The 40,547-nt window shown below is 62.0% G+C and carries 39 protein-coding genes; 21 read left to right on the forward strand and 18 right to left on the reverse strand.

Annotation, left to right across the window (positions count from 1 at the left end; translation table 11 throughout):
* Positions 1-146: 146 nt before the first annotated feature.
* The 3 genes from QZ329_RS06955 to QZ329_RS06965 all read right to left on the reverse strand — a co-directional run bounded on the left by QZ329_RS06955 (position 147) and on the right by QZ329_RS06965 (position 4,704).
* Complete coding sequence (locus QZ329_RS06955) at positions 147-1,643, reverse strand: aldehyde dehydrogenase family protein (protein ID WP_295750223.1); 1,497 nt, start codon at positions 1,641-1,643, stop codon at positions 147-149.
* Between the two features lie 160 nt (positions 1,644-1,803).
* The gene (locus QZ329_RS06960; protein WP_295750227.1) at positions 1,804-3,120 is read right to left on the reverse strand and encodes an aspartate aminotransferase family protein; all 1,317 of its coding nucleotides are present in this window, start codon (positions 3,118-3,120) and stop codon (positions 1,804-1,806) included.
* A 204-nt stretch (positions 3,121-3,324) separates the two neighbouring features.
* On the reverse strand, positions 3,325-4,704 hold the full coding sequence (locus QZ329_RS06965; RefSeq protein ID WP_295750230.1) for an MATE family efflux transporter: 1,380 nt from the start codon (positions 4,702-4,704) through the stop codon (positions 3,325-3,327).
* 184 nt (positions 4,705-4,888) lie between these two features.
* Between QZ329_RS06965 and QZ329_RS06970 the strand changes: the two genes are divergently transcribed.
* From QZ329_RS06970 to QZ329_RS07000, 7 genes are all read left to right on the forward strand, one after another.
* On the forward strand, positions 4,889-5,917 hold the full coding sequence (locus QZ329_RS06970) for an ROK family protein (RefSeq protein WP_295750234.1): 1,029 nt from the start codon (positions 4,889-4,891) through the stop codon (positions 5,915-5,917).
* A 48-nt stretch (positions 5,918-5,965) separates the two neighbouring features.
* Entirely contained in the window at positions 5,966-7,942 is a 1,977-nt protein-coding gene (locus tag QZ329_RS06975; RefSeq protein ID WP_295750238.1) for a hydantoinase/oxoprolinase family protein, read from the forward strand.
* Between the two features lie 115 nt (positions 7,943-8,057).
* Positions 8,058-9,815 carry a cobalamin-dependent protein gene (locus QZ329_RS06980; protein WP_295750241.1) on the forward strand — a complete coding sequence of 586 codons (1,758 nt, stop codon included), beginning with the start codon at positions 8,058-8,060 and terminating at the stop codon, positions 9,813-9,815.
* A 33-nt stretch (positions 9,816-9,848) separates the two neighbouring features.
* Complete coding sequence (locus QZ329_RS06985; RefSeq protein ID WP_295750244.1) at positions 9,849-12,128, forward strand: excinuclease ABC subunit UvrA; 2,280 nt, start codon at positions 9,849-9,851, stop codon at positions 12,126-12,128.
* A gap of 48 nt (positions 12,129-12,176) precedes the next feature.
* The gene (locus QZ329_RS06990; protein WP_295750248.1) at positions 12,177-12,536 is read left to right on the forward strand and encodes a cysteine-rich small domain-containing protein; all 360 of its coding nucleotides are present in this window, start codon (positions 12,177-12,179) and stop codon (positions 12,534-12,536) included.
* Complete coding sequence (locus QZ329_RS06995; protein ID WP_295750251.1) at positions 12,533-13,084, forward strand: flavodoxin family protein; 552 nt, start codon at positions 12,533-12,535, stop codon at positions 13,082-13,084. Before QZ329_RS06990 ends, QZ329_RS06995 begins: the two co-directional genes overlap by 4 nt.
* Before the next feature lie 40 nt (positions 13,085-13,124).
* Positions 13,125-13,772 carry a GDSL-type esterase/lipase family protein gene (locus QZ329_RS07000; protein ID WP_295750253.1) on the forward strand — a complete coding sequence of 216 codons (648 nt, stop codon included), beginning with the start codon at positions 13,125-13,127 and terminating at the stop codon, positions 13,770-13,772.
* A 111-nt stretch (positions 13,773-13,883) separates the two neighbouring features.
* On the opposite strand, the gene QZ329_RS07005 is transcribed toward QZ329_RS07000, so the two are convergent.
* The 9 genes from QZ329_RS07005 to QZ329_RS07045 form a co-directional block, all read right to left on the reverse strand.
* Positions 13,884-15,095 carry a hypothetical protein gene (locus QZ329_RS07005; RefSeq protein WP_295750255.1) on the reverse strand — a complete coding sequence of 404 codons (1,212 nt, stop codon included), beginning with the start codon at positions 15,093-15,095 and terminating at the stop codon, positions 13,884-13,886.
* An 82-nt stretch (positions 15,096-15,177) separates the two neighbouring features.
* Positions 15,178-16,341 carry a substrate-binding domain-containing protein gene (locus tag QZ329_RS07010; RefSeq protein ID WP_295750258.1) on the reverse strand — a complete coding sequence of 388 codons (1,164 nt, stop codon included), beginning with the start codon at positions 16,339-16,341 and terminating at the stop codon, positions 15,178-15,180.
* 46 nt (positions 16,342-16,387) lie between these two features.
* Positions 16,388-17,125: an ATP-binding cassette domain-containing protein gene (locus QZ329_RS07015; RefSeq protein ID WP_295750261.1), complete on the reverse strand. Its 738-nt coding sequence runs from the start codon at positions 17,123-17,125 to the stop codon at positions 16,388-16,390.
* A gap of 10 nt (positions 17,126-17,135) precedes the next feature.
* Positions 17,136-17,915: an ATP-binding cassette domain-containing protein gene (locus QZ329_RS07020; RefSeq protein ID WP_295750263.1), complete on the reverse strand. Its 780-nt coding sequence runs from the start codon at positions 17,913-17,915 to the stop codon at positions 17,136-17,138.
* A gap of 48 nt (positions 17,916-17,963) precedes the next feature.
* Positions 17,964-18,452: an RbsD/FucU domain-containing protein gene (locus QZ329_RS07025; protein WP_295750266.1), complete on the reverse strand. Its 489-nt coding sequence runs from the start codon at positions 18,450-18,452 to the stop codon at positions 17,964-17,966.
* 23 nt (positions 18,453-18,475) lie between these two features.
* On the reverse strand, positions 18,476-19,543 hold the full coding sequence (locus QZ329_RS07030) for a hypothetical protein (protein WP_295750269.1): 1,068 nt from the start codon (positions 19,541-19,543) through the stop codon (positions 18,476-18,478).
* Positions 19,544-19,775: 232 nt separating this feature from the next.
* Positions 19,776-21,635, reverse strand: a complete 1,860-nt coding sequence (locus QZ329_RS07035; RefSeq protein ID WP_295750272.1) for a histidine kinase dimerization/phosphoacceptor domain -containing protein — start codon at positions 21,633-21,635, stop codon at positions 19,776-19,778.
* 14 nt (positions 21,636-21,649) lie between these two features.
* Positions 21,650-22,222: a response regulator gene (locus tag QZ329_RS07040; protein ID WP_295750275.1), complete on the reverse strand. Its 573-nt coding sequence runs from the start codon at positions 22,220-22,222 to the stop codon at positions 21,650-21,652.
* A 16-nt stretch (positions 22,223-22,238) separates the two neighbouring features.
* Positions 22,239-23,081, reverse strand: coding sequence for an alpha/beta hydrolase (locus tag QZ329_RS07045; protein ID WP_295750277.1), 843 nt, complete (start codon positions 23,079-23,081; stop codon positions 22,239-22,241).
* A gap of 539 nt (positions 23,082-23,620) precedes the next feature.
* Between QZ329_RS07045 and QZ329_RS07050 the strand changes: the two genes are divergently transcribed.
* The 3 genes from QZ329_RS07050 (at position 23,621) to QZ329_RS07060 (ending at position 27,438) form a co-directional block, all read left to right on the forward strand.
* On the forward strand, positions 23,621-24,658 hold the full coding sequence (locus QZ329_RS07050; protein ID WP_295750279.1) for a sugar ABC transporter substrate-binding protein: 1,038 nt from the start codon (positions 23,621-23,623) through the stop codon (positions 24,656-24,658).
* A gap of 125 nt (positions 24,659-24,783) precedes the next feature.
* Positions 24,784-26,310: a sugar ABC transporter ATP-binding protein gene (locus QZ329_RS07055; protein ID WP_295750281.1), complete on the forward strand. Its 1,527-nt coding sequence runs from the start codon at positions 24,784-24,786 to the stop codon at positions 26,308-26,310.
* 27 nt (positions 26,311-26,337) lie between these two features.
* Positions 26,338-27,438 (forward strand): ABC transporter permease, encoded by a 1,101-nt coding sequence (locus tag QZ329_RS07060; RefSeq protein WP_295750284.1) that lies wholly within the window; start codon positions 26,338-26,340, stop codon positions 27,436-27,438.
* A gap of 95 nt (positions 27,439-27,533) precedes the next feature.
* On the opposite strand, the gene QZ329_RS07065 is transcribed toward QZ329_RS07060, so the two are convergent.
* The 4 genes from QZ329_RS07065 to QZ329_RS07080 form a co-directional block, all read right to left on the reverse strand.
* Positions 27,534-28,439: a hemerythrin family protein gene (locus QZ329_RS07065; RefSeq protein WP_295750287.1), complete on the reverse strand. Its 906-nt coding sequence runs from the start codon at positions 28,437-28,439 to the stop codon at positions 27,534-27,536.
* A gap of 378 nt (positions 28,440-28,817) precedes the next feature.
* The gene (locus QZ329_RS07070; protein WP_295750290.1) at positions 28,818-29,102 is read right to left on the reverse strand and encodes a metalloregulator ArsR/SmtB family transcription factor; all 285 of its coding nucleotides are present in this window, start codon (positions 29,100-29,102) and stop codon (positions 28,818-28,820) included.
* Positions 29,050-29,673, reverse strand: coding sequence for a 4Fe-4S binding protein (locus QZ329_RS07075; protein WP_325257516.1), 624 nt, complete (start codon positions 29,671-29,673; stop codon positions 29,050-29,052). The genes QZ329_RS07070 and QZ329_RS07075 overlap by 53 nt, the downstream gene beginning before the upstream one ends.
* On the reverse strand, positions 29,670-29,876 hold the full coding sequence (locus tag QZ329_RS07080; RefSeq protein ID WP_295750293.1) for a 4Fe-4S dicluster domain-containing protein: 207 nt from the start codon (positions 29,874-29,876) through the stop codon (positions 29,670-29,672). The genes QZ329_RS07075 and QZ329_RS07080 overlap by 4 nt, the downstream gene beginning before the upstream one ends.
* Positions 29,877-30,177: 301 nt before the next feature.
* Here QZ329_RS07080 and QZ329_RS07085 point away from each other — a divergent pair, with 301 nt between their 5' ends.
* Positions 30,178-31,848 (forward strand): nucleoside kinase, encoded by a 1,671-nt coding sequence (locus QZ329_RS07085; RefSeq protein ID WP_365351603.1) that lies wholly within the window; start codon positions 30,178-30,180, stop codon positions 31,846-31,848.
* Between the two features lie 151 nt (positions 31,849-31,999).
* Here the strand turns inward: QZ329_RS07085 and QZ329_RS07090 are convergent, their stop codons facing one another.
* Positions 32,000-32,413: a hypothetical protein gene (locus QZ329_RS07090; protein WP_295750296.1), complete on the reverse strand. Its 414-nt coding sequence runs from the start codon at positions 32,411-32,413 to the stop codon at positions 32,000-32,002.
* A 198-nt stretch (positions 32,414-32,611) separates the two neighbouring features.
* Here QZ329_RS07090 and murI point away from each other — a divergent pair, with 198 nt between their 5' ends.
* The 8 genes from murI to QZ329_RS07130 all read left to right on the forward strand — a co-directional run bounded on the left by murI (position 32,612) and on the right by QZ329_RS07130 (position 38,960).
* Positions 32,612-33,427: a glutamate racemase gene (murI, locus tag QZ329_RS07095; RefSeq protein ID WP_295750297.1), complete on the forward strand. Its 816-nt coding sequence runs from the start codon at positions 32,612-32,614 to the stop codon at positions 33,425-33,427.
* Positions 33,414-33,875, forward strand: a complete 462-nt coding sequence (locus QZ329_RS07100; RefSeq protein WP_295750299.1) for a DUF1934 domain-containing protein — start codon at positions 33,414-33,416, stop codon at positions 33,873-33,875. Before murI ends, QZ329_RS07100 begins: the two co-directional genes overlap by 14 nt.
* Before the next feature lie 39 nt (positions 33,876-33,914).
* The gene (argS, locus tag QZ329_RS07105; protein ID WP_295750302.1) at positions 33,915-35,660 is read left to right on the forward strand and encodes an arginine--tRNA ligase; all 1,746 of its coding nucleotides are present in this window, start codon (positions 33,915-33,917) and stop codon (positions 35,658-35,660) included.
* Positions 35,661-35,802: 142 nt separating this feature from the next.
* Complete coding sequence (locus QZ329_RS07110) at positions 35,803-36,336, forward strand: DUF6512 family protein (RefSeq protein ID WP_295750305.1); 534 nt, start codon at positions 35,803-35,805, stop codon at positions 36,334-36,336.
* Positions 36,337-36,469: 133 nt separating this feature from the next.
* Positions 36,470-37,201, forward strand: a complete 732-nt coding sequence (locus tag QZ329_RS07115) for a 5-bromo-4-chloroindolyl phosphate hydrolysis family protein (RefSeq protein WP_295750308.1) — start codon at positions 36,470-36,472, stop codon at positions 37,199-37,201.
* A 16-nt stretch (positions 37,202-37,217) separates the two neighbouring features.
* Positions 37,218-37,514, forward strand: coding sequence for a hypothetical protein (locus QZ329_RS07120; RefSeq protein WP_295750311.1), 297 nt, complete (start codon positions 37,218-37,220; stop codon positions 37,512-37,514).
* A 77-nt stretch (positions 37,515-37,591) separates the two neighbouring features.
* Positions 37,592-37,798, forward strand: a complete 207-nt coding sequence (locus tag QZ329_RS07125) for a hypothetical protein (RefSeq protein WP_295750313.1) — start codon at positions 37,592-37,594, stop codon at positions 37,796-37,798.
* Positions 37,791-38,960 (forward strand): toxic anion resistance protein, encoded by a 1,170-nt coding sequence (locus QZ329_RS07130; RefSeq protein WP_295750316.1) that lies wholly within the window; start codon positions 37,791-37,793, stop codon positions 38,958-38,960. Before QZ329_RS07125 ends, QZ329_RS07130 begins: the two co-directional genes overlap by 8 nt.
* Before the next feature lie 31 nt (positions 38,961-38,991).
* On the opposite strand, the gene QZ329_RS07135 is transcribed toward QZ329_RS07130, so the two are convergent.
* The gene (locus QZ329_RS07135; protein ID WP_295750318.1) at positions 38,992-39,243 is read right to left on the reverse strand and encodes a hypothetical protein; all 252 of its coding nucleotides are present in this window, start codon (positions 39,241-39,243) and stop codon (positions 38,992-38,994) included.
* Positions 39,244-39,315: 72 nt separating this feature from the next.
* Between QZ329_RS07135 and QZ329_RS07140 the strand changes: the two genes are divergently transcribed.
* Both QZ329_RS07140 and QZ329_RS07145 read left to right on the forward strand, forming a co-directional pair.
* A complete protein-coding gene (locus tag QZ329_RS07140) occupies positions 39,316-39,552 on the forward strand; it encodes a helix-turn-helix transcriptional regulator (RefSeq protein WP_295750321.1) in 237 nt (78 codons plus the stop codon).
* Positions 39,553-39,556: 4 nt separating this feature from the next.
* Positions 39,557-40,547: TPM domain-containing protein (locus QZ329_RS07145; protein WP_295750323.1), on the forward strand; the 991-nt coding region annotated here is incomplete at its 3' end.

The raw sequence follows: 40,547 nt of genomic DNA on the forward strand, positions 1-40,547 counted from the left end.
ATCACACTGGAAAGATAGGCGTTCATAAAAACATCCTCCTTATTTCATAGGGTTCCTCCCGCCGTGGGATTCCAAGAAGAAGCCGGGGCTGTCCCCGGCCTCTTCTTGATGGATGAAAGGGCAGAAGCCGTTTGAACTCTGAGAGATTACAGCTCCTTCATCTGCTCGGCGACCTGGGCGCGGAAGCTGGACAGGAAGTCGCCCATGCCGTCCTCGTGCTCATAGAGCCGCTTCTTCCGGGACACGTCGCAGAAGCCGTAGGTCTTCAGGCGGGTGAACTCCGCGCAGGAATAGCCCGCGCCCTCGCAGCCGATGCCGGTGGACTTGCAGCCGCCAAAGGGCTGGTCGTTGTGCCGCAGGGCGCTGGAACCGTTGACCCACACGGCGGAGGACTCGATGTGTTCCGTGTAATAGAAGGACTTTTTCAGGTCCTTGGTGATCACGCAGGCGCTGAGGCCGTACTTGCTCTGGTTGGCGATTTCCACGGCCTCCTCGTCGGTCTCGAAGGTGATGATGGGCACCACGGGACCGAAGACCTCCATGTCGCAGGCGATGTCCATGTCCTTGGTCACGCCGTCGAGAATGGTGACGTCCATCTCAGGGCCCTTGTTGGCGCCGCCGTAGATCAGCTTGGCGCCCTGATCGATGGTGTGCTGCACCTGGGCAACCACCCGCTCGGCGGCCTTGGTGGAGACCAGGCGGCTCAGCTGGGCGGTGGGGTCGGTGGCGTGGCCCCGCTTCAGGGTGGACACGAAGCTGACCAGACACTTGACAAAGGCGTCGTGGGCCCGCTTGTGGACGATGGTGCGCTTGGGAGAGGCGCAGACCTGGCCGTTGTTCTCGTTGATCCGGCCCCAGCACAGGCACTCGATGGCCTTGGCCATCAGTTCGGGATCGTCGGCGGCCTCCTCGGTGATAATCAGGGGATCGTTGCCGCCCAGCTCCAGAACGACCTTCTTGATGGTAGGCGCGGCGGCGTGCATCATCTCCCCGCCGCCCTCGGTGCTGCCGGTCATGGCAATGCAGGCGACCTTCTTGTTTTTCAGCAGGTACTCGGTGCAGTCCTCCCGGCTGCCGGTGACGAAGAACAGCACGTCCTCGGGCACGCCGGCCTCATGGGCCAGCTGAATCAGCTTCTGCACGCAGCAGGGGGCGGCGGTGGAGGCCTTGACAATGACGGTGTTGCCCATGAGCAGGGCAGGGACCACTTTCTGGAGGGTCAGCTCCACGGGGTAGTTGAAGGGGATGACCGCCGCGATGACGCCCAGGGCCTCGTGGCGGACCATGACGACGTGGTCCTCATATCCCTCGGAGCTGTCGCACAGGACCTCGCCGTAGAGATGCTTGCCCACCTCGATATTGGCCCGGCCGATCTCGGCGGCGTAGGTGGTTTCGGCGCGGGACTGGAGAATGGGCTTGCCCATCTCGCAGGACATGAAGGTCGCGATTTCCTCCCGGTTTGCGTCGATCAGGTCGCAGAACTTGTAGAGAATCTGGCCGCGCTCAAACAGGGGCACTTTCTCCCAGCCGGGCTGGCTGGCGAAGGCGGTGTCCACCATGGCGGCGATTTCCTCGCCGGTGTACTTGGGCACTGTGTTGACGACCTTGCCGGTGGATTCATCAATGACTTCGACCATTTTCATAGCTGTGTTCCTCCTTAAAAAATGTTCTATCGTTTCTATAGGAAAAGGCGGCGGCAGTCCCGGCGGGGACGGGTCCCGCCGCCTCTCTATATTTATTGAACTTCATATAATACTTAGAAAAATAGACGCAAGGCGCCGGCGGAACGCGGCGCACCGGAGCTCAGAAGGTTTTGAAGATGTCGTCCATCCGGTTCAGGGTCTCGTCGATGTCCTGTTCCGTGTGGGCGATGGTGATGCCGTAGTGCGCGGGGGAGACGGGGCCGGCGGTGTCGTGGAACCAGAGTCCCTTAGGAAGGCAGGCGGTAACGAATTTCGTGTACATGTCCCGGTCCTGGACCTGGGCCACCCGGCGGAAATCGAAGTCGTCTTCCGCGTTCTCCACGCCGAAGTAAATCGCGAAGCGGGCGCCCACACCGCGGCAGTGGCCCTTCTTTTTGTGCTGGAGGAACAGGCCGTCGATACCGCGATAGAGCTTCTCGCCAATCCGTTCAATCTGATCGTAGAAGCCGGGCTCCAGGGCCATCTTCATGCACTCGCAGGCCACGGCCACCGGCATCAGCGAGCCGGTATAGGTGCCGCTGACCATGGTCTTGCCAATGGGGTTGAGGACGCTCATGATATCCGCCCGTCCGCCAAAGGCCGCGATGGGCAGGCCGCCGCCAATGGCCTTGGCCATGGTGGTCATGTCGGGGATCACATCAAAGTATTTCTGGGCGCTGCCGGGGCGCATCCGCAGGCCGCAGACCACCTCGTCAAAGATCAGGACGATGCCCTCCCGGGTGCAGAGCTCCCGGACCTTCCGCAGATACTCCCGCCGGGCCTCGTAGCAGCCGCAGTTGTAGCTGATGGGCTCCAGAATTACGCAGGCGAGTTCGCCCTTGTACTTTTCAGCCGCGTGCTCCAGAGCGGCGATGTCGTTGAAGACCACGTTGACGACGCTGTCCTTGGCGTTTTTGGGAAAGCCCTGGGAGTCGGGAACCGTGGTCACCTCGCCGAAGGCGTCCACGTCGCTGACGCCGTTGTGGTTGAACCAGATGTTCTCGTGCATGCCGTGGAAGTGCCCCTCGAACTTGACGATCTTGTCCCGGCCCGTGAAGCTCCGCGCCACGCGGATCGCGGCCTGGGTGGCCTCGGAGCCCGTGTTGGCGAGGCGGATGCGCTCACAGCTGGGGAAGACCTGCTGAAGGAGCTTTGCCAGCTCCACATGGTGGGGCGTGTCGAAGTTCATGAAGAAGCCCTGCTCCATGGCCCGGCCAATGGCCTTTCGGATGCGGGGATGGTTGTGGCCGAACAGGCCCGCGCCGGCGCAGGTGTGATAGTCGATGTACTCCTTGCCGTCCACATCCCAGATGTGGCTTCCGTCGGCATGGTCCAGATACAGCGGCTGCTTCAAAACCGCGCTGTAGCGCTGGCCCGCCGAGGCGCCGCCAATGAAGCACGTCTGCGCCTGCTGGAAAATCTCTTGCATTTGGCTCATGTTACCCACTCCTTTAACCAGGTTTCGCTCCGGCGGATTCCATGGAACTCGCGGAGCGCACTGCTGCTTTATCGCTGCCTTACCCGTATAGTAACACAGAGTCTTTCCTTATGTCAACACTTATTTTAACATTTAAATAAATACGGAAAAATAATTTCCCTACACCGGAAAACGGAGGCCTCCAAGCCTCCGTTTTCCGTGTCCTTATTCCCGCGGCGTCCCGGCTGTCTCGGGGGCGTACTCCAGCAGAATCCGCTTCTTCATCCGCCTCTGACTGGCCAGATAGTAGGGGATCAGCAGCAGGTCCGCGCCGGCCCAGGCCGCCACCTCGGTATAAAAGATGCCGCTTTGCCCGATGGCGGCCGGCAGGACCAGGGCGACGCCCACCCGCATCACCATCTCTATCAGACCGGACAGCATGGGGATTATGGTGTTCCCCAGGCCCTGCAGGGAGGAGCGGTAGGCGTGAAGCAGATACAGGGACAGCAGCATGTAAGCCATGGTGCGCAGATAGCGGAAGGCGATTTCGATCACCTGTTCCGCGTCCGCTTCCCCAGAAGAGACGAATAGAGACAGAACCGGCCTCCCCCACAGCAGCGCCGCCGCAGACAAAACCAGGGAAAACCCCAGGCTCAGCAGCAGCACGCTCCGCATGCCCTCGTCAATCCGCCGGATATTGCCTGCGCCGCGGTTTTGCCCCATGTAGGTGTTCATGCCCTGCCCGAAGGCGACGGCGGTGCTTTCCAGCAGTCCCAGCAGCTTGTTGGTCGCCGTGAAGCCCGCCACAAAGAGCATGCCGAAGCCGTTGAGCACGAACTGCACCGTCATGCCGCCCAGGGCAATCAGGGCGTTTTGCAGCGCGGTGGGCAGGCTGCACCGGCACAGCCGCGCCGCGGCGCTTTTGTCCCAGCGCCAGTCCTCCCGCTCCGGCTTCAGGATGTCCATTTTCCGCAGCGCCCGCAGGCAGAACAAAAACGCGAGCACCTGAGCCAGCACCGTGGCCAGCGCCGCACCGAAAATGCCCCATTGAAATACCAGGACGAAAAGCAGGTCCAGGCCGATGTTGACGGCGGATGCGATTAAAATCGCCGCCAGGGGCGTTCCGCCGTCCCCCAGCGCCCGCAGCATGGAGGAGGCCATGTTGTAGGCCAGCACCGCCGCCGAGCCGGAAAACAGCACCCGCAGATAGGTCTGCGCGCCGGGGAGGATGGCGCTCTCCGTCCGCAGCAGCCGCAGGGCGGGAGTAATGCAGAGGAGGCTGACCGCCGTCACCGCGACGGCGGCAATCAGGCACAGCTCCACGACCGCCGCCGCCGTTTTCCGCAGACCCGGGAAATCCTCCGCCCCGAAATGGAGGGAGAGGGGGATGGAAAGTCCCTGGGTGAAGCCCTGGATGCCCCAGAGCAGAAACCAGTTGATCCAATCCGCGGCGCCCAGAGAGGCCAGCGCCTGGATTCCGACGCCCCGGCCCACAATGACGGAGTCGATGATCATGTACATCTGCTGGAGAATTCCCCCCAGCATCAAAGGAAGGGCAAACTTAAAAATTACAAAAACAGGCTTTCCTCTGGTCATATTTGTCATAAGAGCGCTCCTTGGGCCCCAGAATGGGCGGGTGTAAAATGTTTTTTATTTTATTGTACTCATTTTATTGCTAAAATCAATCTTTTTTTCTGTAAAACTTTTTATTTGCATTTTAAAAAAAATCATATATAATTAGAGCATCCGTTTTGCGCGCATTAAATCGAGTGAGGGGAGAAAGATTGGTATGGGGCCGATTACCATCGTGGAAGTACGACAGATTAATAAGGAGCGCATCCGACGCGCATCGCAGCGGTTTGACCGCTACACCAAAGCGGACATTTCAAAAGAGACCGCCCTCAGCATGGCCACGTGCAGCACCGCGCTGAATGAAATGCTGGAAAGCGGGGAGGTTTTGAAGATTGACCAGACCGGCTTCAGCATTGGCCGCCCGGCCGACGTATTCACCTATAATCCCGATTTTCTCCACGCGCTGGCCCTGTGCACAACGATCCGGGAGGGGCGCTATGTGCTGGAGTACGTCATCGCCAACGCCCTGGGCCAGGTGGTCTTCCGGGAGACGATGACCCCCAGGGACATCACCATGGAGACCCTGGACGACCTGATCGCCTCTCTGCGGGCCAAGGACCCCTGCATCAAGACGGTGGGCCTGGGCATTCCCGGTCAGGCCAGGGACGGCTACATCGCCCAGTGCGACATCCTGGGGCTGCAGCAGCTGGACTTCGCCGGCCCCATCGGCAGGAAGTACGGGATACAGGTCATAGTCGAAAACGATGTGAACATCATCGCCTATTTTCTCCACAAGAACATCGCCGGCGGCTCCGCTCCGGAGAACAACTTCTCGGCGCTCTTTTTCCCGGATAAGGAGAACGGCTATCTCGGAAGCGGCCACATTGTCAACGGGCACTTGCTGAAGGGCGACACCATGCTCTCCGGCAACCTTTTCCGGGCGGCGGCGGCATTTGGGATTTCGCTGGAGCGGCAGCTGGCCCTGCTGTCCAACCGGGAGGAGTTCCTCACCTTTGCGGCCCAGATGGTGGTGATGATCGCCTGCACCATCAATCCCTCTCATCTGGTGCTCATGGGTAATCACCTTGCGGTGGAGGAGCTGGACACGATCCGCCGGATTTGTCTCCAGTTCATCAGCGAGAAGGATTTGCCCGCCCTGGAGATCGACCACAACACCTTTGACGAGTACGCGGAGGGTCTGCTCCGCCTGACGCTGGACACCGCCCTGTTTCCCATGCTGATGTGACCGGGGCTCCGGGGGACCGGAGGCCATGGAGAGAATGGAGGTACTGCTATGCCCATCCGAACCACGCTTGGCATCGACACCGGCGGCACGTACACGGACGCTGTGATTTTGCGGACGGACACCGGGGAGCTCCTGCACAAGACCAAGACGCTGACGCTGCACCACGACCTCCATCAGTGCGTCAAAACCTGCATTTCCGCCTTTCCCGCCGAGGCGCTGGAGACGGTTTCCTCCGTCTGTTTGTCCACGACCCTGGCCACCAACGCCGTCGTGGAGAGGCGGGGCTGCCGGGAGGGGCTGATCCTGATCGGCGGCCGGCCGGAGGGCAATCTGCCCACCGAGCGCTGCCGCGTGGTCCGGGGGAGGGTCAACATTCAGGGGCTTGTAGCGGAGAGCCTGGACCTGGAGGAGGTGGACCGGGCGATTGAGGATTTTCGCGGCTGCGTCGAGTCCGTGGCGGTCTCCGGGTATGCCAGCGTCCGCAATCCGATTCATGAATTGCAGGTGAAAGAGCGGGTCCGGCAGAAGCTGGGGGTTCCCGTGGCCTGTGCCCATGAGCTGACCACGGCGCTGGGCTTCTATGACCGGACTGTGACCGTGGATTTGAACGCGAAGCTCATTCCCCTGATTTGCGGGCTGATGGATTCCGTCCAGCGGACCCTGGCCGAGTTTCGCATAGAAGCTCCGCTGATGGTGGTGAAGGGCGACGGCACCCTGATGACGGCGGAGCGGGCCCGGGAGACGCCCATCGAGACCATCCTCTCCGGCCCGGCCGCCAGCGTGATCGGCGGAAAGTTCCTGTCCGGGCAGGAGGACTGTCTGGTGCTGGACATGGGCGGGACCACGGTGGACATCGCCCACGTGGACCGGGGGGAGCTGCCTGTCAGCGATGAGGGCGCCCAGGTGGGCGGCTGGCTGACCCGCATCCGGGCCATCCGGATTTATACCACCGGCCTGGGGGGAGACAGCCGTATCTTCCTGGATGGACGGCGGTGTCTTCAGGTGGGCCCCCGGCGGGTGATTCCCTTCTGCCGGGCGGCGGCGTGGTTTCCGGCTCTGGCGGAGGAGCTGCGGGAGATTCTGGAGGACCCGGAACACCGGCGGTTCTGCCGGAACGAGCAGGAGGTGTTTCTGATAACGCCGGGCAGCTCCTGGGGGGACCGGAGCGAGGCGGAGCGGGGCGTATTGGAACTGCTCCGGTCCGGTCCCCATACGCTCTATCGCTTGCAGGCTCAAACGGAGGCCCGGAATCTGCTGGCAATCCTGGAGACGCTGGTTTCAGACCGCCTGGTGCTGCGGGCCGGCCTGACGCCGACGGACCTCCTCCACGCGGAGGGACGCTATGCGGAGTGGAGCCGCCCCGGGGCGGAGCTGGCGGTGCGGATTTTGGCGGACCAAATGGGAATCTCCTTCGCGCAGTGCCTGGAAACGGCGGCAGGGACCGTCCGCGGCGCCCTAAGCCGGGCGTGCGTCAAGAGCGGCTTCTACTATGACGGCGGGGACGCCGGCATGGATGCCGGTCAGGCGGCGGACTACCTCATCGACCATATTTTTCTGGGAAAAGGCGGCGCAGTCCTGGGCGGCCGCCTGGAGCTGAAAAAGCCCCTGGTCATGATTGGGGCTCCCGCCCGGGCCTGGAGCGGCGGGCTGCCGGATGCTCTGGGGACGGAGGTTTTCGTCCCGCCCTGGTCCGATGTGGCCAACGCCGTGGGCGCGGCGGTGGCCCAGTCGGTGGACCGCCGGGAAATCCTGATTCGGTTTGACTCCGCAGCCAGCCGCTTCCTGGTCTTCTCCCCGGAGGGACGGCGCGCTTTCCAGAGCCTGGAGGAGGCCACCGCCTATGCCAAAGAGTCCGGCCGCCGTCTGGCCGCCGCCCATCTGCCAGACTGCTCCGGCATCCGGGAACAGGTGGAGGACCTGGAGGTCCCGGACCGCCTCAGCGGGGAATCCCGCTTCGTGGAGCGCCGGGTGATCGTCATGGCCTACCGGGAGGGAGCGGGCTCTGAGGCGGGCGCTTCCGAGTAAGTCCAGGGAAGGCCGTTTTTGCGGATATTTTTTGTGATATTAAAAATAAGTTAAATAAAAAACGGCGGCAGTATCCGCCGGAACACAAGACCTTATGGAAAGGAGACGCTGCGATATGGATGAATCCCTGCGGGAATATATTCAAAGTCTGCTCCCCGCGAACCTCCCGGACGGCCGGAAGCTGGTGGAGGAGGGCCGGGCGATGGGAAGGACCATTCAGGTGCCCCGGACGCCCTTCCTGGAAAAGCACGGATGCAGGACCTATTTGGAGTACCGGAAAAAGCGTCTGGCGGAGGGAAAGCAGACCTGGCAGCTGCTGGTGGGCCTTGCGACGCTGGAGGACGAGATCGCCGCCATCAAGGAGATCGACGCCTTCAATCAGCGCCACGCCGGGGACGGCATGGAGATTTCCGGCGTGCAGTCCATTCCCTCTCAGATAGTGGGGCTGCCCCATGAGTACTGGGGCGGCTTTCCCAAGCAGACCAGCTATGAAATGTACAACCCGGAGGACTGGAAGGCCCACACCGCCGCGGCCCCGATTCAGGTGGCGTGGCAGGACTTCCACCTAGCCTGCCCGGCGGCCCTCCAGACGACGGTGAACGCCCTGGAGGCGGGCACGGACCGTCTGGGAACCTTTTCCACGCTGATTTGGGAGTACACGGGCTATCACGACGAAATCCAGCGCTTCTCCGACATGGTGCGCTCCATCGGCATGGTCTCCGCCAAGCGGGACCTGGACATCGACGTCGTCACCTATCCGGAGGACGGCATCCCCGGATACTTCCTGGATGTGGTTTCCTGGGTGGGCTATACGATGATCGAGGAATACGTGACGGCGAAGCTCTGCGGCGCGCTGTTCAGCGTCAGCTTCGGCGGACTGCTGACAGAGGTGCAGCCCCGCATGGCCTTTGCCCTGGCAATGCATAAGCTCTTTTCCACCCCGGACCATCCCGCCGTCGTTTACTTCAACGGCGGCACACTGGACCAGCTGGCGGAGGACATCAACTGCAACTTCGGAACCGGCGTGCAGGAGATGCTGATGCAGGTCCTCTTCAACCTCAAGTATCAGGTTCCCATCATCATCAGCCCCGTGGCCGTCACGGAACGGCTGCGCACCCCCTCCCTGGAGGAACTGATCGACATTGCCTCCGCCGGCATGCGGGCCGAGACAAAGGCGCGGGAGTGGCTGCCGATGATGGACTTCACGCCGGTGGAGGAGCTCAGCGATCTGATGATTGAAAAGGGCACGGCATTCTTCCGCAACGCCATGGCCGCCTTTGCGGACGCCGGCGTCGACCTCGAAGACCCGCTTCAGATCATCCTGGTCCTCAAGCACTTCAACCCCGTCCGGTTTGAACAGAGCTTCCACCCCAGCGTGCGGGAATTCGGCTCCTACCGGCCCTACTGCCCCAGCCAGCTGGGGCGGCAGACCATGGAGATGAAAGATGCGGGCGTGGCGGAGCTGAAGGGCCAGGGACTCTCTTTGGAGGGGCGGAAGATCGTCTGCATCTCCGCCGACGGGCACAGCTATGGGCTGATGCTGATTGACAACGTCTTCACGGAGATCGGCGCCCGGGTGATCAACGGCGGCGTCGCCGTGGAGCCGCCCGCCGCCCTGGACCTGGCAGACGAGGAGGGGACGGACGTCATCTGTATCAGCGTCCACTGCGGGCAGTGCCTGGCTTACGCCCAGACCATCACGGAACTTGCCCGGCAGCGGCACAGGCGGTATAAGATTCTGATGGGGGGCAAGCTCAACGCGCTGCTGCCGGGGAACCCCCTTCCTGTGGACGTGGAGGATTTGGTGCGGGAGACCGGCGTCTGCGCCACCAACGACTTTGGCGAACAGGTCCGGTTTATTCTGGGGCAGTGAGAGGGGCGGATGATTTTGGAAGGAGGAGAGGCTATGTCCCGGCAGGGCGGCGCCATTCAGATTGTGGGCGCCAGGGCGAACAACCTGAAAAACGTCTCTTTGGAGATTCCCAAGAACAAGCTGGTGGTGGTGACCGGCGTCTCCGGCTCCGGGAAATCCTCCCTTGTGTTCGATACGATCGCCGCGGAATCCATGCGGCAGCTGTACGACACGTTCCCCCTCTACACCCGCAGCCGTATGCCCCGCTATGAGCCGCCCCAGGCGGAGCGGCTGGACCACCTCTCGCCCGCCATTGCCGTCGGCCAGAGGCCCTTCACCGGGGACGCGCGTTCCACCGTTGCCACGATGACGGACGCCGCGCCGCTGCTCCGCCTGCTCTATTCCCGCTGCGCTACTCCCAGCGCCGGAAGTTCCTCCTGCTATTCCTTCAACGATCCACAGGGCATGTGTCCGGTTTGCAGCGGCCTGGGCAGCGTGGTGGAGTTTGACCTGGATAAGGTTCTGGACAAAAGCAAGTCTCTGGAGGAGGGGGCGATTCGCTTTCCGGGCCACCAGGTGGGCAGCTATCAATGGCAGCTCTACGCCCGCTCCGGCCTCTTCCCGGCGGACATGCCCCTGAACCGCTTTACGGAACGGGAGTGGGAGGACCTGCTCCACGGCAGCGGCAAAATCGTGCCGATTCACAACCAGACCGGAAAGGTGTGGGGGGACTACACCCTCACTTACGAGGGCCTGCTGGACCGGATTACGCGGCTGTACCTCAAGCGGGACCGAAACGCCCAAAGCAAGAGCGGCCGGCGGATTCTGGAGGAGTTCACCTCCTCCCGCGTCTGCCCGAAGTGCGGCGGAGCCCGGCTGAACGAGGCGGCGCTTGCCGGCAGGCTTCTGGGGCGCAATATCGCCCAGCTGGGGGACATGGAAATCTGCGAGCTGCTCCCGTTTTTGGACCAGGTGGAGGATCCGGTGGGGCGGGCCGCCGTGGAAAAAATCCAGCGGATTCTCCGGGGCGTCGTGGAGATCGGCTTGGGCTATCTCAGCCTCAACCGGCCCAGCGCCACCCTGTCCGGCGGGGAGAGCCAGCGCCTGCGGATGGTGCGGCATCTGGGCAGCAGTTTGACGGGGCTGACCTATCTCTTTGACGAGCCCACCGCCGGACTGCACCTCAAGGACGCGGACCGGCTGGGCCGCCTCCTGCTGCACCTCCGGGACCGGGGAAACACGGTGCTGGTGGTGGAGCACAACCCCGCCATCATCCGCATTGCCGACGAGGTCATTGACATGGGCCCTCTCTCCGGCCGCCAGGGCGGGGAGGTGGTGTACCAGGGACCCTACGAGGGTCTGCTGGCCCGGGACACCCGGACCTCCGCCAGTCTGCGGAAGCCGCTGTCCGTCAAAGCGGGGAGACCCTGCCGGGAATTCCTCTCCGTGGAGCACGCGGCCCTGCACAATTTGAAGGACGTCTCTGTTCATGTGCCCCTCCATGCCCTTACGGTGGTCAGCGGCATGGCGGGGGCCGGGAAGTCCACCCTGATCTGCGGCGAACTGCCCAGGCGGTACCCCCAGGCGGTCCACATCAGCCAGGCCCCCATTGGGATTACCTTCCGCTCCACGCCCGCCAGCTATATCGGAATCCTGGACGGTATCCGCAAGCTCTTTGCCCAGGCCAATCACGTGCCCGCCGCCCTGCTGAGCTTCAACTCCCAGGGCGCGTGCCCGGTCTGCGGGGGCAAGGGGACCGTCAAGACGGAGATGGCCTTCATGGACCCGGTGGAGGTCCCCTGCGAGGCCTGCGGCGGCACGCGGTTTTGCAGCGAGGCGCTGGCGTGCAGGCTGGAAGGGCGGAACATTCTGGAGGTCTTGGAGATGACCGCCCGGGAGGCGCTGGCCTTCTTCTCCCAGCCGAAAATCCGGGGCAAGCTCCAAACCCTCCGCGACGTGGGGCTGGACTACCTCACCCTGGGCCAGCCCACCGGCACCCTCTCCGGCGGCGAGTGCCAGAGGCTCAAGCTGACGGCCCACCTTCGGGAGACGAACCAGCTTTACCTGATTGACGAGCCCACCGCCGGACTGCATTCCTCGGACACGGAGCGGCTGCTGGAGCTGTTTGACAGGCTGGTGGAGCGGGGGAACACGCTGGTGGTGATTGAGCATGACCTCCAGGTCATCGCCCACGCGGACTGGGTGATCGACCTGGGGCCGGAGGGGGGAAAGAACGGCGGACGCCTGCTGTTCGAGGGAACGGTTTCCGACTTCCTCGGCTGTGACGGCTCCGCCACGGCGGAGTACCTGCGGAAGGAAATCCGCCGCGTTTGAAGATCAAGGGAAAACGGCCGCCAGGGCGTTTTGGAAAGGAGGAGCGCGATGTGTGAGAAACAGCCGGATCGGGACCGGCCTTACTGGTATGGAAAGGGCTACGCCTTTTTCAGCAATCAAGCCTGCGAGTATTATCCCTGCCACCCGGTGCCGGAGGGCACGGAGTTCAACTGCCTGTTCTGCTATTGCCCGCTGTACATGCTGGGCCCGGACTGCGGGGGGAAGTTCACCTATCTGGAGAACGGCTGCAAGGATTGCAGCGGCTGTGTCCGGCCCCATCTCCGGGAGAACTACGGGGAGATTGTCCAGTGCTATCAGAAGATTCAGGAGGCGATGGCCGCGCAGGCGAAGGGGCGGCGCGGCGAATCCGCCGGCGCGGACAGGAAACAAGAAGAGGTGGAAACATGAGCAAAACGGTTTTGGTGATTACCGGAAGTCCCCGCAGAGGGGGGAACAGCGATCAGCTGGCGGAGGCGCTGGGGAAGGGCGCCCGGGAGGCGGGGCACCGCGTTGAAAAATTTGAGACCGCGTTTCGCCGCATCGCCGGATGTACCGCCTGTGAACAGTGCTGGAGCAAGGGCCGGGCCTGCGTGATCGAGGATGATTGGCAGGAGCTTTCAGAGAAGATGGAGGCGGCGGATGTGCTGGTGTTCGCCTATCCCCTGTACTGGTCCACGATGCCCGCGCAGATGAAAGGAGCGGTGGACCGTCTCTTTTCCTACTGCGCGGCGGACTGCGCAAGGCCGCTGACGGGGAAGGAGTACGTCGCCCTGCTCTGCGGCGAGTGCGAGGGGGACGGGATTTTCCGGGAGGCTCGGGCGGTTCACAAGGGCCTGGAGGGGTATTTTGCCTGGAGGCAGGTCGGCGAGGTGGCCGTCCACAGCGTCTTTGAAAAGGGCGCGATTTTGAAGACTGGCGCCCTGGACCGCGCCTACCGGCTGGGCCTGTCGCTGTGACGGGCCCTTCCGGCGGAGGGGGACCTCTTGGAGGGAGAAGATGATGAAATACATACTGTGTTATGGCGACTCCAACACCTGGGGCGCGTCTCCGGACCAGCTGCCCCGCTCTGGCTTTGAGACGCGGTGGCCCGGCGTGGTACAGCGGCTTTTGGGCGGGGCGGTCCATGTGTACGAAAACGGCCTTTGCGGGCGGACCACCGGCTTCACGGACGATGTGGAGCTGGGCCGGAATGGCCGGAGCGGCTTCCGGCAGGTTCTGGAGATGAGCGCCCCGCTGGATTTGGCCGTCCTCATGCTGGGCTCCAACGACTGCAAGGCGCGGTTTCGCCATCACCCCGCCTGGGATTCCGCTCTGAATATCCGGCAGCTTCTGCTGGAGGCGGGGCGGCCGGAGTTCGGTCCCCGGGGGATGGAGAGCCCGGCGCTGCTGGTGGTTGCCCCCGCCGCGCTGAAAGAGGACTGGGGCCGGTCCTGGGTGGCGGAGGAGTTCGACGGGAACTCGGCGGAGAAGTCCCGGCGGCTCGCGCCGCTCTATGCCTGCGTGGCGGAGGAGCGGGGCGCGGCCTTTCTGGACGCCTCGAACCATGCCGGTCCCGGCGCGGACTGCGTACACCTGACCGCCGGGGGCCACAGCGCCCTGGGCGAGGCGGTGGCGGCAAGGGCACGGGAGATTCTGAAGCTGTGAGACGGCGGTGAGCGTATAAAAAACAGCCTGCGGCCCTGATCCTATGGATCAGGGCCGCAGGCTTTGCCAAAGGAGAATGAAAATGAAAGAGGGTAAGCAATGGCCGGAGAATCAGCGCCGGGTGTTGGAGGCGTTGACGATGAACACGTCCAGCACCACCGCCGCCACAAGAATCAATCCCTGGATGGCCAGGCGGGTGGAGGTTTCCGCGCCGATCAGGTACATGCCGTTGGTCAGACTGCCCATTACCAGAGAGCCCAGAAGCACGCCCCAGATGTTGCCCTTGCCGCCGGTGAGGCTGGCGCCGCCCAGCACGCAGGCCGCGATGGAGTTCATCATGATGCTGTCATCGATAGAGGCGATGGACACCGACTGCACCCGGGAGGCGGCGATCAGTCCCGCGAAGGCGAACACCGCGCCGGAGATAATGAAGGCGGCCCACTTGGTGTTTTTCACGCTGATGCCCGCCCGGCGGACGGCCTCGGGGTTGCTTCCCAGGGCGTAGAGGTGAACGCCAAAGCGCGTCTGCGTCAGCATATAGGAAAAGGCCGCCAGCAGCGCGATCAGCAGCAGCACAGAGAGGTTCAGCCCCTTATAGCGCCGCATGATCTCCAGAACGATGACGCCGCCCACCAGAACCGCCGCCACGGGGATAACGACCTTGTTCAGAAGTTTGACGGGCAGATGGTTCTTCACCGCCTGCTTGTAAGACTGGTAAGAGAGGATGAACAGCGCCGCCACGCCCGCTGCCAGCAGCAGATAGGATAGCCACGTGGGCAGGTAGGTGGTGGTGAAGACCGCCAGAGGGCTGTTGATGAGGGAAATCTGGTTGTGCTCCCGCAGAATGATCAGCAGCAGTCCCTCCAGCCCCATCTGGGAGCCCAGGGTGATGATGAACGCCGGAGCGCCGAACTGGGTGACGACCCAGCCCTGCACCGCCCCCACCGCCGCGCCGGTGAGGATGCAGGCCGCGAAGCCCACCAGGAAGGGCAGTTCCCAGATGATGCACAGCATGGCGCCGATGGAGGCGCTGACCGCGCTGGCCGCCGCGCAGGAGAGGTCCAGCTCTCCGTGGAGCAGCACCAGGAAAAGACCGATGGACATGACGCCCATGTTGACAATCTGCACCGAGAGCGTGGTGAGATTGCGGGGGGAGAGAAACGCGGGGTTGATGAGGGTGAAAATGATCCAGATGATGATCAGCGCGAAGGTGACCGGCAGCATGCGCAGCGGACCGTTCAGCAGCTCGATCACGCGGAGTTTTTTGTTGGGTTTGATTTCGGTAGCGCGGCTCAAGACAACGCTGTCCTTGTTATTCGCCATAAATTGACCTCCTGAGCGGCTGTGTGTTACCGTATGACTGCCGGTAGGCACGCCGTTTTTCTGTGGACCTTGGCACGCGGGCTTATCGCAGCGTTTTGGCGACGTCGTCAATCGCCTCCTGCGTGGTGACGCCCTTGCCCACGATTTCCTCGGCAATGTTGTCCTTGGTGATCATCAGCGCGTCCACCATGACGGAGGGAATGCCGCCCTCCACAAATTCGTTGTCCGTGGCGCCATTGGCCATGTCCAGCGGATATTCGCCGGTGGCCAGATAGGTGGCGGCGATTTTGGCAACGGCCTTGGACTGCTCCTCGTAGTTGGGCAGCACGTCGGCGACCTGCCAGCCCTCCTGGGTGCGGGCCAGGCCCTCCACCGTGGAGTCGCAGCCGCCCAGAAGCAGAACGTCCTCCACAATGTCCTGCTCTTTGAGGACGGAGACAATGCCGGTCATGATGTCGTCGTTCATGGTGAAGATCACATCCACGTCGTTGCCGGTCTGGGTCAGCATCTGCTCCGCCACGGGAACCGCAGGATTGGCGGACCAGTCGTTGGTGTCGGCTTCAAAGACGACCTCGACTTTGCCCTCGCGCTCCCATCTCTCAAAGGCCTCGGAATAGACGCCAAGAAGCTGGTCATAGAACAGGAAGCCCTGGGCGCCCCAGATCCCCGCAATCTTCAAAGGACCGCCGGCGTTGGGAAGGATTTCATTTTCCATATAGTCCACATACTGCTGCGCGATGGAGGGGAAGGGCATGGTGACAAACATGGGCACGTTTCCGCCGAAGGGCGTGTGGGCCAGGGAGCAGAAGGGAATCTCCTCGGAGTTCAGGAAATTGAGGGCGCCCGCCGCGCTGTACTCGTCGCAGGGCATGTAGACCAGGAAATCGCAGCCGGAGGCCACGGCGCCCTCGATCTGCTGGAGCTGCTTCTGGTTGTCGCCCAAGGGGTCGATGACCTTCAGCTCCACGTTGGGCGCATAAATATTCAGCCACTTTTCAACAAAGGGCACGTCGAAGGAGAGGCAGCGGGCGATGCGGCTGTCCGTAATCGCCATGTAGACCGTGCCGTCCCCGTCATAAATCACATCGCCGGAAGCGCCCTGGGTGCTGGCGGCGGGCGGCGCGCTGGAGGAACCGGAGCCGGAATTGGAATCAGAGCCGGATTTGCCGTCGGAGCAGCCTGCCAGAAGGGCGGCGGCCATGCACAGGGCCAGCAGCAGCGCGGACAGTTTGCGGAAATTCTTCATAATGGCCTCCTTTATCATGTGTCACGTTTCGGTTGTTGATGCCGGTTCAATGGATGCCGGTGATGTGGGCCACCAGGTCGTCCCGGGTGAAGGAGCCGCCTTCCAGGATGCTCTCCACCTCGCCGATGCGGAGTACCACCGCCCGGTCGGCGGACTTGACCACTTCGCCCAGGTCCTGGGAGACCACCACCACCGCGTGCCCGGAGTCCCGCAGGGAGCGGGTGAGCCGGGAAACCTGGCGGCGCTGAATCACGCCCAGGGCGGCGGTGGGCTCGTCCATCAGCACCACCTTGGAGGGCAGCAGCAGCGCCTTCGCAATGGCGACGGCCTGCCGCTGTCCGCCGGAGCGGGTACCCACCGGCGCGCCGGGATTGGGGACGTTGGAGCCGATCTCCTCAAACAGGTCCCGGGTCCGGCGCTCCATGCCCTCGTGGTCCAGCCGGGCGGCCTTGGTCAGCTCGTTGCCCAGGAAGATGTTCTGAAAGGCGTTGAGCTCGTTGCACAAGGAGAGGTCCTGATAGACGGTAAAGATGCCCAGCCCCTGGGCCCTGCGGGGAGAGTCGATGGAGACGGCCCTGCCCTCAAAGCGGATTTCGTAGCCGGGGTTGGGGGCGACCGCGCCGGAGAGGATGTTGATCAGGGTGGATTTCCCCGCGCCATTGTCTCCCACGATGAACAGCAGCTCCCCCTCATAGATGTCCAGATGGATGCCGCTCAGGGCGCGCACGCCGCCGTAGTCCTTGGTCAGCTCCCGGATGGTCAGAATCGGTTGTTCTCTTCTCATGTCCGCCTCCTCATTCTTCCTCCAGGAACGTGTCCGACCCGGTGATTTCGGCCACGACCCGCTCTGTGGTGATGTCGGCCCGTTCAATCTCGGCCACCTTCTCCCCCAGGCGGAAGACCACCACCCGGTCGCAGACCGGGAAGACCTCGGCCAAGTCATGAGAGACCACCACCACGCCCACGTTTTTGCTCTTCAGTCCCAGGATGAGGCGGGTGACCTGCTGGCGCTGCATCAGGCCCAGGTTGGCGAGGGGTTCGTCCAGCAGCACCACGTCGGGAGAGCCCAGCATGGCCCGGGCGATGGCCACCGCCTGCCGCTGGCCGCCGGAGAGAGCGTTGGCCTTGGCGCGCACGCTTTGGATCTCAATGCCCAGCTCATCCAGGCACTCCTGAGCGATGCGCTCCATCTCGGCCTCGTTCAGACGGCCGTGCACCGTCAGCTCCCGTCCCAGGAAAAGGTTCTGAACAATGTCCAGATTGTCGCAGAGGGCCAGGTCCTGATAGACCGTCTGGATGCCCAGTTCCACGGAGTCCAGCGTGTTCCGGATGGTGATGGGTTTGCCGTTGAACTCGATCTCGCCCTCCTCGGGGATGTTGACGCCGGAAATGACCTTTAGGAAGGTCGATTTGCCTGCGCCGTTGTCGCCCACCAGCACGATGACCTCGCCCCGGTGGATGTCCATGTCCACGTCGGTCAGCGCCTGTACGCCGCCGAAGTATTTGGAGATGTGCCGGAGGGACATCAGCGGCGCGCCGCCGGTGTCAACGACTTCCGTTGTATGTGTGTTCATAAGCAAGCGTTCACCTCAAACTCTCTGGGTTGGAGTGGGTCCGGCGGGTCATACGCGGTCCTTCTTCGGGACGGTGGTAAATTTTGTCTCCCCCAGAAGAACCTTGATGTCGATGTCCGCGCTGGGATAGCCGGCGATCAGGACGGCCTGGGCGTGAATGCCGGTGTCGCCGGTCTGGATGACGGCCTTGCAGCGGTCCCGGAGCTGGTAGTACTCCGGCGCGTAGTTGATCTGGCGGACCTTGTGCTCGCCGAAGAGCTCCACCAGCGTGCCGTAGTCCTTGGGGTTTTGGTCGGGCATGTCCTCGGTGACGATAGCTCCCTCGAAGTCGCCGGCCTCCACCAGCGTGCGGACGATGTCCTCAAAACTGGGGGAGCCCGTCACCACCTCCACGTCCAGGTATTCCACGCTGGGGTCCAGGGGATACAGGGCCTTGGAGCAGGTGCCGCTGCCGGAATCGGCGATGAACAGCATCTCGCCGTGGCGGATGGACGCGACGATCCCCGCCAGTCTCTCGTTCAGAATTCTCCTCTTCATACGTTCCTCCTTTTCTGCGGGCCTCAGCGGCTGAACGCCAGCAGCCGGGCCGGGTTGTCATAGTTGAACTTCCGGGCGGTGTGGGGTTCGACGCCCGCCTCCGCCAGATAGCGCTGAAAATCGTTGAGCACGTGGCTGTAGCCCCAGCCGCCGTAAGAGGCCAGGAAGTGCCTGAGTCCCTGGTCATGGGAGAGCAGAATGCGGTCGCTGAAGCCCCGCTCGCAGAGCTTGTAGATGGCCTTGGTTCTTTGCAGGTCCGTGGGCAGCACCCAGGAGCCCACTTCCTTTTTGTATACCGTAGTGTTGCCGCACAGGTCGAATTGGATGTAACAGCCCCGGTTGGCCAGACTGTAAAGATGGTCCAGCGCATCCTGGGGTTCCAGGTCCTTGTGGGCCAGCACGAAGCCCAGGTGCCCCAGCACGACCCGTTCCGGCGGCACGCCCTCCTCCTTGCAGAGGATGTCCAGCACCTCGTGCCCCCGGCGGGCGGCGGGGTCCAGGTGGATTGTGATGGCAAGGCCCGTGTCGTGGTGGGCCCGGGCGGCGGCCCGGAGAACCTTTTTCTCGTCCCCGGTGAGCAGGGCGCTGGTGCCGATTTCGCCGATAATGCCGGGCCGGATGCCGGTGTCCTCGATCCCGTTTTGGAACTCGCGGACGTAGAGGTCCGCCAGCTGGTCGCTGGTGGCGGTGCGGACGAAGGCGGGCAGGGTGGGGTCGATGTAGTGCCCCGTTCCGCAGACGATGTGGATATCCGCCCGGCGGGAGACCTCCGCCAGCCGGACCGGGTCCCGCCCGCAGCCGGGGAGGGACAGCTCGGCGATGGTTTTGCCGCCGTACTTTTTGAACAGGCCGATTTCCCACAGCGCGGTTTCCATGCTGTCCAGCACGCACTCGTCCCGGTTGGAGTAGGGATTGCTGCGGACGCGGTAGAGATTGTCCAGGGTTACTTTTTCCTCCAGAAAGGCTTGCTCCTCACGGTCCTGGGGCTTGAGAAGAAAGCAGGTAAAATCGCAGAAAATATGCTCGTGAGGCAGCGTGGCGCCCAGTTCCGCGGCGTCCACCGGGCCCAGCACCGTCATCACAGCCGCCATAAACGTTCCCCTCTCCCAAAAACGCAAAAAGCCACAAGCATCCCATCTCATCAGATGAAGCACCCATAGCTTTCTCTCCGCCTGTCCGGCGCGGCGATCATGACCGCGCGGCTCAGCGTGTTGTTATGTAGTTTACAGGTCCCAGTTTACCACCCCGGGGCATAATTGTCAATGGTTATAATAATATATAAAATAATTAAAATTTTTAGTAGAATTCCACGAAACGTCCCCTCTAAATATCCGCAATCGGCGGATAGAGCTGGCGCTGAAAACGGACCTGCGCCTCCGTCCCCCGGGGGACGGCCGGGGAGTACCGCACGGAGCCCCGCAGCTCTGAGACGATGCTTCGAATGATGGACATGCCCACGCTCTGGGCGGTCTTGGGGTCAATTTGGGGGCCGATGCCGGCGCCGTTGTCCATGACGGACAACACCACTTCCAGAAAGTCGTTTCGCAGCTCGATGACAATTTTGGGTTCGGGCGCGGAAGAGGAAGGGGATGGAAAGGCGTGCTGAATGCAGTTGCTGATGAGCTCGTTGGTCACGAGGGCGACGGAGATGGCGTCGTTGTAAGGGATGCTGACGCTCTCCAGCCGGGTCTCCATCTGGATGCGCATTCCCTGGTACATGCTGACAATCTCCAGCACCAGGTCCTTCAAATTGACGATGTTGCGCCCATACCAGTCCCGGCACAGCAGCGCGTGGACGGAGGCGATGCACTTAATGCGGTGCATCGCCGTGTCCAGCACCTCGGCGGGGTCGACCTGCCGGCCGGCCTCCAGCTCGGCCTTTTGGAGGTACAGCAGATTGTGTACCATTTGCAGGTTGTTTTTGATGCGGTGGTGAGTCTCCTGGAGCAGCACGGAGTTGCCCAGCAGCCGGGAGGTTTCGATGTTCATGGCCAGCTCCCGGGCAAACATGGTCAGGTACAGGGACATCGGTTTGTCCACATCCTGCCGCCGCTCAAAGAAGAGCTGAAGCAGCAGGCTCTTTTTGCCGTCCAGCCGCACGGGATAACAGACCACCGTCTCGACGGTCCGCCCGGTGGGAAACATGCCGCCGGGGGCGTCCCCGCCGGGGTGAAAGACCTGCTCGTCGCTGAGCTGGAGAAGGCGCAGAACGTCCATGGAGTTCAAGGTGGGGAAGGGCTCGGAGGGGATAATGTCCTCTCCAAAGATCACGTCAATGACGTTCAGGCGGGCCTCGTCAACCAAATAGATGATGGTCCCGTCCGCGCCGACGGCCTTGCAGAGGTCGCCGGCGGTGTTGCGAAGCATACGCTTCAGCTCTCCCTCCGCCCGCTTGAGGTCGTCGATGCTGGAGATGGCGGCGCGGACGGAATCCGCGTCCTTTTCCGCGGAAGACCCCACCAGAGGCCGCCAGCTGGAGAGGAGTCCGGCAATCTCGTCGGGGTTTTCCCGCACGTCCTCCACCCGGAAGGGGCCCCGCACCGTGCCGCTGTCCAGAACGGAAATCCGGTCCCCTACCTCAAGGGCCTCGTCCAGGCTGGACGTGAGGTAGACAATACCGCAGCCCTGGCGCTTGAGCCAGTAGACAATGTGGGGAATCATGCCCTGGTTCACGTCGCTGAAGTAGTTTGTGACGTCGAAGAATATGACGATGGACGGCCGGATGGCACAGACGCGAAGCAGCTCCACCGTCTTCTGCTCGTCCTGCGTCAGCGCGGCGATGGGCTTGGTGAGGTCAATGGAGACGCCGGTTTGCCCCATCAGCGCCAGAGACTGCTCCAGAGCGTGGGCCTTTACGGACCAATGGGTTTGCAGGCTGCCGATCATGATATTTTCCGCCACGGAGAGATTGGGGAACAGCAGGGATTCCAGACCGATTACCTGGATGCCGCGCTCCAGCGGGCGCCCGGGCAGGAAGGGATGGCCCAATACCTCATAGACGCCGGTGCAGGACAGAACATCCCCGCACAGCAGCTCGCAGAATCCCCGCTGATAGAAGGCGGAGGTGCTCAGCAGCGCATGGGTTTCATTTGCCCGCAGGGTGAAGGAGATGCCGTCCAGGCGCCGTTCGCCCCGCATATGGGCGCATAGATTTTCCATGTGCAAAAGCCGCTCCGGCGTCATAGCAGGCCCTCCTCTCATTTCAGCAAGCCGCTTTTCGACAGAATCTCCTGGGCCACCAGCGCGAGCCTGCGGTTTTCGTTCCGGCTTTTGCGCTGCAAAAAGCGCATGGCCTGCTCGTCGCCGATGCCGAACTGGTCCATCAGCAGTCCCTTTGCCCGTTCGATGAGCTTTCGCTCGGACAGTCTGGTCAGCGCCTTGTCCCGCTCCAATTCAGCGTCCCGCTGCTCCTTGTACCGGGCCACCGCGATGGACAGCGCGGACTCGATCTCGTATTTCCCGACCGGTTTTTGCAGATACCCGAAGACCCCTGCCGCGGAGACCCGCGCGGTGACCGCAGGGTCCTGGTAGCCTGTGATGACAATGGCCGGAATGTGCAGCGTCTCCTGAATGCGCTCGATCACGCTGATCCCGTCCATGCCGGGCAGATTGATGTCCATCATCATCACGTCGGGGGCCAGCCGCAGAATTTCCTCCAGGGCCTCGGGCCCCGTGGCGGCGGTGCCGGCGACCTCGTGGCCGCAGGCGCTTACCATCTTCTGAAAACCCAGCAGAACCAGCGGCTCGTCGTCCGCGATAAAAACCCGCAAGGCGATTCCTCCTATCTTATAGTTCCGCGAAAAACCGCCCCGCCCGCTCCGCGAGAATCTCCGGAACCTCGTTGGGAATCTCGTGGGCCACGCCTTCCAGGGTGACGTACTGGGCGTTGGGCAGGTATCGCCGGACCTCCTCCTGATAGTCCTCTTTGAAAATGTCGTCCTTAGAGCCCCGGAATACCAGCACCGGGGCCTTGATGAACTGGAGGAAGTTCCGGTTGTCCGTCAGGGACATGCCCCGCCAGGCGGCGGCCAGGGACGCCCCGCTCAGCATGCGCAGGGTGGAGAAGTACCCCGCCGGAAAATCCGGGTCGGCGCAGTTCTCCGGGAAGGGGAGGAAGGTCTCCTGAAGCTCTTTTTCGGACATGGAGGCCAGGTCCATCTTCGTGTACGCCTCGATTTTCAGCAGGTCCTCCGGCGTTTCGTGCATGTGGGTCATGGTGGAGGCCAGGGCCAGGCCGTCCACGCGCTCCGGCGCGGAAAAGGCCACCGTCTGGGCGATCATGCTGCCCATGGAGTGGGCCAGGATTCCGGCGGAGCGAAGTCCCACCGCGTCCATAAAGGCCAGGATATCCTCCGCGTGCTGGGGCATGGAATAGACGTACCGCGCCGGCTTGCCGCTCTGGCCGAAGCCCCGCAGGTCCACGGCGTAAATGTGGAAGTCCCGCTGCAGCCGCGCGATGACCGGCCTCCAGATCCGGCTGGAGTCGGTGAAGCCGTGAATCAGGACAAGGGGCTTTCCCTCCGGAACGCCGGCCTCCAGATAGGCCATGCGGATGCCGGTGGGCAGAAGGACCTGGCTTGTGTGGGCGTGCCACTGGGCGTGAGTGGGCAGAGAGCGGGGCGTGTTCATGACGGTACTCCTCCTAGTATGTGAAGATTTTACGGCATGCGGGGCCGGGAATAAACCGCTGGCGGTGATTGGTATGGCCTCAATATATTTTTTAATTTATTTTAACATTTATAATAAATGCTGTCAAGTTAAATTCCCCTTCCCTATATATGGAGAGAGAAAGTCTGAAAATATGAGCGGAACCTCCTCTTACTATTTTCGGCAGGAAGGTTTTCCCAGTTGCTGAGGGCTGTATTTTTTGATAAAATCATTTTGCGGGAGAAGCTTCCCTCAAATCTGTATAATTTGTACGATTTACACAAGTTGAATTTGATACAACCTCCAAAAACATTGAAATTCGACAATTACGAATTGACAGGAAACTCTTTTTCGTTTATTATTTCTTTTAGATAATATAATACTTAAAATAAGTAAAATCTAAATTTTCACAAACTTGAGCGGCGCTTCAATTTCATGGCTATACGCCCACGCGAACCCGGCGGGCGGAATAATAGCGAGAGACCTGGACGCTTACATGGACAAAATTAGGAGGAAGAGAAATGAAAAAGCGATATTTGAAATCGATCCTTGCGCTGTGCCTCTGCGCGTTGATGCTCGCGGGCTGCTCCGGAGGAACAAAGTCCACTCCCTCCGATTCCGGAAATTCCGGAGGCTCCGGCGGGATCCGCATCGGCGTCACCAGCATGACGCTGAAAGAGGCGGTGTACCTCTTCGTGGCGGACGCCATGAAGGAGCGGGCCGCCGAGTACGGGGACGTCACGGTGGACTGGGTGGCCTGTGAGAACGACGCCTCCGTCCAGATGCAGCAGGTGGAGTCCTTCATCGAGCAGGGCGTGGACCTGATCGTCATCGAGCCTGCCCGGTCGGACGCCTGCGTCAACATCATTGAGGCCATCAACGCCGCCGGCATTCCCTGCATCAATCTGAACGCCGCCATTCGCGGAATCAACGTCCCCTACCGCACGGACTCCAACAGCTATGTGGTGGGTGAGATGCAGGTGGAGAAATTTGTGGAGCTCTGCGGATCCGATGAGCCCGCGAAGGTGGCCGTCATCGGCGGAAGCCTGGGCGACGAGACGGCGGAGACCATCACCAAGGGGGCGGAGGAGACCATCGCCAAGTACCCCAACATGGAAAACGTCCTCACCCAGATGCACAACAACTGGGACCGCCAGCTCGCCATGCAGACCATGGAGGCGCTTCTGGTGCAGCATCCCGACCTGAAGGCCGTCTTTTGCAACAACGACACCATGGCCCACGGCTGCTACAAGGCCGCCCAGGACGTGGGCCGCGAGAACGACATCTACTTCTTCGGCGCCGACTGGGACCAGGACTCCGCCGAGCTCATCCTCTCCGGCGTGGAGAACTTCATGGTGGTCAACAAGGGCGCCATTGAGCAGGGCTATCTCACGCTGGACATGGCCGTCCAGATCTGCCGGGGCGAGGAAGTGGATTACGACGAGCTTCTGAAAACGGACGACGGCGAGGTCAAGCTGAAGTATTCCCCCATGGTCATGGTGACGGTGGAGAATATTCAGGAGCAGGTGGAGGCGAAATACCCCGAGCTCCTCAAGTAAGAGCTTCCCGGAAGGGGGAGAGGCTCCGACAGGGTTACGCTGGATGAAAAAGAGGCAGCCGGTCAGGCCCTTCCGCGCGCGAAGGGTCTGGCGGCTGCTCTTCTTGAAAGGAGAGACAAAGGATCATGGCATTCCTTGAAGTGAAGCATATCGGCATCGAGTTCCCCGGCGTCCGCGCGCTGGACGATGTCTCCATCCGCTTCCCGGACGGAAAGATGACCGCGCTTTGCGGAGAGAACGGCGCGGGCAAGTCCACTCTGGGCAAGATCATTGCCGGCGTGTACCCCAAGGGCCGCTTCTCCGGGCAGGTGTTTCTGGACGGCCGGGAGCTGGAATTCGGAAGCACCCTGGACGCGGAGCGGCAGGGCGTGGTCATCATCCACCAGGAGCTGAACCTGATTAACGACCTGTGTGTCGCGGAGAATGTGTTTTTAAGCCAGATGCCCAGCCGCCGGGGAATCGTGAACTGGAGGGAGATGCACCGGAAGGCCCGGGAGCTGCTGGACTCGCTGGAGCTTCAGGACATTGACACCGCGGCGCTCATCAAGGACCTTACCGTCAGCAAGCGCCAGATGGTGGAGATTGCCAAGGCCCTCTCGAAGGACCCCAAGGTCCTGATCTTCGACGAGGCGACGAGCTCCTTGTCCGAGGCGGAAATCCGGTTGCTGTTCGATGTGATCAACCGGCTCAAGCAGCGGAATGTCACCATGATCTTCGTGACACATAAGCTGGATGAGATTTTCCGCAGCTGCGAGCATGTGGCGGTTTTGAAGGACGGGCGCTTCGTCTGGGAGAAGCCGATTACAGAGGTCACCCAGCACGATATCGTCACGGGCATGGTGGGGCGGGAGCTCTCCGAGATGTTTCCGCCCAAGAGCAGCCGGCCCCGGGGGGAGGAGCTTCTGGCAGTGAGGAACTGGACGGTCTATGACCGGGCCGCTCCGGAGAAGAAGGTGGTGGAGGACGCGTCCTTCCAGCTGTACAGCGGCGAGATTCTGGGGGTCTACGGCATCGTAGGCGCGGGGCGGACGGAGCTGATGGCCTCGATCTTTGAGGGCAGGGCGGTGAAGAGCGCCGGGGAGCTTTCCATCCGCGGGCAGCGGAAAACGCTCCGGGACGCCTGCTCCGCAACGGCGGAAAAAATGGCCTTTGTGACGGAGGACCGGAAGAAGACCGGCCTGGTGCTGGAGCACAGCGTACAAAATAACATCGCCCTGGCCTCCCTGGGCAAGCGCTCCCGCTTTGGGAGGCTGGACCACAAGGCGGAGGCCGCCGCGGTGACGGAGACGGTGAAGAATTTCCGGATCAAGGTTCCGGACGCCAGCTATCTGGTCCGGCAGCTTTCCGGCGGCAACCAGCAGAAGGTGGTCCTGGGAAAGTGGATGCTGAACGACCCGGATATTTTGATTATGGACGAGCCCACCCGGGGCATCGACGTGGGCGCGAAGGCCGAGATTTACAAAATGCTCCGGGACTTTACGGAGGAGGGCAAGGGCGTGATTGTCATCTCCGGCGAGCTTCCGGAAATTCTGGGGCTCAGCGACCGCATTCTCGTGATGTGCGAGGGGCGCATCGTGGCCGAGCTCTCCGGCGAAGAGGCGGACGAGGTGATTCTGGCTCAGTACGCGCTGAGCGCAATGGATGACGCCTGACGGAATAAAATTTGGGAGGAACCGAACATGAGTAACGAAAAAACCCTCGCCAAACGGGCGAAGTTCAACTGGAAAAATTACACCGCCGCTTTCGGTTTGATCCTGATTGTGATCTTGTCGTCCATTCTGAGCGAGACATTCCTGGTGGCGAACAATCTGGTCAACATTCTGAAATCCAACGCCCCCAACGCCCTGCTGGCCTTGGGCATGACCTATGTGATTCTCACCGGCGGCATTGACCTGGCCGTTGCCAGCGTCCTGGCCCTCTCCGGCGTGATTGTGGCCATGACCATCGGCACGCTGGGGCTGGCGCCCTCCATACTGCTGGCCCTGGCCTTCGGCGTGCTGAACGGCGCGGCGGTGGGCCTCATGGTGACGAAGCTCCGGGTGCCGCCCTTCATCGCCACCCTGGGCGCCCAGAATGTCTGGCGGGGCGTGGCCTATGTCGTCACAAAGGCCGCCGCGCAGCCCATCAGCAGCAGGGCCTTCAATTCCATCGGCACGGGGAAGCTCCCCTCGGCGGTGGTGTTTGTCCTTCTGCTGGCCTGTCTGGCGCTGGTGGCGGCGGACATTGTCCGGGAAAAGCAGCATAAGGGCCGGAAGCTGGTTTCCGGCGCGGTCAAGGTCCTGATCCTGGCCTTCACAGCGTGGCTGACGGCCTCCGTGGGGGGCATGAATCTGCTGATTGTGGTCTTTGTGGTCATGTTTTTCATCTGCTGGTACATTCTGGAGCACACGGTGTTCGGCCGGCAGATCTACGCTCTGGGCGGAAACGCCGAGGCCGCCCGCCTCTCTGGCATTCGGGTGGACCGCAATATCATCCTGGTCTACGTCATCTCCAGCTTCCTGGCGGCTATGGGCGGTGTTCTGGCCGCAGCCCGCCTGGGCTCCGGCATTCCCCAGCTGAACATCGGCGGGGAGACGGACGCCATCGCCGCCGTCGTCCTGGGCGGCACCAGCATGTCCGGCGGCGCGGGAAAGATCACGGGGACGATTCTGGGCATCCTTCTAATCGGAGTGCTGAACAATCTTTTGACGCTGCTGGGCGTCTCCTCCGACATGCAGATGATCTTTAAGGGGGCCATCGTGCTGGTTGCCGTCATTCTGGACACCACGAACCACAAGTGACCGCAGGCGGGAGGCCCTGCGGCAGGGGAAACACCGCTTCAGCAGCCTGACGGCCGGCTTTGGAACCCAAAGCCGGCCGTTTTGCGGAGGTCCCGTCAGGCTGCCGGACGGGAATCCTCCGGAATGGGGTCGATGCACAGGGCGAAGCAGTCCTGCTTCACGCCGAACAGAAGACGGTATTGGGGCTCGCGTTCTTCGAATATCCGTCCGAATTCTCCCCGGTCCAGAAAGCGCTCTTCCTCCAGGTGATAGGCGTCCGACTCCTCTCCGAAGCAGGCGGCGGCCCGCTGGATCAGACTCTGGGCGATTTCCCGGATGGCAAAGAGGGCGGTTTCGTTCATGGAATAGAATTCGATTCCAAACATCAGCCCCGCCGCACGGAGCATCAGCTGCTCGCCGATGACCAGAATGAACCGGAGCCTGGGTCCCTGCCGGGCACGGTAGATCAGCTCGTAGTACTGCGCGTCCGGGATCGTGTCCCGGGTGGAAAAGGGGCCGATGAACCGGACGTGCAGGCCGAACATCTCCTGAAGGGGATGGACGATTACCGCGCGGGTCACCGACAGCTCGTCATCCGGCTGCGCCAGGGCGAATTCGCCGCCGGTCTTTCCGGTGATGGCCCGGTCCTCAATGATGATGTGCCCGGTCAGCCAGCCGGTGCAGACGCCGAGAAACCGCTGGACCGCCTGGGTGGAAAAGCCGGTGGCATAGAGTTCCCGCTCCAGGGAGGGAAGCGTTTCCCGCTTCATTTTGTCGTGAAGCCGCTTGTGGGCCAGATAGCCGGGATAGCCGGCCTCCCGCATATAGGCCTCCTCCTCCGCGAAATGCTGGAGGGCATACGCCTTGAAGTATTTGATTCCCTCCACGCAGGCAAACTTGTTCTCGTGCTTTTCCACATAGAGCTCCATAATTTTTTGGACAATGGAAAAGAGCTTGCGGTGCGCTTGATCCACAATCTCCACGCCGATGCTGAATGGTTCCTGCCATTGGATTTGCTGCATATGGTTTCCCTCTTTTCTGCCGCCCGCAGGATATGGGGCCCTGCCGGAAAGATGGGAAACGCCGTTTCAGAGCGCGGCTTCGCCGCCCGCATTCGGTGAGCGCCGCAGGGGGCGGGGAAATGACCGCTCCCTGCCGGGCGGGGAACCCCGCCCCTATTCGGTATTCCGCCAAGTTTCAAACAAGGTCCAGGCGGAATGAGAATGGATTGCCAGATTGAGCGTTGCCGCTCAAAATGGCCGGCCGCTGTAAAGCGGGAGACAGGAAGCCCTGTCTTGTGCCGCCGGAAAACGGAGGCATGCGTTTTCTCGTGCGTTTGCCGGCCATGACAGTGTATGCGGCGAGGCGGAACCCTGTTCCCCCCCGCCGCGTCCTGGCGGCTATTCTTCGCAGTAGTACTGCTTGACGGCCCCCAGCAGGGCCGTCACCCGCTGGTCCCGAATCCGGTAGATCACGTTCATCCCCTGTTTGTCGGATTCCAGAATCCCCGCCGTGCGCAGCTGGCCCAGGTGCTGGGACAGGGCCGAGGCGGTGATGTTGGGGGTGAAGCGGTGGAGCTCCCCGACGGACAGGGGGCCCCGCATCAGGGCGCACAGAATCAGCAGGCGGTGCTCATTGGAGAGAATTCTCAGAAGCTCCGCAATCTGTTTGGCCTTCTCCTCCACAGGTTTCCTCCTCCTTCTTTTGTTTCAGCATGCAGATGCCCTGGGTCATGGTGCCCATAGGGCAGTAAACGCACCAGGAGCGGGGCCGGAACAGCGCCATGGTCAGAAGCCCCAGCACCGTGGAGGTCATCATGACCCCGTAAAAGCCGAAGGCGAACTGGGCGATCCACGGCGCGACCATATCCACATTCGCCCACTGCCAGGGCAGCTTGAACATCCACAGCAGCGTCACCGTCTGCCGCAGGGGCGCTCCGGTGAAAACCATGTAAGTCCCCCGGAGCATCAGGCCGAACATGACCATGAAAAAGGCCAGAAACCCATAGCGGAACCAGCGGCTTCGCAGAAATTTGGGGGGCGGGGCGTTGCGGGAGAGCTTCCGGCCCAGCAGCCCCAGCAGCTGGCCCCGTCCGCAGTAGCGGTTGCAGTAGACCTTGTTTCCGCCGATCAGCGCCGCCAGCAGGGGAATGGAGAAGAACAGGATTCCCAGCCAGGCAAAGAGAATGTTGCACAGCCCCAGAATCCAGTACAAAAGCTCGGCCGCCCAGAGATATTCATACCACTTTTTCCTCATCCTTCGGCCCCCCTCGGTACAATGGCGATGACGTCCGCCGGACAGACCCGGGCGCATTTTCCGCAGCCGACGCAGGCCGCGCCGTCCACTCGGGCCGCCACGCCGGACACGACGCGGATCGCCCCTCTGGGGCAGACCCCCATGCACGTCCCGCAGGCGACGCACTCCCGGCCCACCCGGGCCAGTTTTTTGGAAAGAACCATAATACCCTCCTCAATAAATAAGTAATTTAGATATGTCTAATATACTTTATGATAGAGAACTTGTCAAGATGCCTTTTGAAGGAAGGTCCTTTTTTCCGAAGGGCCTCGGGACTCGGGGCGGGGATTCCTCCGAAGCGGATTTTGCGCGGCAAAGCCGGGGAGAATCCTTCTTGTATTTTCTCACAAAGTGTCGTATGATAGAGACAGAACCTTGGAAAACCGGCGTCCGGCTTTCCAGACAGACAAGACCCGGCAGCCTGTTCCCCAGACGGGACGATCATATATAGAGGAGGTCATCCAAATGGAAGAGAAAAGAATGGTAAAAGTCATTGTGGACGGCGAGACGTACGCGTATCCCCATGGCACGCCCTACCGTGCCATTGCGGCGGACTTTCAGGACCGGGTTCCCTGGGATATTCTGCTGGTCAACCGGGATGGGAAGCTCTGCGAGCTCCACAAGCGCTTGGACCGGGACTGCTCGCTGAGGATGGTGACGGCCCAGGACAAGCCCGGCATCCAGACCTATGAGCGCAGCGCGGTTTTTCTGATGCTGAAGGCCTTCTACGACGTGGCGGGCCGGGAGAACGTGGAGCGCATCTCCGTGGAGTACTCCCTCAGCAGCGCGCTTTTTATCCTGGCCCAGGGCAATTTTACGCTGGACCAGTCTCTTCTGAAGCGGGTGGAGGAGCGAATGCGGGATCTGTCCGCCCTGGCGCTGCCCATTGAGAAGCAGACCATCAACACCGACGACGCCGTGGAGCTGTTCCGCCAGGCGCGCCTGATTCACAAGGCCCAGCTTCTGAGCTTTCGGATCAACTCCCATGTCAATGTCTATTCTCTGGACGGCTTTGTGGATTACTTCTACGGTTATATGGTGCCGGACACCGGCTATGTCCGGTGCTTCGGTCTGGAGCTGTTTGAAAACGGGTTTGTCCTCCGGCTGCCCACCCAGAAGAACCCCGGCCAGCTGGGGGATTTCCGGCCCTCCCGAAAGGTCTTCCGGGAGCTTTACGAATCCACGCTGCGCTCCGTGGCGCTGAACGTCTCCAACGTGGCGGAGCTGAACACCACCATCTCCCAGGGCGGCGCGACGCCGCTGGTTCTGGCCCACGAGGCTATGATGGAGAAGAAGATCGGCGACATCGCCGCGGAGATTGCCGCCCGGAAGGAAGTCCGGTTCGTCATGATCGCGGGCCCCTCCTCCTCCGGCAAGACCACCTTCTCCCACCGGCTCTCCACGCAGCTGCGGGCCTGCGGCCTGCGGCCCTACGCCATCGCCACGGACAACTATTTCAAAAACCGGGAGGATACGCCCCGGGACGAAAACGGCCAGTACGACTTCGAGGGCCTGGGGGCGATGGACGTGGAGCAGTTCAATCAGGACTGCGTGCGCCTGCTGAAAGGCGAGACCGTGGAACTTCCCACCTATAATTTCAAAAAGGGCGCCCGGGAGTACAACGGCAACTTCCTTACGCTGGGGGAGGGGGATGTGCTGGTCATTGAGGGCATCCACTGCCTCAACGATCAGTTTACCCACTCTCTGCCCAAGGAGAGCAAGTACAAAATCTATATCAGCTGCCTCACCACGCTGAATATCGACGACCACAACCGCATTCCCACCACCGACGCCCGCCTCCTGCGGCGGATCGAACGGGACGCCCGGACCCGGGGCTACAGCGCCCAGGCCACCATCAAGATGTGGCCCTCCGTCCGGCGGGGAGAGGAGAACAACATCTTCCCCTTCCAGGACAGCGCGGATATGGTCTTCAACTCCGCTTTGATCTATGAGACGGCTTTGCTGAAGCCCTATGTGCAGCCGCTCCTCTTCGGTGTTCCCCGGGACAGCGAGGAGTATATCGAGGCGAAGCGGCTTTTGAAGTTCTTGAATTACTTCCTGCCCATTCCGGCGGACAACATCCCCAAGACCTCTCTTATGCGGGAGTTCATCGGCGGGGGCTGCTACCACGCCTGAGCGGGAGGAGGGCCGCATAACCGCCTGAGACAGGCGGGCCCTGAAAGAAGCGCTTTCCCTGGCGCCGCGGGAGAGAATTTTCCGGCGGATGGCAGACGGAAGAACCGCCCCCTGAGGCCGCAAAGGCTTCCGGGGGCGGTTTGCGCTGTGTCTATTCGTCCAGGTCGATGGAGATATGCTCCGTGCCGTGCTCGTCAAATTCGTCCAGATAGGTGTCGATCCGTTCCATCAGGGCCCCGTAGTTCTCCCTCGTCAGGGGTTCGCCGTCCATGTCCCGCAGGGCCAGTTCCTCCGCCAGGATTTCGTAGAAAACTACATCCTCGTAGGTTTCAATCGCCTCGTGGATGCCGCCGTTGGCGAAGGCTCTGGAGGGAATCAGGTCTCCCTGATACAGCTCCACCAGTTTTCCCATGCCGTGCCGGAGGCAGTGGGAGAAAATCAGGCTCTCCACCTGATCGTACTCCCGGATGCGGTCGTCCTCCCGGGTGGAATTGAGGACCCAGTTGCCTATGTAGACCAAATCCAGCAGATAGCGGTACTGTTGTTCCGTCAACTCAATTTTCATGGACAGCCCCTCCTGACAGCACAATTTCAATAGATAGCACGATTATAGCAGAGCCGCCGGAAAAATTCCACTCAAAAAAGAGGGCAAAAAGACTAAAATCTGTCTTGCGGCCAAAGGGCTCTCATAGTATAATACATAACTCAGAGCAATTTGTGACAGGGGGCCGGCCCGGCCCCTTCGACGAGAGGAGTGACGGCCATGGATTTGCGTCCCATCGGCGTGTTTGACTCGGGCCTTGGCGGGCTGACGGCGGTGCGGGTTCTGCGGCGGATTCTGCCGGAGGAAAATCTGATCTATTTTGGCGACACCGCCCGGGTTCCCTACGGCGGCCGGTCCAGAGAGACGCTGATGAAATACGCCCGGCAGGACCTGCGCTTTCTCCGCTCCTTCGACCTGAAGGCTGTCCTGATCGCCTGCGGAACCGTGTCCACCACATCCCTGGATATGCTCCAGAGGGAAAACGACCTGCCCATTGTCGGCGTGGTGGAACCCACCTGCCGCCGGGCCCTGGCGGTGACGAAGAGCCGCCGGGTGGGGATGATCGCCACCCTGGCCTCCGTGCGCTCCGGGGCCTATGAGGCGGCGCTGCGGCGGCTGGATTCGGGGGTGGAGGTTTTCTGCCAGCCCTGCCCGCTGTTTGTCCCGCTGGTGGAAAACGGCCGGTTTCAGGCGGGGGACGTGGTGATCGAGACGGTGGCCAGGGAGTATCTGACCCCGCTGCTGGAGTGGGGGGCGGACACCCTGATTCTGGGCTGCACCCATTACCCGCTGCTGGAGGAGGTCATCGCCGGCGTCTGCGGTCCCGGCGTCACTCTGGTTTCCGCCGGGGAGGAGTCCGCCTTTGAGCTCAAGCGCCTGCTCACCGCCGGGAATCTCCGGGCCCCGGAGGGGCGGCGGGGAGAGGCGGAGTTTTATGTCAGCGACCGGGCGGAGGATTTCGAGAACGTCGCCTCTTTGTTCCTGCGGGAGGACATTCATCACATGGCACGGAGGATTGACATTGACCAGTATTGAAGTGGATAAGCTGCCTGTCCTGCTGACCATCCGGTCAGAGCAGCGTTTCGAGGACATGGAGCCCGACAGCATCGAGCTGATGACGGAGGGAACCCTGGAGCTTACGGGGGAGGGGATGATTCTCTCCTATCAGGAGAGCGAGCTCACCGGCCTGAACGGCACCACCACCGCCTTCGAGGTCCGGGGCCCCCGGGTGATTCTGACCCGGACGGGCAGCGTGAACTCCCAGATGGTTTTCGAGGAGGGGAAGCAGCACACCTCCCTTTACGAGACGCCTTTTGGCGAGCTGGCCATCGACATTCAGACCAGCCGCCTCCGACACAGCCTGACGGAGCGGGGAGGATTGATGGACTTGCAGTATTCCATCTCGGTGGACCACTCCGTCACCGGGCGGAACGCCTTTAAAATCCGGGTCCGGCGGAAGCATGAGCTCCGGGCAAACGGGTAAGGCTGAACATACGAACGATATGGAAATGAGGTTGTTTTGATGACGAACATGATCCAAAGCGCGAAGGACCAGGCCGCCGCCCTGGCCATGGCGGCCTACCGGGCCGCCGCGGAGGACGGGACCCTGTCCCAGGCGGAGGTTCCCGCCGCCCCGGTGGAGATTCCCAGAGACGCGGCCAACGGCGACTTTACCACCACCTTCGCCCTGGCCGCCTCCAAAGCCCTGCGGCAGCCTCCCCGGGTTATTGCCCAGGCCCTGCTGGACCATATGAGCCTGGAGGGCAGCTATTTCGCCTCCGCCGAGATTGCCGGCCCCGGCTTTTTGAATTTCCGCCTGGGGCAGCGCTGGTATGAGGAGGTCTGCGCCGCCGTGGAGCGGGAGGGGGCGGACTATGGCCGCTCTGACAGCCTGAGGGGGCAGAAGATCATGGTGGAGTTCGTCTCCGCCAACCCCACCGGCCCCATGCATATGGGCAACGCCCGGGGCGGCGTGCTGGGGGATACCCTGGCGGCGGTGCTCTCCGCCTGCGGAGCGGAGGTCAGCCGGGAGTTTTATGTCAACGACGCCGGACACCAGATCGACAAGTTTGCCCACTCCATTGAGGCCCGGTATCTCCAGCTCATCCAGGGAGAGGAGAACGTCCCCTTCCCGGAGGACGGCTATCAGGGCGAGGATATCCGGGACCTGGCCCAGAGCTATTACCGTCAGAACGGGGACAAGCTGCTGCATGTTCCGGCGGAGGAGCGGCAGGCGGTCCTGGCCCAGTTCGGCCTGTCGGTGAATCTGCCCAAGATGAAGACGGATCTCCAGCGCTACAAGATCGAGTACGACACCTGGTTTTATGAGTCCACGCTTCACGAGAGCGGCGCGGTGGCGGAGACGGTCCGGCTGCTGTCGGACAAGGGCTTCACCTATGAGAAGGAGGGGGCTCTGTGGCTGAAAACCGCGGAGATCATGCGGGCGAACCTGCTGAAGGCGGGGAAGAAGGAGAAGGAGATCGAGAAGCTGGACCTGAAGGACGACGTGCTCCGCCGGGCCAACGGCTTTTACACCTATTTCGCCGCCGACATCGCCTATCACCGCAACAAGTTTGAAACCAGAGGGTTCGACCGGGTCATCAACATCTGGGGCGCGGATCACCACGGCCACGTGGCCCGGCTGAAGGGCGCCTTGGACGCCCTGGGGCTCAACGGGTCGGAACGGCTGGACATTGTGCTGATGCAGCTGGTGAAGCTGCTGCGGGACGGGGAGCTGGTCCGGATGAGCAAGCGCACCGGCAAGGCCATCAGCCTCAGCGACCTGCTGGACGAGGTGCCGGTGGACGCCGCCCGGTGGTTCTTCAACGCCAAGCCGGACACCCAGATGGATTTTGACCTGGGGCTTGCCGTCCGGGAGGACAGCGAGAATCCCATCTACTATGTGGAGTACGCCCACGCCCGCATCTGCTCTCTGGTGGAAAAGCTGGCCCAGGAGGGGCTGGAGGTTCCCGCGCCCGGCGGGGCGGACCGGAGCCTTCTGACGGCGGAGGCGGAGCGGACGCTGATCAAGCAGCTGGCGTCCTGGCCGGACACCATCCGCATGGCGGCGAAGAGCTACGATCCTTCCCACGTGAACCGTTACCTTCTGGAGCTGGCGGGCTGCTTCCACCGGTTCTACACCGCCTGCCACATCCGGGAAGAGGCGAGGGACCTGGCCGCCGCCCGGCTGGCCCTGGCGAACGACGCCCGGACCGTGCTGAAAAACGGACTGGCCCTTATCGGCGTGGACGCGCCGGAGCACATGTAACCCGCTTTTCCCGGGAGAAAAGCGGACCGCCGGAGCGTCTGACTGACCGAAGCGGAAGGGCTGGGGACGCATATTTTTTCCAGCCTCCGCACAGAATGGAGAGGCGGTGTGTCCGCGACTTCTTCTGTGGGAGGCTGGCTTTATGCGCCGGAAGCTGTTTTTTTGGGAGCTGGGAGGATTTTTGTTTGTGGGAGCGCTGGGGACGCTGCTCCACTTCGTCTATGAGTGGAGCGGCGGCAGTATCCCGGCGGCCTGCGTCTCCGCCGTCAACGAGTCCGCCTGGGAACACATGAAGCTGCTCTTTGTGCCCCTGTTTCTGTTCTCCGTGGTTCAGGTCTGCCTGCTGGGGCGGAACTACCCGAATCTTTTGGCGGTCCGGGCCCTGGGAGCCCTGACGGGGATTGCCCTGATTCCCGTGTTGTTCTATACCTACACCGGGGTCCTGGGCCGCAGTGTCGACTGGGTGAACATTACCATCTTCTTCCTGGCGGACCTGGGGGCCTTTTTGGTGGACTTTGCCCTGCTCCGCCGGGGAAAGCTCTCCGCCGGATGGCAGCAGATTCTGGGACTGGCGGTCCTGTGGGGACTGGCCTTCTGCTTCGTGTGGTGTACCTTCCGCCCGGTTCATCTGCCCTTGTGGCGGGACCCGGTGACGGGAATGTATGGCATGCCTTGAAAACGCCCTTAGGGGCGTTTTCTGCCCTTTTTGGAATTTACTGTGAATTTGTGCTCCTCTGGCTTGACCAACTGCCGGGCGGGGGAGTATAATATACAAACTTACGGTATGCGCGCGGAACGGAGATGCTTCTATGACGAACGGCAAACGAAAACCTGTCGCCCCCTTTTACGCCGTGGGACTGCTGTGGCTGCTGGGCGGGCTGTTCCTGCCTTTGTACACTGCCCCGGCCTATGCGCTGCTGGCGGCGGTGTCGGCGGCGGTGTTCCTTTTGGTGAATGGAATCTGTCAGGGCGGGGGAACCCTGGCCGGGTCCGCCGGGACGGGGAAGGCGGAGAAAAAAGAGGAGGCGAAAGCGCCCTCCAAGCCGGAAACCTCCACCGGAAACCCGGAGCTGGACAAGGTGATCAAGGACGGGAAGCTTGCCCTTGGCGAGATGAAGCGGCTGGACGACAACATCGCCGACCCCGGCGTTTCCGCCGACATCGTGCGGCTGAGCCAGGTGTCCGAGAAGATCTTCCAGGCCGTGAAGGACAGCCCGGACAAGCTCCCTCAGATTCGGAAATTTATGGACTACTACCTGCCCACCACCTTGAAGCTCCTCAACGCCTATGACCGCATGAGCGGCGCGGGAATCTCCGGGGAGAACATCGACGGAACGAAAACCAAGGTGGAGGACATGCTGAAAACCATTGTCAAAGCCTTTGAAAAGCAGCTGGACGCCCTCTATGGCTCCGACGCCCTGGATATCTCCTCGGACATCAAGGTCATGGAGATGCTGCTGGCCCGGGAGGGCCTGACGGAGCCGGAGATGAAGGCGGACGTCGTCCAGGCCGACGGGACGGACATCAAGCTGGAGCTTTGAGGGAGGGGAGGGCCCCATGAAAAACCTGACGGTGAAGGCGGTGGATACGGTCCTGTACGCGGCGTGCGGCGCGTTGCTCCTGTGGGCGGCGCGGGACCAGGAGACCGGCTTCTACATTCTCGTCGGCGCGTGCCTGCTGGCCCTGGCGGCCTGGGAGGGCTGGACCTGGGTCCGGGACTTCCGGGCGGGCCGGAACGAGAAGTGTGCGTGGATCCCTTCCATGACCGTGGCTTTTATCCTGGTGGCCGTGCTTCAGGCGCGTAAGGCCGTCGTTGAGCCGGACGGCTTTCACACGTTTCTGGCAATCAGCTGAGTATTCATCAGCGTGATTTACACTGTGAGGACCGTCCGGGGACTCCGGGCGGAGAGACAAACGAAGGAGGAAGCGCCATGAAAAACCGAAATCCCGTTTACCTGTTCCTCTCCATTCTGGAGGGGATGCTGTCCGGCGGATACTTTTATTTGGCGAAGAAGGAGCGGGCCCCCCTGCACCTTGTGACCGGGTGCGTGTGGCTGGCGGTCTCCGTCCTCCACGGGCTCATCGGCGTCCGGGAGGAAAGACACGTTTTAGTGGTTGAGGAGGAAGATTATGAGTGACAACACGATTCCCGAGCTGACCCTGGACCCTGCCGCCGCGGCGGCCCAGGAGGTTCCTTCGCTGACCCTGGACCCGGCTGCCACTCCCGCTGCTCCCGCGCCGGAAAAGCCGGAGGTCAAGCCGGTGGAGCTGGACGACTCCATGCTCTCCGAGGCGGAGAAAAAGGCAGTGGAGGAGTTTTCCAAGAAGATCGACGTGATGGACTCCAACCTCATCCTCCAATACGGCGCGGCGGCCCAGAAGAATGTGGCGGGCTTCTCTGAAAGCGCCCTGGCCTCCGTCCGCACCAAGGATTTGGGGGAGGTGGGCAAGTCCCTCTCCGAGCTGGTGGTGGAGCTGAAGGGTTTCGGCGAGGAGGAGGAGAAAAAGGGCCTCTTCGGCAAGTTCAAAAAGGCCGGAAACAAGCTGGAGATCATGAAGGCCCAGTACTCCAAGGTGGAGAGCAACGTGGACAAGATCGTCCGGGAGCTGGAGCAGCATCAGGTGACGCTGCTGAAGGACGTGGCCATGTTCGACCAGATGTATGAGCTGAACCTGAAGTACTATAAAGAGCTGACCATGTATATCCTGGCAGGGAAGAAGAAGCTGGCGGAGGTGCAGGCGAACGAGCTCCCCGCCCTTCGGGCCAAGGCCGAGCAGACCGGGGCCCAGGAGGACGCCCAGCGCTACAACGACCTGGTGCAGATGTGCGAGCGGTTTGAAAAGAAGCTCCACGACCTGGAGCTCACCCGGATGATCTCCATCCAGATGGGCCCCCAGACCCGGCTTCTCCAGAACAACGACACGCTGATGGTGGAGAAAATCCAGTCCTCCCTGGTGAACACCATTCCCCTGTGGAAGAGCCAGATGGTCCTGGCTCTGGGGATGGAGCACGGCCGTCAGGCCACCGCCGCCCAGAGCGCGGTGACGGAGATGACCAACGAGCTTTTGAAAAAGAACGCCGACATGCTGAAAATGGGCACCATCCAGACCGCCAAGGAGGCGGAGCGCAGTGTGGTGGACATCGAGACCCTCCAGCACACGAACCAGCAGCTGATCTCCACCCTGGACGAAGTGCTGAACATCCAGCGGGAGGGCGCGCAGAAGCGCAAGGCCGCCGAGGCGGAGCTGGGCCGCATTGAGGGCGAGCTCCGGGCGAAGCTGCTGGAGCTGCGCCGGTAAGGTCCGTCTCCCGCGCCCTCCGGCGGACCCTTCAAACCCGGAGTTCCCGGGCGATGGAAAACGCCGCCAGGAACATGGCCTCCAGCTCCAGGGAGCGGCTGTCCTCCCAGGCCTGCTGATACCGCTCCAGAGACGCCGCGCGCTCTCCGGAGAGACCGTCCTTCAAGGCGGCCAGATGCTTGGCCTCCAAGGATTTCGAGACGTCGTAGGCGCTTTGGTCCAGATAGCGGGGCAGGCGTTCTGTGCAGGTGAAATCCATCAACAGCTGCATCAAGTTGGTCATAGGAGATTCCTCCTTGCTTTTTACTTTTTGTTCATTATAATACTAACTATAGTTAATGTCAAGGGAGAAATTATGCCCACATATTCAGAACGGCTAAAAGAGCTTCGAAAGGAGCGGCGGCTATATCAAAGAGAACTTGCGGAGCTTTTGGGTATTTCTGTCCGGGGGTATCAATGCTATGAAACCGGGGAGCATGAACCGGGTGTGAAAAAGCTGATTGCTTTAGCCGACTACTATCAAGTATCCATCGACTATCTGGTAGGCCGGACGGACGTGCCGGACTTCCATACAAGCGGGGCAGAGGATTGAGCCTATGAAATTCTTGCAGAAACGTTCCGCGGCGGCGGTCATCATGGTCCTGGCCATCCTGGCGGGCATTGCCCTGGGACAGGCGAAGAGGCCGGAGGTGGAGGCCGCCATCACCGGGGATTTCCTGTATCTCGTCCACAACGAGGGCGGCGTGATCTCCCAGGACACCGCCGAATACATTGAGGCGATGAATACCTCCCTCTTCGCGCAGACGGGGGCCCAGATCGCCGTGGACGTGGTGGAGACCACCGGAAGCGCGGCCATCGCGGATTACGCCGGGGAGACCTTTGAGCGCCTGGGCGTGGGGTCCCGGGAGCGGGACAACGGCCTGCTGCTGGTGCTGGCCCTGAAGAACGAGTACAACGGCGCGCCGGACGGGGATTATTACCTCGCCTGGGGCAGCGGGTTTACGTCCGGCCAGCAGTCCCGGCTGGAGGATATCCTGTACGGCGTCCTGGAGGACGACTTCGCCGCGAAGCGCTATGACCAGGGCGTCCGGCATACCTTCGACACGTTGGTGGACTATCTGGAAACCGTCTACCACGTCAGCGTTGCCACAACCCTGCCGGCCCCTGCCGCCATGGGGAACTATCAGACAATTTCCGGCAGCTGCCGGTCCACGGGAACCGCCGTGGCGATAGGCGGCGTCTTTGCGGGGCTGATCTTGCTGCTGCTCTTCCTGTTCGTCCTCTGGGTGCTGCTGGACGGCATGCGCTACCGGAGCTACCGGCGGCGGTACTACGGTCCCACGGTGGTGGGCATTCCAAGGCCGGTGTACTACCCCGTCTTCTGGGGCCGCCCGAGAAGGCCCCGGCGGCCCCCGCCGCCTCCCCCGCCCAAGAGGCCCGGCGGGCCCGGTAATTTCGGCGGCGGTTTTGGCGGCGGTGCGGGCCGGGGTTCCCGTCCCGGCGGACCGGGCGGCTTCGGCAGCTTCGGGGGCAGCTCCTTCGGCGGCGGTTCCTTCGGAGGAGGCGCGGGCCGGGGCGGGCGTCCCG

This window comes from uncultured Oscillibacter sp., from assembly GCF_910579365.1.
Lineage (GTDB): Bacteria > Bacillota > Clostridia > Oscillospirales > Oscillospiraceae > Oscillibacter.

What these genes read in the sequence shown, in the direction of transcription:
- QZ329_RS06955 (WP_295750223.1), bottom strand. Translation starts at nt 1,643, where the DNA reads ATGAAAATGGTCGAAGTCATTGATGAATCCACCGGCAAGGTCGTCAAC.
- QZ329_RS06960 (WP_295750227.1), bottom strand. Translation starts at nt 3,120, where the DNA reads ATGAGCCAAATGCAAGAGATTTTCCAGCAGGCGCAGACGTGCTTCATT.
- QZ329_RS06965 (WP_295750230.1), bottom strand. Translation starts at nt 4,704, where the DNA reads ATGACAAATATGACCAGAGGAAAGCCTGTTTTTGTAATTTTTAAGTTT.
- QZ329_RS06970 (WP_295750234.1), top strand. Translation starts at nt 4,889, where the DNA reads ATGGGGCCGATTACCATCGTGGAAGTACGACAGATTAATAAGGAGCGC.
- QZ329_RS06975 (WP_295750238.1), top strand. Translation starts at nt 5,966, where the DNA reads ATGCCCATCCGAACCACGCTTGGCATCGACACCGGCGGCACGTACACG.
- QZ329_RS06980 (WP_295750241.1), top strand. Translation starts at nt 8,058, where the DNA reads ATGGATGAATCCCTGCGGGAATATATTCAAAGTCTGCTCCCCGCGAAC.
- QZ329_RS06985 (WP_295750244.1), top strand. Translation starts at nt 9,849, where the DNA reads ATGTCCCGGCAGGGCGGCGCCATTCAGATTGTGGGCGCCAGGGCGAAC.
- QZ329_RS06990 (WP_295750248.1), top strand. Translation starts at nt 12,177, where the DNA reads ATGTGTGAGAAACAGCCGGATCGGGACCGGCCTTACTGGTATGGAAAG.
- QZ329_RS06995 (WP_295750251.1), top strand. Translation starts at nt 12,533, where the DNA reads ATGAGCAAAACGGTTTTGGTGATTACCGGAAGTCCCCGCAGAGGGGGG.
- QZ329_RS07000 (WP_295750253.1), top strand. Translation starts at nt 13,125, where the DNA reads ATGATGAAATACATACTGTGTTATGGCGACTCCAACACCTGGGGCGCG.
- QZ329_RS07005 (WP_295750255.1), bottom strand. Translation starts at nt 15,095, where the DNA reads ATGGCGAATAACAAGGACAGCGTTGTCTTGAGCCGCGCTACCGAAATC.
- QZ329_RS07010 (WP_295750258.1), bottom strand. Translation starts at nt 16,341, where the DNA reads ATGAAGAATTTCCGCAAACTGTCCGCGCTGCTGCTGGCCCTGTGCATG.
- QZ329_RS07015 (WP_295750261.1), bottom strand. Translation starts at nt 17,125, where the DNA reads ATGAGAAGAGAACAACCGATTCTGACCATCCGGGAGCTGACCAAGGAC.
- QZ329_RS07020 (WP_295750263.1), bottom strand. Translation starts at nt 17,915, where the DNA reads ATGAACACACATACAACGGAAGTCGTTGACACCGGCGGCGCGCCGCTG.
- QZ329_RS07025 (WP_295750266.1), bottom strand. Translation starts at nt 18,452, where the DNA reads ATGAAGAGGAGAATTCTGAACGAGAGACTGGCGGGGATCGTCGCGTCC.
- QZ329_RS07030 (WP_295750269.1), bottom strand. Translation starts at nt 19,543, where the DNA reads ATGGCGGCTGTGATGACGGTGCTGGGCCCGGTGGACGCCGCGGAACTG.
- QZ329_RS07035 (WP_295750272.1), bottom strand. Translation starts at nt 21,635, where the DNA reads ATGACGCCGGAGCGGCTTTTGCACATGGAAAATCTATGCGCCCATATG.
- QZ329_RS07045 (WP_295750277.1), bottom strand. Translation starts at nt 23,081, where the DNA reads ATGAACACGCCCCGCTCTCTGCCCACTCACGCCCAGTGGCACGCCCAC.
- QZ329_RS07050 (WP_295750279.1), top strand. Translation starts at nt 23,621, where the DNA reads ATGAAAAAGCGATATTTGAAATCGATCCTTGCGCTGTGCCTCTGCGCG.
- QZ329_RS07055 (WP_295750281.1), top strand. Translation starts at nt 24,784, where the DNA reads ATGGCATTCCTTGAAGTGAAGCATATCGGCATCGAGTTCCCCGGCGTC.
- QZ329_RS07060 (WP_295750284.1), top strand. Translation starts at nt 26,338, where the DNA reads ATGAGTAACGAAAAAACCCTCGCCAAACGGGCGAAGTTCAACTGGAAA.
- QZ329_RS07065 (WP_295750287.1), bottom strand. Translation starts at nt 28,439, where the DNA reads ATGCAGCAAATCCAATGGCAGGAACCATTCAGCATCGGCGTGGAGATT.
- QZ329_RS07075 (WP_325257516.1), bottom strand. Translation starts at nt 29,673, where the DNA reads ATGAGGAAAAAGTGGTATGAATATCTCTGGGCGGCCGAGCTTTTGTAC.
- QZ329_RS07080 (WP_295750293.1), bottom strand. Translation starts at nt 29,876, where the DNA reads ATGGTTCTTTCCAAAAAACTGGCCCGGGTGGGCCGGGAGTGCGTCGCC.
- QZ329_RS07085 (WP_365351603.1), top strand. Translation starts at nt 30,178, where the DNA reads ATGGAAGAGAAAAGAATGGTAAAAGTCATTGTGGACGGCGAGACGTAC.
- QZ329_RS07090 (WP_295750296.1), bottom strand. Translation starts at nt 32,413, where the DNA reads ATGAAAATTGAGTTGACGGAACAACAGTACCGCTATCTGCTGGATTTG.
- murI (WP_295750297.1), top strand. Translation starts at nt 32,612, where the DNA reads ATGGATTTGCGTCCCATCGGCGTGTTTGACTCGGGCCTTGGCGGGCTG.
- argS (WP_295750302.1), top strand. Translation starts at nt 33,915, where the DNA reads ATGACGAACATGATCCAAAGCGCGAAGGACCAGGCCGCCGCCCTGGCC.
- QZ329_RS07110 (WP_295750305.1), top strand. Translation starts at nt 35,803, where the DNA reads ATGCGCCGGAAGCTGTTTTTTTGGGAGCTGGGAGGATTTTTGTTTGTG.
- QZ329_RS07115 (WP_295750308.1), top strand. Translation starts at nt 36,470, where the DNA reads ATGACGAACGGCAAACGAAAACCTGTCGCCCCCTTTTACGCCGTGGGA.
- QZ329_RS07120 (WP_295750311.1), top strand. Translation starts at nt 37,218, where the DNA reads ATGAAAAACCTGACGGTGAAGGCGGTGGATACGGTCCTGTACGCGGCG.
- QZ329_RS07125 (WP_295750313.1), top strand. Translation starts at nt 37,592, where the DNA reads ATGAAAAACCGAAATCCCGTTTACCTGTTCCTCTCCATTCTGGAGGGG.
- QZ329_RS07130 (WP_295750316.1), top strand. Translation starts at nt 37,791, where the DNA reads ATGAGTGACAACACGATTCCCGAGCTGACCCTGGACCCTGCCGCCGCG.
- QZ329_RS07135 (WP_295750318.1), bottom strand. Translation starts at nt 39,243, where the DNA reads ATGACCAACTTGATGCAGCTGTTGATGGATTTCACCTGCACAGAACGC.
- QZ329_RS07140 (WP_295750321.1), top strand. Translation starts at nt 39,316, where the DNA reads ATGCCCACATATTCAGAACGGCTAAAAGAGCTTCGAAAGGAGCGGCGG.